Annotated in this window: 58 protein-coding genes and 1 pseudogene (1 of these 59 running past the window's edge); 29 read left to right on the top strand and 30 right to left on the bottom strand. The window is 70.0% G+C overall.

The genetic code is table 11. From position 1 onward, the window contains the following. The 6 genes in view from VEA98_RS02685 to VEA98_RS02660 are tightly spaced (each overlapping or abutting the next) and all read right to left on the bottom strand, a layout consistent with a single transcriptional unit that may run on beyond the window. On the bottom strand, nucleotides 1-1,623 hold the 5' portion of the coding sequence (locus VEA98_RS02685) for a bifunctional glycosyltransferase/UDP-glucuronate decarboxylase (RefSeq protein ID WP_324810914.1). The gene continues 489 nt to the left of window position 1, outside the view; 1,623 of the gene's 2,112 nt are visible here — the first part of the coding sequence; it begins with the start codon at nucleotides 1,621-1,623; its stop codon lies beyond the left edge, outside the window. After that, the gene (locus VEA98_RS02680; RefSeq protein WP_324810912.1) at nucleotides 1,620-2,711 is read right to left on the bottom strand and encodes a CgeB family protein; all 1,092 of its coding nucleotides are present in this window, start codon (nucleotides 2,709-2,711) and stop codon (nucleotides 1,620-1,622) included. The genes VEA98_RS02685 and VEA98_RS02680 overlap by 4 nt, the downstream gene beginning before the upstream one ends. Then, nucleotides 2,711-3,826, bottom strand: a complete 1,116-nt coding sequence (locus tag VEA98_RS02675; RefSeq protein WP_324810911.1) for a CgeB family protein — start codon at nucleotides 3,824-3,826, stop codon at nucleotides 2,711-2,713. The genes VEA98_RS02680 and VEA98_RS02675 overlap by 1 nt, the downstream gene beginning before the upstream one ends. Further along, nucleotides 3,823-4,938, bottom strand: coding sequence for a glycosyltransferase family 4 protein (locus VEA98_RS02670; RefSeq protein WP_324810910.1), 1,116 nt, complete (start codon nucleotides 4,936-4,938; stop codon nucleotides 3,823-3,825). The genes VEA98_RS02675 and VEA98_RS02670 overlap by 4 nt, the downstream gene beginning before the upstream one ends. Further along, entirely contained in the window at nucleotides 4,935-5,978 is a 1,044-nt protein-coding gene (locus tag VEA98_RS02665; protein WP_324810908.1) for an SDR family NAD(P)-dependent oxidoreductase, read from the bottom strand. Before VEA98_RS02665 ends, VEA98_RS02670 begins: the two co-directional genes overlap by 4 nt. Then, a complete protein-coding gene (locus VEA98_RS02660; protein WP_324810906.1) occupies nucleotides 5,975-7,087 on the bottom strand; it encodes an NAD-dependent epimerase/dehydratase family protein in 1,113 nt (370 codons plus the stop codon). Before VEA98_RS02660 ends, VEA98_RS02665 begins: the two co-directional genes overlap by 4 nt. 305 nt (nucleotides 7,088-7,392) lie before the next feature. Here VEA98_RS02660 and VEA98_RS02655 point away from each other — a divergent pair, with 305 nt between their 5' ends. Genes VEA98_RS02655 through VEA98_RS02635 form a run of 5 tightly spaced genes read left to right on the top strand, consistent with a single transcriptional unit; the run spans nucleotide 7,393 to nucleotide 12,163 of the window. Beyond that, complete coding sequence (locus VEA98_RS02655) at nucleotides 7,393-8,496, top strand: inositol-3-phosphate synthase (RefSeq protein WP_324810904.1); 1,104 nt, start codon at nucleotides 7,393-7,395, stop codon at nucleotides 8,494-8,496. Beyond that, complete coding sequence (locus VEA98_RS02650) at nucleotides 8,493-9,089, top strand: histidine phosphatase family protein (protein ID WP_324810902.1); 597 nt, start codon at nucleotides 8,493-8,495, stop codon at nucleotides 9,087-9,089. Before VEA98_RS02655 ends, VEA98_RS02650 begins: the two co-directional genes overlap by 4 nt. After that, complete coding sequence (locus VEA98_RS02645; protein WP_324810901.1) at nucleotides 9,082-9,867, top strand: TIGR04290 family methyltransferase; 786 nt, start codon at nucleotides 9,082-9,084, stop codon at nucleotides 9,865-9,867. Before VEA98_RS02650 ends, VEA98_RS02645 begins: the two co-directional genes overlap by 8 nt. Beyond that, nucleotides 9,864-10,799 carry a beta-xylosidase gene (locus VEA98_RS02640; RefSeq protein ID WP_324810900.1) on the top strand — a complete coding sequence of 312 codons (936 nt, stop codon included), beginning with the start codon at nucleotides 9,864-9,866 and terminating at the stop codon, nucleotides 10,797-10,799. The genes VEA98_RS02645 and VEA98_RS02640 overlap by 4 nt, the downstream gene beginning before the upstream one ends. After that, nucleotides 10,796-12,163: a UDP-glucose/GDP-mannose dehydrogenase family protein gene (locus VEA98_RS02635; RefSeq protein ID WP_324810898.1), complete on the top strand. Its 1,368-nt coding sequence runs from the start codon at nucleotides 10,796-10,798 to the stop codon at nucleotides 12,161-12,163. Before VEA98_RS02640 ends, VEA98_RS02635 begins: the two co-directional genes overlap by 4 nt. Here VEA98_RS02635 and VEA98_RS02630 read toward each other — a convergent pair. The 5 genes from VEA98_RS02630 to VEA98_RS02610 form a co-directional block, all read right to left on the bottom strand. After that, nucleotides 12,128-13,447, bottom strand: coding sequence for a Coenzyme F420 hydrogenase/dehydrogenase, beta subunit C-terminal domain (locus VEA98_RS02630; protein WP_324810896.1), 1,320 nt, complete (start codon nucleotides 13,445-13,447; stop codon nucleotides 12,128-12,130). The genes VEA98_RS02635 and VEA98_RS02630 overlap by 36 nt on opposite strands. Before the next feature lie 109 nt (nucleotides 13,448-13,556). Next, the gene (locus VEA98_RS02625) at nucleotides 13,557-14,624 is read right to left on the bottom strand and encodes a polysaccharide pyruvyl transferase family protein (RefSeq protein WP_324810894.1); all 1,068 of its coding nucleotides are present in this window, start codon (nucleotides 14,622-14,624) and stop codon (nucleotides 13,557-13,559) included. 8 nt (nucleotides 14,625-14,632) lie between these two features. After that, nucleotides 14,633-14,968: a hypothetical protein gene (locus tag VEA98_RS02620; protein WP_324810892.1), complete on the bottom strand. Its 336-nt coding sequence runs from the start codon at nucleotides 14,966-14,968 to the stop codon at nucleotides 14,633-14,635. A gap of 3 nt (nucleotides 14,969-14,971) precedes the next feature. After that, the gene (locus VEA98_RS02615) at nucleotides 14,972-15,247 is read right to left on the bottom strand and encodes an SWIB/MDM2 domain-containing protein (RefSeq protein ID WP_324810890.1); all 276 of its coding nucleotides are present in this window, start codon (nucleotides 15,245-15,247) and stop codon (nucleotides 14,972-14,974) included. Nucleotides 15,248-15,336: 89 nt separating this feature from the next. After that, nucleotides 15,337-15,537, bottom strand: a complete 201-nt coding sequence (locus VEA98_RS02610; protein WP_324810888.1) for a hypothetical protein — start codon at nucleotides 15,535-15,537, stop codon at nucleotides 15,337-15,339. A 114-nt stretch (nucleotides 15,538-15,651) separates the two neighbouring features. On the opposite strand from VEA98_RS02610, the gene VEA98_RS02605 reads away from it, so the two are divergent. Next, the gene (locus VEA98_RS02605; protein WP_324810886.1) at nucleotides 15,652-15,861 is read left to right on the top strand and encodes a DUF3606 domain-containing protein; all 210 of its coding nucleotides are present in this window, start codon (nucleotides 15,652-15,654) and stop codon (nucleotides 15,859-15,861) included. Beyond that, nucleotides 15,861-16,043, top strand: a complete 183-nt coding sequence (locus VEA98_RS02600) for a hypothetical protein (RefSeq protein ID WP_324810884.1) — start codon at nucleotides 15,861-15,863, stop codon at nucleotides 16,041-16,043. The genes VEA98_RS02605 and VEA98_RS02600 overlap by 1 nt, the downstream gene beginning before the upstream one ends. A 2-nt stretch (nucleotides 16,044-16,045) precedes the next feature. Here the strand turns inward: VEA98_RS02600 and VEA98_RS02595 are convergent, their stop codons facing one another. Further along, a complete protein-coding gene (locus tag VEA98_RS02595; RefSeq protein WP_324810882.1) occupies nucleotides 16,046-16,750 on the bottom strand; it encodes a glutathione S-transferase N-terminal domain-containing protein in 705 nt (234 codons plus the stop codon). A gap of 264 nt (nucleotides 16,751-17,014) precedes the next feature. Between VEA98_RS02595 and VEA98_RS02590 the strand changes: the two genes are divergently transcribed. Both VEA98_RS02590 and scpA read left to right on the top strand, forming a co-directional pair. Beyond that, nucleotides 17,015-18,403: a methylmalonyl-CoA mutase family protein gene (locus VEA98_RS02590; protein ID WP_324810880.1), complete on the top strand. Its 1,389-nt coding sequence runs from the start codon at nucleotides 17,015-17,017 to the stop codon at nucleotides 18,401-18,403. Further along, nucleotides 18,400-20,541, top strand: coding sequence for a methylmalonyl-CoA mutase (gene scpA / locus VEA98_RS02585; protein WP_324810878.1), 2,142 nt, complete (start codon nucleotides 18,400-18,402; stop codon nucleotides 20,539-20,541). Before VEA98_RS02590 ends, scpA begins: the two co-directional genes overlap by 4 nt. Nucleotides 20,542-20,544: 3 nt before the next feature. On the opposite strand, the gene VEA98_RS02580 is transcribed toward scpA, so the two are convergent. From VEA98_RS02580 to VEA98_RS02550, 7 genes are all read right to left on the bottom strand, one after another. Beyond that, nucleotides 20,545-20,970 (bottom strand): DUF6491 family protein, encoded by a 426-nt coding sequence (locus VEA98_RS02580; protein WP_324810876.1) that lies wholly within the window; start codon nucleotides 20,968-20,970, stop codon nucleotides 20,545-20,547. 41 nt (nucleotides 20,971-21,011) lie between these two features. Continuing rightward, a complete protein-coding gene (mnmC, locus tag VEA98_RS02575; RefSeq protein WP_324810875.1) occupies nucleotides 21,012-22,823 on the bottom strand; it encodes an FAD-dependent 5-carboxymethylaminomethyl-2-thiouridine(34) oxidoreductase MnmC in 1,812 nt (603 codons plus the stop codon). A gap of 84 nt (nucleotides 22,824-22,907) precedes the next feature. Beyond that, nucleotides 22,908-23,162: a hypothetical protein gene (locus VEA98_RS02570; RefSeq protein ID WP_324810873.1), complete on the bottom strand. Its 255-nt coding sequence runs from the start codon at nucleotides 23,160-23,162 to the stop codon at nucleotides 22,908-22,910. Between the two features lie 181 nt (nucleotides 23,163-23,343). Further along, nucleotides 23,344-23,571: a hypothetical protein gene (locus tag VEA98_RS02565; RefSeq protein WP_324810871.1), complete on the bottom strand. Its 228-nt coding sequence runs from the start codon at nucleotides 23,569-23,571 to the stop codon at nucleotides 23,344-23,346. Nucleotides 23,572-23,746: 175 nt separating this feature from the next. Then, the gene (locus tag VEA98_RS02560; protein WP_324810869.1) at nucleotides 23,747-24,043 is read right to left on the bottom strand and encodes a hypothetical protein; all 297 of its coding nucleotides are present in this window, start codon (nucleotides 24,041-24,043) and stop codon (nucleotides 23,747-23,749) included. 142 nt (nucleotides 24,044-24,185) lie between these two features. Next, on the bottom strand, nucleotides 24,186-25,055 hold the full coding sequence (gene motA / locus VEA98_RS02555) for a flagellar motor stator protein MotA (protein ID WP_324810867.1): 870 nt from the start codon (nucleotides 25,053-25,055) through the stop codon (nucleotides 24,186-24,188). 76 nt (nucleotides 25,056-25,131) lie between these two features. Further along, a complete protein-coding gene (locus tag VEA98_RS02550; RefSeq protein ID WP_324810865.1) occupies nucleotides 25,132-26,931 on the bottom strand; it encodes a long-chain-acyl-CoA synthetase in 1,800 nt (599 codons plus the stop codon). Nucleotides 26,932-27,286: 355 nt separating this feature from the next. Here VEA98_RS02550 and VEA98_RS02545 point away from each other — a divergent pair, with 355 nt between their 5' ends. Then, nucleotides 27,287-27,835, top strand: a complete 549-nt coding sequence (locus tag VEA98_RS02545; protein ID WP_324810864.1) for a hypothetical protein — start codon at nucleotides 27,287-27,289, stop codon at nucleotides 27,833-27,835. A gap of 55 nt (nucleotides 27,836-27,890) precedes the next feature. Here VEA98_RS02545 and VEA98_RS02540 read toward each other — a convergent pair whose 3' ends face one another. Together VEA98_RS02540 and VEA98_RS02535 are read right to left on the bottom strand one after the other, a co-directional pair. Beyond that, complete coding sequence (locus VEA98_RS02540; RefSeq protein ID WP_324810863.1) at nucleotides 27,891-29,216, bottom strand: sorbosone dehydrogenase family protein; 1,326 nt, start codon at nucleotides 29,214-29,216, stop codon at nucleotides 27,891-27,893. A 90-nt stretch (nucleotides 29,217-29,306) separates the two neighbouring features. Continuing rightward, nucleotides 29,307-30,212 (bottom strand): DUF1206 domain-containing protein, encoded by a 906-nt coding sequence (locus VEA98_RS02535; RefSeq protein ID WP_324810861.1) that lies wholly within the window; start codon nucleotides 30,210-30,212, stop codon nucleotides 29,307-29,309. Nucleotides 30,213-30,316: 104 nt separating this feature from the next. Here VEA98_RS02535 and VEA98_RS02530 point away from each other — a divergent pair, with 104 nt between their 5' ends. The 3 genes from VEA98_RS02530 to VEA98_RS02520 all read left to right on the top strand — a co-directional run bounded on the left by VEA98_RS02530 (nucleotide 30,317) and on the right by VEA98_RS02520 (nucleotide 33,050). Beyond that, nucleotides 30,317-31,255: an ABC transporter ATP-binding protein gene (locus tag VEA98_RS02530; RefSeq protein ID WP_324810859.1), complete on the top strand. Its 939-nt coding sequence runs from the start codon at nucleotides 30,317-30,319 to the stop codon at nucleotides 31,253-31,255. Next, on the top strand, nucleotides 31,252-32,028 hold the full coding sequence (locus tag VEA98_RS02525) for an ABC transporter permease (RefSeq protein ID WP_324810857.1): 777 nt from the start codon (nucleotides 31,252-31,254) through the stop codon (nucleotides 32,026-32,028). The genes VEA98_RS02530 and VEA98_RS02525 overlap by 4 nt, the downstream gene beginning before the upstream one ends. 95 nt (nucleotides 32,029-32,123) lie before the next feature. After that, on the top strand, nucleotides 32,124-33,050 hold the full coding sequence (locus VEA98_RS02520; protein ID WP_324810854.1) for a hypothetical protein: 927 nt from the start codon (nucleotides 32,124-32,126) through the stop codon (nucleotides 33,048-33,050). 1 nt (nucleotide 33,051) lies between these two features. Here VEA98_RS02520 and VEA98_RS02515 read toward each other — a convergent pair whose 3' ends face one another. Next, entirely contained in the window at nucleotides 33,052-33,435 is a 384-nt protein-coding gene (locus VEA98_RS02515) for a hypothetical protein (protein ID WP_324810852.1), read from the bottom strand. A 129-nt stretch (nucleotides 33,436-33,564) separates the two neighbouring features. Between VEA98_RS02515 and VEA98_RS02510 the strand changes: the two genes are divergently transcribed. Next, the gene (locus tag VEA98_RS02510; RefSeq protein WP_324810850.1) at nucleotides 33,565-34,230 is read left to right on the top strand and encodes a dihydrofolate reductase family protein; all 666 of its coding nucleotides are present in this window, start codon (nucleotides 33,565-33,567) and stop codon (nucleotides 34,228-34,230) included. A 2-nt stretch (nucleotides 34,231-34,232) separates the two neighbouring features. Continuing rightward, on the top strand, nucleotides 34,233-34,886 hold the full coding sequence (locus tag VEA98_RS02505; RefSeq protein ID WP_324810848.1) for a glutathione S-transferase family protein: 654 nt from the start codon (nucleotides 34,233-34,235) through the stop codon (nucleotides 34,884-34,886). A gap of 12 nt (nucleotides 34,887-34,898) precedes the next feature. Here VEA98_RS02505 and VEA98_RS02500 read toward each other — a convergent pair whose 3' ends face one another. Both VEA98_RS02500 and VEA98_RS02495 read right to left on the bottom strand, forming a co-directional pair. Beyond that, nucleotides 34,899-35,447 (bottom strand): FKBP-type peptidyl-prolyl cis-trans isomerase, encoded by a 549-nt coding sequence (locus VEA98_RS02500; protein WP_324810846.1) that lies wholly within the window; start codon nucleotides 35,445-35,447, stop codon nucleotides 34,899-34,901. Continuing rightward, nucleotides 35,428-36,630: a threonine ammonia-lyase gene (locus tag VEA98_RS02495; RefSeq protein WP_324810844.1), complete on the bottom strand. Its 1,203-nt coding sequence runs from the start codon at nucleotides 36,628-36,630 to the stop codon at nucleotides 35,428-35,430. The genes VEA98_RS02500 and VEA98_RS02495 overlap by 20 nt, the downstream gene beginning before the upstream one ends. A 137-nt stretch (nucleotides 36,631-36,767) precedes the next feature. On the opposite strand from VEA98_RS02495, the gene VEA98_RS02490 reads away from it, so the two are divergent. The 3 genes from VEA98_RS02490 (at nucleotide 36,768) to VEA98_RS02480 (ending at nucleotide 38,291) form a co-directional block, all read left to right on the top strand. Then, entirely contained in the window at nucleotides 36,768-37,307 is a 540-nt protein-coding gene (locus VEA98_RS02490; RefSeq protein ID WP_324810842.1) for a hypothetical protein, read from the top strand. 55 nt (nucleotides 37,308-37,362) lie between these two features. After that, nucleotides 37,363-37,971 carry a BA14K family protein gene (locus VEA98_RS02485; protein ID WP_324810840.1) on the top strand — a complete coding sequence of 203 codons (609 nt, stop codon included), beginning with the start codon at nucleotides 37,363-37,365 and terminating at the stop codon, nucleotides 37,969-37,971. A gap of 122 nt (nucleotides 37,972-38,093) precedes the next feature. Continuing rightward, complete coding sequence (locus VEA98_RS02480) at nucleotides 38,094-38,291, top strand: hypothetical protein (RefSeq protein WP_324810837.1); 198 nt, start codon at nucleotides 38,094-38,096, stop codon at nucleotides 38,289-38,291. Between the two features lie 51 nt (nucleotides 38,292-38,342). Here the strand turns inward: VEA98_RS02480 and VEA98_RS02475 are convergent, their stop codons facing one another. From VEA98_RS02475 to rplU, 3 genes are all read right to left on the bottom strand, one after another. Then, nucleotides 38,343-38,876, bottom strand: a complete 534-nt coding sequence (locus tag VEA98_RS02475; protein WP_324811006.1) for a GNAT family N-acetyltransferase — start codon at nucleotides 38,874-38,876, stop codon at nucleotides 38,343-38,345. A gap of 164 nt (nucleotides 38,877-39,040) precedes the next feature. Next, nucleotides 39,041-39,325, bottom strand: coding sequence for a 50S ribosomal protein L27 (rpmA, locus tag VEA98_RS02470; RefSeq protein WP_324810835.1), 285 nt, complete (start codon nucleotides 39,323-39,325; stop codon nucleotides 39,041-39,043). 28 nt (nucleotides 39,326-39,353) lie between these two features. After that, on the bottom strand, nucleotides 39,354-39,917 hold the full coding sequence (gene rplU, locus VEA98_RS02465; protein ID WP_324810833.1) for a 50S ribosomal protein L21: 564 nt from the start codon (nucleotides 39,915-39,917) through the stop codon (nucleotides 39,354-39,356). 285 nt (nucleotides 39,918-40,202) lie between these two features. Between rplU and VEA98_RS02460 the strand changes: the two genes are divergently transcribed. The 9 genes from VEA98_RS02460 (at nucleotide 40,203) to VEA98_RS02420 (ending at nucleotide 49,598) form a co-directional block, all read left to right on the top strand. Then, on the top strand, nucleotides 40,203-40,823 hold the full coding sequence (locus VEA98_RS02460) for a hypothetical protein (protein ID WP_324810831.1): 621 nt from the start codon (nucleotides 40,203-40,205) through the stop codon (nucleotides 40,821-40,823). A gap of 64 nt (nucleotides 40,824-40,887) precedes the next feature. After that, a complete protein-coding gene (locus VEA98_RS02455; RefSeq protein WP_324810829.1) occupies nucleotides 40,888-41,547 on the top strand; it encodes a hypothetical protein in 660 nt (219 codons plus the stop codon). Between the two features lie 10 nt (nucleotides 41,548-41,557). Further along, the gene (locus VEA98_RS02450) at nucleotides 41,558-42,508 is read left to right on the top strand and encodes a cation diffusion facilitator family transporter (protein ID WP_324810827.1); all 951 of its coding nucleotides are present in this window, start codon (nucleotides 41,558-41,560) and stop codon (nucleotides 42,506-42,508) included. 38 nt (nucleotides 42,509-42,546) lie between these two features. Then, complete coding sequence (locus tag VEA98_RS02445) at nucleotides 42,547-43,620, top strand: GTP-binding protein (RefSeq protein ID WP_324810825.1); 1,074 nt, start codon at nucleotides 42,547-42,549, stop codon at nucleotides 43,618-43,620. Then, entirely contained in the window at nucleotides 43,617-43,844 is a 228-nt protein-coding gene (locus VEA98_RS02440) for a DUF2093 domain-containing protein (protein WP_324810823.1), read from the top strand. The genes VEA98_RS02445 and VEA98_RS02440 overlap by 4 nt, the downstream gene beginning before the upstream one ends. A gap of 47 nt (nucleotides 43,845-43,891) precedes the next feature. Then, a complete protein-coding gene (locus tag VEA98_RS02435) occupies nucleotides 43,892-44,857 on the top strand; it encodes a WD40 repeat domain-containing protein (RefSeq protein WP_324810821.1) in 966 nt (321 codons plus the stop codon). A gap of 45 nt (nucleotides 44,858-44,902) precedes the next feature. Continuing rightward, a complete protein-coding gene (mtgA, locus tag VEA98_RS02430) occupies nucleotides 44,903-45,616 on the top strand; it encodes a monofunctional biosynthetic peptidoglycan transglycosylase (protein ID WP_324810819.1) in 714 nt (237 codons plus the stop codon). Nucleotides 45,617-45,703: 87 nt separating this feature from the next. Continuing rightward, entirely contained in the window at nucleotides 45,704-47,575 is a 1,872-nt protein-coding gene (locus VEA98_RS02425) for a M2 family metallopeptidase (RefSeq protein ID WP_324810817.1), read from the top strand. A 145-nt stretch (nucleotides 47,576-47,720) separates the two neighbouring features. Beyond that, nucleotides 47,721-49,598, top strand: coding sequence for a ubiquitin-activating E1 FCCH domain-containing protein (locus tag VEA98_RS02420; protein ID WP_324810815.1), 1,878 nt, complete (start codon nucleotides 47,721-47,723; stop codon nucleotides 49,596-49,598). A 15-nt stretch (nucleotides 49,599-49,613) separates the two neighbouring features. On the opposite strand, the gene VEA98_RS02415 is transcribed toward VEA98_RS02420, so the two are convergent. Continuing rightward, entirely contained in the window at nucleotides 49,614-50,579 is a 966-nt protein-coding gene (locus VEA98_RS02415) for an isopenicillin N synthase family dioxygenase (protein WP_324810813.1), read from the bottom strand. Between the two features lie 189 nt (nucleotides 50,580-50,768). Between VEA98_RS02415 and VEA98_RS02410 the strand changes: the two genes are divergently transcribed. After that, nucleotides 50,769-51,437 (top strand): OmpA family protein, encoded by a 669-nt coding sequence (locus tag VEA98_RS02410; protein ID WP_324810811.1) that lies wholly within the window; start codon nucleotides 50,769-50,771, stop codon nucleotides 51,435-51,437. 168 nt (nucleotides 51,438-51,605) lie between these two features. Then, nucleotides 51,606-51,773 carry a hypothetical protein gene (locus VEA98_RS02405; RefSeq protein WP_324810810.1) on the top strand — a complete coding sequence of 56 codons (168 nt, stop codon included), beginning with the start codon at nucleotides 51,606-51,608 and terminating at the stop codon, nucleotides 51,771-51,773. Here VEA98_RS02405 and VEA98_RS02400 read toward each other — a convergent pair. Continuing rightward, complete coding sequence (locus VEA98_RS02400; protein ID WP_324810809.1) at nucleotides 51,770-53,074, bottom strand: UDP-glucose/GDP-mannose dehydrogenase family protein; 1,305 nt, start codon at nucleotides 53,072-53,074, stop codon at nucleotides 51,770-51,772. The two genes, VEA98_RS02405 and VEA98_RS02400, sit on opposite strands and share 4 nt — an antisense overlap. A 173-nt stretch (nucleotides 53,075-53,247) precedes the next feature. Then, nucleotides 53,248-53,387, bottom strand: a pseudogene (locus VEA98_RS02395) (cell envelope biogenesis protein OmpA); the annotation flags it as partial.

The following is a 53,387-nucleotide window of genomic DNA, read 5'->3' as shown; positions in this document are numbered from 1 at the left end:
CGAGCGGTCGTAGTCGAAGGTCAGCGTCTCGGCGGCGCGCTTGCCCTCGTCGTAGCAGGCGCGCGGCCCGATCGGATTGACGTTGCCGCGATAGGTCTCCGGCTGGGGGTGCACCTCGGGGTCGCCGTAGATCTCGCTGGTCGAGGTCAGCAGGAAGCGGGCGCCGCATTTCTGGGCCAGTTGCAGCAGGTGGGTGACGCCGACCACGCAGGTCAGCATCGTGTGCTCGGGATCGGCCTGGTACTGCGGCGGCGAGGCGGCGCAGGCGAGATCGTAGACGCGGTCGAAGCGGCGTTCGGTGAGCCGCGCCGGCAGGGGATCGACGACGTCGTGGCGGACGAACTCGAAATTCGGCTTCTTCATCGCCGCCTCGAGATTGGACAGGTCGCCGGTCTGCAGGTTGTCGAGGCAGACGACGTGATGGCCGTCGGCCAGCAGGCGGTCGCAGAGGTGGGATCCGAGGAAGCCGGCCCCGCCGGCGACGAGGACCGACTTGCGGTCCGGGGTGGTCTTCATGGAAGTCTCCGTTGAACGGGCGGGCAGGGCGTCGCCGCGGCGCGATCGCGCGGCGAGCAGTTCGCGCTCCACGGTTTCAGCGCGATGGGCGGGGGTGTGGGCGGCGAGGATGCGATCGCGAGCGGCCAGGCCCATGCGCCGGCCGTCGGCGGGCGGGGACTGCAGGGCGGCGACGACGTCTTCGCTGGTGCGCGCGAGGATGATCTCGTGGTCCGGGGTGAACAGCTTATCCAGCCCCGGCCACACGTCCGAGATCACCGGGGCGGCGCAGGCGGCGGCCTCGAACAGCCGGATCGAGGGGCTGTAGCCGGCCTCGACCATGTCGGCGCGGGTGGCGTTCAGGGTGAAGCGGCTGGCGGCGTAGAAGGCCGGATGGTCGGCCGGCGGCACATGGTCGATGCGCTGGACATTGGCGGGCCAGTCGATGTCGTCGGGATACTGCGGCCCGGCGACGACGAAGCTCATCTGCGGCAGGCGCCGGGCCGGTTCGATCAGCAGCCGGTCGAGCACCGGCTGCCGATCCGCGCTCCAGGTGCCGAGGTAGGACAGGTCCCAGCGGCGCGGGGCGTCGACCGGCCGGTACGTCTCCGGATCGGCCGAACAGTAGAGGGCGCGGGCGGCGGGCGAGCCGTAGTCCCGCTCGATCCGCTCCAGGGTCGGGCCGCCGGTGAAGGAGAAGTAGACGTCGTAGCCGGCGATCTGCCGGGGCGCGAGATAGTCGCAGTCGTCGCGCTCCAGCCGACCGAGAGTGACCGGGGTGTCGATGTCGTAGAAGGCGACGACGCCCCTGGCGCTGCGCTTGACCCAGTCGCCGACCGCGATCCCGTCCGGAACATAGGAGCCGACGATCACGGCGTCGGCGGTCGCCACCTCGCCGGCGAAGGCTTCGAGCCCTTCGAGACCGTCGTAGAATTTCAGGGCGCAGTAGTCCGGGGTCTCGAGGTCGCGGTGGGCCGAATACCAGGGCGTCTCGCGCTCGAGGAACAGGATGCGGTGGCCGCGCCCCGCCAGCGCCTTCAGCAGGGCGCGGAAGGTGACCGCGTGGCCATTGCCCCACGACGACGACAGGCTGAGTCCGAGGACGACGATGTTCATCGGCCGGCTCATGCGGCGGTCCTTTCGCGGCGGGCGGCGAGGGACTGGCGGAACAGGGCGTCGGCTTCGTCGGCCCGGCGGGCGTAGGTGTGTTCGGCCAGCACCCGGCGCCGCGCGGCCTCGCCCACGGCGCGGGCCCGTCCGGGCGTCAGGGCGGCGAGATGGTCCGCCACCTCCTGCCCGTCACGGGCGACCAGCACCTCCTCGTCCGGCTTGAGAAAGCGGTCGATTCCTTCCCAGTGGTCGGTGATCAGGCAGGCCCCGGCCCCCGCGGCCTCGAACACCCGGGTGGCGGGCGAGAAGCCGTTCTCGGCCATGCTGTCGCGCGACACGTTGAGCACCGCCAGCGACGAGCAGTTGAAGGCGTTGTGGTCCGCCGTGCCGACGTGGCCGAGAGCGCGGACGTTCGCCGGCAGCGGCTTGTCATGCCAGCCGTTGCCGCCGAGCAGGAATCTCCGGTCCGGCAGGCTGGCGGCGGGTTCGATGAAGAACCGCTCGATGCGCGCCTCGCGGTCCGGCAGGCGGTTGGCGAGCAGCGACAGGTCCGCCGCGAACCGCGCCTGCGGCTCGACCGGGTGGTGGGTGGTCGGATCCAGCGCATTGTAGATCGGCCGGCACAGCCGCGCGCCCAGCGCCTCGAAGGCCGACATCACCGGCGGGCCGCCGCCGTAGGTCAGCACCATGTCGATCTCGGGCAAGGCGCGGCGCAGGGGATGCTCCGGCTGATCCCGGATTTCCGCCAGGGTCGCGGGAGCGTCGACGTCCCAGTAGGCGGTCAGGGCGTCGGACCGCGCATGATCGAACACGGCCAGCAGCGCGTCGTCGAACACGCCGACGCCCGAGGCCTTGACCACCACATCGGCCTCGGCGGCGCGGGCGATCACCGCGCGGCAGGCGTCGGCGGTGTTGTCCCAGACCACCACCTCGGCCCAATCCGGCGGATCGATGTCACGGTGCGACTGGCGGTCGAAGGCGTCCGGTTCGTAGAAGGTCACCTCCCAGCCGCGCGCCGCCAGCTCACGCAGCATGCCGCGGTAGTAGGTCGCCGCGCCGTTCCAGTAGGCCGACAGCAGGCTGGACCCATAGAAGGCGATCTTCATCAGGCGGTCTCCAGATCGGGGGCGACAGGCGCGGCCTTCAGGCGCGCGACGATGGCCAGCAGCTCGTCGACCCGGTGGCTGCAGGTGTGGCGGGCGCGGATCGTGGCCAGCCCACGGGCGGCGAGGGTCGAGCGCAGCGCGGGCTCGGCCTTCAGCGCGCGCAGGGCGCGGGTCATCCCGGGGCCGGAGCGGACCATCAGGAAGTCCTCGCCCACCGTGAACAGGTCCTCGCTGTCGTCCCACGGGGCGCTGACCAGGGGGATGCCGCAGGCCAGGGCCTCGAACACCCGGATGGTCGGGATGCCGGGCAGCTGGCGCACGTAGAACCGGCGCGGCACGTGAACGGTGGCCATGTGGCGGGCGAAGGCGGCGGGCGCCGCGGCGTTGGCCAGCCAGCCGTGGTAGCGGGCGCCGTAGCGCTTCAGCGTCTTCAGCGCCTCGGGGGGATAGCGGACGCCATGGATGTCGAGGCTCAGCCCGGCGTCGCGGGCGGGGGCGAACAGGAAGCTCTCCAGCTCCTTCGTCCGCTCGCCATCGCCCCAGTTGCCGATCCAGATCAGCCCCTCGCGCGGCGCCTCCTCTGTCGGCGGATGGAACAGGCGAATATCGGCGGCCTCATGCCAGACGAAGACGCGGTCGCCCCAGCCCCAGCGGCGATAGACCTCCGCCAGCGTCTCGCCGAAGGCCAGCACGCCGTCGTAGCCGGACAGGTCGAAGGTCTTGATCCCGCCCGGTTCGCTGACCGCCCGGTGGTGGGTGTCGTGGAACAGCAGGGTGAACCGGCCGCCGCGCTTGCGGGCCCGTCCCACGGCGGCGACCAGTGCGGGCTGGTTCCATTCGTGGACGATGACCAGATCCGCCCCGTCCAGGGCCTGCTCCAGCCGGGGCTCGTCGAAGCGGCGGCTGGCCAGTTCCGGGTAGGCGCGGCGCCAGGGTTCGAGCCCCGCCTCGCCGTGATCCGCCACCAGATTGGCCCGGCTCCAGGCGTCGCGCGGCTCGTGCACCGCCACCTCGTGCCCGCGCGCGACCAGTTCGCGCAGCACGCCGCGGAGGAAGTGGGCGTTGCCGTGGTTCCAGCACGACTCCAGCGAATGGGTGAAATAGACCACCTTCACGCCGCCACCTCCGGGAAGGGCGCGCGGGCGGCGAGGGTCTCGCCATAGACCGCCAGCGTGCCCTCGACCATGGCCTCGACCGTGAAGCGGGCGCTGCGCTCGGCCGCGCATCGTCCGAGGTCGGCGGCCTGCGCCGGGTCGTCCAGAAGGGCGTCGAGCGCCTCGGCGACGGCGGCGTCGTCATCGGCCGGCACGAACACCGCCGCGCCCTGCCACAACTCCCGGAAGGTCGGGATGTCGGACAGGACGAGGGCGCAGCCGGCCTGCGCCGCCTCCAGCACGCCGAGGCCGAACGGCTCGTAGAGCGACAGCGACGCGAACACCGCCGAGCGTTCCAGATGCTGCGCCAGCACCGGCGCGTCGAGCTGGTTCAGGCACAGGATGTTGTCAAAGGCCGCGGCCTGTCCGTCCGGACCCCTGAGCGGGCCGGCGGCATGAACCTGGCCGCGCATGCGGCCGGCCGCGCGATCGAGCGTCCGGACGTTCTTGGCCTCGTCCCAGAGGCGGCCGGAGGTCATGACCACGGGATTGCGCTGCGTGGGGCCCGGGCCCGTCGGCGGCGTCCGCCCGTTGCGCACCGCCTGGGGCAGCAGGCCGTAGAGGGCCGCGGTCTCCTGCATGAAGGCGTAGCTCGGGGCGATCAGCCGGTCGCAGGCGGCGTAGCCCCGCGTCAGCAGCTCGGTGCGCCAGCGGAAGGGTTCGGGCATGGGCTCCTCGCCCTTCACCGTGCTCCACCAGCTGGCGAGGCAGGAGTGGCAGGCCCCGACCACCGGCATCGCGAACCGGCCCTCGGCGGCGAGGGCGGGGGTGTTCAGGTGCACCAGGTCCGCGCCGTGGGCGGCCGCCAGCCGGGCGACGCCGTGCGCGGCCTCGGAGACGTCTGCGGCGTTCGCCGCCGTCCAGTCGAGGGGAAGGCCAGTCTCGACGACCGTCAAATCCTCGATCCGCCCGGCGGCCCGGCGTTGGCCCGGCTGCGGCGAGGGGCCGAGGACGGCGAGCGTCACCTCGACGCCGCGCGCGATCAGGCCGGCGGACAGGTCCAGCGCGTAGGTCCACACGCCGCCGACGGCGTCCGTGGTCATCAGCACGCGACGCGGCTGCAGCGACGTCATGCCGCGACCGTCTGCGGCGCGGTGACCAGACCGCCTTCGGCCTGCAGCCAGCGGGCGAGGTCGGCGACGCCGTCCCGCCATCCCGTCGGCGCCGCCAGCCCCAGGGTGGTGCAGGCGGCCGAGGCGTCGGCGACGAAGTAGCGCTGATCGCCCGCCCGCCAGTCCTCGAACCGCACGTCGGCGCGGTGGCCGATCAGGCCTTCCATGTGGGCGATCAGCTGGCGCAGGCTGACGGCGTTGGCCGGCCCGCCGCCGAGGTTGAAGGCGCGGCCCCGGACCTGGTCGATCCGCTCCAGCGCGGCGACATAGGCGTCGACCGCGTTGCTCACGTGAAGGATGTCGCGGACCTGCCGGCCGTCGCCGAACAGGGTGATCGGGTCGTCGTTGAGGGCCCGGATCAGGAAATGGGCGACCCAGCCCTGGTCCTCCGTGCCCATCTGGCGCGGACCATAGATGCAGCTCATGCGCAGGACGCAGGCGGGCACGTCGAAGCTGCGGGCGTAGTCGAGGACGTACTGGTCCGCCGCCCCCTTGGAGCAGCCGTAGGGGGTGTGGAAGTCGAGCGGCCGCCGCTCGTCCACGCCCGCCGCCCGCAAGGTCCGATCGGTCGGGGTCCAGGCGTCGTCGACCAGTTCCAGACCGACGTCGGCGAGGTCGCCATAGACCTTGTTGGTGCTGGCGAAGATGACCGGCGTACGCCGCTTCCGCGCGGCCTCGAGGACGTTGATCGTGCCGCCGAGATTGATGTCGAAATCCTCGCGCGGGTCGTCGAGGCTGGTGGTCACCGCCACCTGGGCGGCCAGGTGGAAGACGGCGTCGACGTCGGCGACCGCGGCCGCGACCGCCGCCGTGTCGCGCACGTCCGTCTGCAGGTTGCGGATGCGCGAGCGGTGGCGCAGCAGCAGCCACTTCAGGTTCCGCTCGACGCCCGGCCGAGCCAGGGTGTCCATCAGCACGACCTCGTGGCCGGCGCCCGCCAGCCGGTCGGCCAGGTTGCTGCCGATGAAGCCGGCCCCGCCGGTGATCAGGACCCGGCTCATGCGACCAGACCCCGCATCTCCAGTTCGCGCCGCGCTTCGACGACCCGGTCCTCGGCCTCCTGCCTCGCGACCCATTCGGCCAATTCCTCGAGGCCTTCGGAGAAATCCGCCCGCGCCTCATAGCCGAGCACCTCGCGCGCCCGGGTCAGATCGGGAATGTTGTGGCGGATGTCTCCGGCGCGGGCCTGCTGGGTGATCTGGGGTTCAAGGTCGGGGCGGCCCATCGAGGCGGCCTGCAGCCGCGCCACTTCCTCGACCGTACGGTCCTCGCCGGAGCCGATGTTGAAGACCTGCCCGTCGGCCTCCGGCTTCTCCAGCGCCAGCAGGAAGGCGCGGGCGACGTCGGAGACGTGCACGAAGTCGCGCCGCTGCTGACCGTCCTCGAACACCATCGGCGCCTGGCCGTTGGCGATCCGCGAGGCGAAGATGGCCAGCACGCCGGTGTAGGGATTCGAGAGCGCCTGGCCGGGTCCGTAGATGTTCCACAGCCGCAGGGCGCAGCTCTCCATGCCGTACTGAGCCGTCAGGGTCAGGGTCAGCCGCTCCTGGACATATTTGTTGATGGCGTAGACGCTCTTCAGCGCCGGCTGTTTGGTCTCGGGGGTCGGGACCGGGATCAGCGGCCGGCCGTGCGCGTCGAGCGGGTCCCACCCGCCGTCCGCATGGCGCGGGCCGCGCACGACCTCCTGCATCAGCGCGCCGTCGGCGGTGCGGTACAGCCCCTCGCCATAGATGCTCATCGACGAGGCGACGACGACGCGCTGGACCGGCTGATCGATCAACTGCTGGAACAGCACGGCCGTGCCGTAGTCGTTGACCGAGGTGTAGCGGTCGATGGCGTACATGCTCTGGCCGACCCCGACCTCGGCGGCCAGGTGGATGACCTTGTCGACGCCGGACAGGGCGGCCAGCACCGCTGCCTCGTCGCGGATGTCGCCGACCATCAACTCGACGTCGGAATCCAGTTCGTGTGGTCGGGTCCGGGTCGGGTGGACCTGCTCGATGAGGCTGTCCAGCGCCCGCACCCGATGCCCCTGTTCCAGCAGGGCCCGGGCAAGGTGACGGCCCACGAAACCGGCCCCGCCGGTGATCAGGATGGTGTCGCCCATCAGCCTCGCTCCCGAAGCCGGAAGGTGTCGCAACGGGCAGGGCGAAGGGTCGTGGGCACTGCGGCTCTCCAGTCCAGGTTCGAGCCAGCAACATCTTCTTCTACTGGTTAGTTCCCCTGCCGCCTATGTCGGATACACGACATTAGAACAGAGATGCTTATTTCGCCGAGGTAATTTCAATGCCCGGAACAGCGTAGCAATATTCGGATGCCAGCGTTGCTGTTGATCAGGCGGAACCATAAGCTTTGTAGATGCTTCTCCAATCGTCCGGCTTGCATGGGGCGGCCGGACCCCGGGAGATGCCCATGGGTCGGAAAAAGGTGCGCATCGGCGTCGTCGGCGTCGGCAACTGCGCCTCCTCGTTCGTGCAGGGTCTCAGCCACTATGCCGAGGCGGTCGGCAACGAGCCGCCGCCCGGGCTGATGAACGTCGAGCTGGGCGGCTACCACGTCGGCGACATGGAGATCGCATCCGCCTTCGACGTCCATGCCGGCAAGGTCGGGCGCGACGTCGCCCAGGCCATCTTCAGCGACCCGAACAACACCATCCGCTTCGCGGCGCCTGATCCCACCGGCGTGCAGGTCATGCGCGGACCGACCCTGGACGGCATCGGCCAGTATATGGCGGGCGACATCGAGGAGGCGGCCGAGGACCCGGTCGACGTCGCCCGGGTCCTGCGCGACAGCGGCACGGACGTGCTGGTGTCCTATCTGCCGGTCGGGTCGCAGCGCGCCACCGAGTACTACGCCGAGGCGGCGCTGAAGGCCGGCTGCGCCTTCGTCAACTGCATTCCGGTGTTCATCGCCTCAGACCCGGCCTGGGCGGCGCGCTTCCGCCAGCGGGGGCTGCCGATCGTCGGCGACGACATCAAGAGCCAGGTCGGCGCCACCATCGTCCACCGCGTGCTGGCCAATCTGATGCGCGAACGCGGCGTCCGCATCGACCGGATGTACCAGCTCAATTTCGGCGGCAACTCCGACTTCAAGAACATGCTGGAGCGCGAGCGGCTGACCTCGAAGAAGATCTCGAAGACCCAGGCGGTGACCAGCCAGCTGGACGTGCCGCTGCCGGCTGACGACGTCCACGTCGGACCGAGCGACTTCGTGCCCTGGCTGACCGACCGGAAATGGGCGCACATCCGACTGGAGGGCACCACCTTCGGCGACGTGCCGCTGAACATCGAGCTGAAGCTGGAGGTCTGGGACAGCCCCAACAGCGCCGGGGTCGTCATCGACGCCGTGCGCTGCGCCAAGGTCGCCATGGACCGCGGGGTCTCCGGTCCCCTGATCGGACCCTCGAGCTGGTTCATGAAGTCGCCGCCGGAACAGTTCACCGACGAGGAGGCCCGGCTGCGCACGCTGGACTTCATCGAGGGCCTGGACCAGTCCGCGCCTCGCCTCGCCTCGTGACGACGGTCGTCTTCCTGGTGCGGCACGGCGTCCACGATCAACTGCAGGGGCGGCTGTGCGGCCGGGCGGCCGGCGTCCGCCTCGGCGAGGCTGGACTGGCGCAGGCGGACGCGGCGGGGCGGCGTCTCGCGGGCGAAGGCGTCGAGGTGGTCCACACCAGTCCGCTGGAACGGACGCGGCAGACGGCGGAACGGATCGCCGGGGCGTGCGGCGTCGCGCTGCAGAACGAGGAGGCCCTGATGGAGATCGATTTCGGGGAGTGGAACGGGCGGACTTTCGAGAGCCTGGAACCGGAGCCGTCGTGGCGGGTCTGGAACAGCGCCCGCGACCTGGCGCGTCCGCCGTCGGGCGAGACCATGCTGGAGGTGCAGGCCCGGCTCGCCGGCTGGCTGGAACGAACCGTCCGCTCCGGCGCCCGCGTCGTGGCGGCGGTCAGCCACGCCGACGTCATCAAGGCCGCGGTCGGCCTGGCGACCGGCCTGTCCATGCGCTGCCACGACCGGTTCGAGATCAGCCCCGGATCGATCACCACCCTGGTCGCCGCCGACGGGCTTCTGAAACTTCACGCGCTGAACGAGGTCCCCCATGGCTGACCTGAATCCGGAGCAGATCCGCGCCCGCGTCGCCGAGCTCGGCGACTGGTTCCACAACATGGACCTGAAGGGGGTGCGCACCGCGCCCGATCATTTCCTGTACGACTACCCGGCCAACAAATTCGCCGGATTCGCGCATGCCATCCCCGCCGACCTGACCGGCAAGAGCGTTCTGGATATCGGCTGCAACGCCGGCTTCTACTCGATCGAGATGAAGCGGCGCGGGGCCGACCGGGTGCTCGGCATCGACTTCGACGACCGCTACCTGGCCCAGGCCCGCTTCGCCGCCGAGGTGGAGGAGGCGGACATCGAGTTCCGCAAGCTGTCCGTCTACGACCTGGCGGCGCTGAAGGAGCGGTTCGACCTCGTGATCTTCATGGGGGTGCTCTACCACCTGCGCCATCCGCTTCTGGCGCTGGACCTGATCCACGAGCACGTCGCCGACGACCTGCTGCTGTTCCAGTCGATGCAGCGGGGCTCGCCCGAGGTCTTCCCCGTCGCGCCCGACTACGACTTCAACGACCAGGCCCATTTCGACGCGCCGGGCTATCCGAAGCTGCACTTCATCGAGCACCGCTACGCCCACGACCCGACCAACTGGTGGGCTCCCAACGCCGCCTGCAGCGCGGCAATGCTGCGCAGCGCCGGCTTCGAGATCCTCGAACATCCGGAAGAGGAGGTGTTCCTGTGCCGCCGCGGGCCGCCGCCGAGACTGGGCGCGGCCTATCCCGCGCGCCCCTCGACCAACGGCCATGACAGGAGCGGAGACAAGGCGTGATCGAAGCGGTCAAGATCTGGAACGAACCCAACAACAAGTCGCACTGGGACCCGCTGCTGGACCCCGAATGGGACCTCTTCGCGCAGATGACGCGGCTGGCCGGCCAGGCCATCCGGGCCGAGAACCCGGACCTCACTCGCGTGCTCGGCGGCATGTCGCCGATCGATCCCTTCTTCCTGCAGCGGCTGGAAGGCAAGGGCGTACTGGACCACGTCGACGTGGTCGCGGTGCACGGCTTTCCTCTGGACTGGAACCTGTGGCCGATCGACGCCTGGCCGGAGAAGGTGGCCGAGATCCGCGCCGTCACCGACAAGCCCGTCTGGGTCACCGAGGTCGGCGTCTCCTCCTTCGGTTCCGAGGAGGTGCAGGCCTGGGGGGTGAAGAAGACCGCCGACCTGCTGATCGGCCAGGCCCCGCGCATCCACTGGTACAGCCTCTACGACCTGCCCCGCACCTGGGAGGCGACGACCCGGCACAAGGAGGCGGAGGGCTCGTCCTACTACCGGCATTTCCACATGGGGCTGCTGCGCGAGGACGGCTCGCCCAAGCCGGCGGTCGGCGCCTATGCGCCCTACGCGGCCCGGATGGGTCTGTGCCAGTGGTTCCACTTCCACGACCACCGGCTGGACGACGCGGCGGCCTGGTTCCGGCGACTGGGCGTGCGCCATGTGCGGACCGGCCTGTCCTGGGCCGACCGGTACCGCGAGGGCGCGCTGGACTGGTTCGACCGGCAGATGGAGGCGCTGGCGGAGTTCGAAACCACCGTCACCTTCTGCTTCACGCCCGAACACCGGGGCATCGAGCCGCACCACACCAGTCCGCCGCAAGTCGCGGAGGAGTTCGCGGAGTTCTGCGCCGAGATGGTCGCCCGCTATGCCCCGCGCCGGGCCGCGCCCGTTCAGGATCACATCGTTTCAAGGGAGCTGGCATGAAGATCGGCGTCATCGGCACGGGCTATGTCGGCCTGGTCACCGGAACCTGTCTGGCGGAACTCGGCCACGAGGTGGTCTGCGTCGACGCCCTGCCGCAGAAGATCGAGCTGCTGAACAACGGCGGCTGCCCGATCTACGAGCCGGGCCTGATCGAGCTGATCCGGACCCAGCGGCAGGCGGGGCGGCTGACCTTCTCCACCGATGTCGCAGCCATGGCGCCGGATCGCGATGCGATCTTCATCGCCGTCGGCACGCCGCCCGGGCCGGACGGCGAAGCCGACCTCGGCTTCCTGCGCGCGGCGATCGCCGATCTGGCGCCGCACCTCGCCGGCTTCACGGCCGTGGTCACCAAGTCGACGGTGCCGGTCGGGACCGGCGACCGGATCGAGGCGCAGCTGGCCGAGCTGCGGCCGGACGCCGACGTGGCCGTGGTCTCCAATCCGGAGTTCCTGCGCGAAGGCTCGGCCATCGGCGACTTCCTGAAGCCGGACCGCATCGTGGTCGGGACCGACGACGGGCGCGCCCGCCAGGTGATGCAACAGGTGTATGCGCCCCTGACCGACGCCGGCGCGCCGCTGCTGATGACCGACCGCCGCACCTCCGAGCTGATCAAATACGCGGCCAACGCCTTCCTGGCGGTCAAGATCAGCTACATCAACGAGATCGCCGACCTGTGCGAGGAGTTGGGCGCCGACGCCGCGCGGGTGGCGGAGGGCATGGGCCTGGATGCGCGGATCGGGGCGCGGTTCCTCGAGCCGGGCCCGGGCTTCGGCGGGTCCTGCTTCCCCAAGGACACGGACGCCCTGCTCGGCACGGGCCGCGCCGCCGCCGTGCCGCTGCGGGTCGTGACCGCCGCGGCGGAAGCGAACCGGGAGCGGAAGCGCCTGCTCGCCGCCCGCGTCGCGGCGGTTGCGGGCGATCTCAAGGGCCAGACCGTCGCCGTCCTGGGGCTGACCTTCAAGGCCGGCACCGACGACATGCGCGAGGCGGCCTCGCTGGAGCTGATTCCGGACCTGCAGCGGCGCGGGGCGACGGTGAGGGCCTTCGATCCGAAGGGGATGGAGGCGGCGCGCGACCTGCTGCCGGGCGTGGTTTTCTGCCGCGACGCCGTCGAGGCCGCCAGGGGGGCGTCGGCGGTGGTGGTGCTCACCGAATGGCCAGTCTTCCGGACGCTCGACCTGTCCCGCTTGGCGAGCGTGGTCGAGACGCCGCGGCTGATCGACATGCGCAACCTGTTCGATCCGGACGACGCCACCCGGGCGGGCTTCGACTACGTCTCGATCGGCCGGCCCGCCGCCGCTGCGAGGGAGCCCGCCCGGACCAACCCCCTACGCGCCACGCGGTCGGCCGGAGCCGCCGCCTGACATCGCCTCGAGCCGGTCCAGGGCGGCCCCGAGCCGCCCGCGCGACCAGGCCAGCGCCTGGTAGAGGGCGAGCATGGCGGCGGCCCAGCGCAGATAGAGGCCGGGCCGGCCGGTGCGCCGCGCCAGCTGGAACATCGGACGGCTCCAGCGGCTGATCAGAAAGCGCATGGCGTAGACGGCCCGGCGGCGCAGCGGCAGGCCTCTCCGCCCTGGAGCGATCCGCTTGCGCGGCCGCACCCTGCCGGGGCGGGGCCAGCTCAACCGCCAGGCCAGCCCTTCGCGCCGGTGCCGGAACCCGGCCGCCTGCGTGCGGTGGATGAAGTCGGCGTCGACCGGCTCGAGCTGCAGCCGGCCCTCGCCGACCGCTTCGCGCACCATCCGGTCGAGCTCCGGCGCGCGCACCACCACCACATTGGTCCCACGCCCATCGGACGAGTACGGCTCCACCCAGGCGTCGCCGAACGAGATGTCCGCCGTTTCGGCCACGACGTCGTCGCACCAGTCGCAGGCCGGGTTCTGGAAGAAGCCCGCCCCCCAGTCGCCGTCGGCGAAATTCCACCAGTCGCGGCGCCGCTCTCCTCCGTCTTTCAACTCGAACGAGGCGGTGTAGACATTGGCCGGCCGGTCAGGGTCCTTGAGGCGGTAGTCCATCCGGGCGACGTCCTCCATGCGGACGCCGGTCTGCCGGGCGAAGCTCTCGGCCATGCGCAGGCTTTTCATGTGGCCGCAGAACAGGCCGAGGGTGAAGACGATCCGTTCGCGCAGCACCGGGTCGCCCGCCCGCAGCAGATGCACCGCCTTGATGAAGCAGGGCACGCCGAGCACGGCGTAGCGTCCCGGCGTCTCGCGGATGGTCTGGATCACGCCGGACAGTTCGACCGGGTGGTAGCGCGACTTGGCGGCGGCGCTCAGCTCCTCCAGCGTGCGGGACAGGCGGTAGCCGAACAGCGGGTCGTCGGCGGCGTCGCGCGGCAGGCCGCCGACATGGGCGACGGCGTCGACCCGGCCGGTGCGCAGCAGCTCCGCCGCCGTCCAGTTGGCCATGCCGCCCGAACTGCCGCTGGTGCGGAACTCGCCCTCCGCGACATGGCCCACCCACGCCGAGACGAAGCGGCCTATGCGAGCATCGTCCAGCGGCGCATCCGGGTAGCGGCCGATCGCGATGTCATCCTCGTCGGCCGCGGCCGGGGAAAAGGGGCAGAGGGCCGAGAACCCGGACGAGCGGGTCCGTCGCCAGCCGGCCGGCCCGGTCGGCTTCAGATGCCCGTGAGGGTCCATGGCCATGGCCGAGCGGCCGCTCCGGTCCGCCCCGACGCAGGCGCCGCAGCCGATGCATAGCCCTGACCGGACGATGTCGTCGGGGCTGTAAGGTCCGGTAGGCCGGGCCGGGGCGTCAGGCGAGCGCAAGGTCAAGGTAGGCCTCCGAGCGCCGCCGCAGTTGGTCCAGCCGGTCCTCGACGCGCGGTCCAAGGGGTTCGTCCAGCGCCGCCGCCACGGCCCATTGCGGTGTTTCCGCGCCCACGAGCCGGCGCTCCGCCCCCACTCTCGCCGTCAGGTCGCGGACCTTGTTGACGCGGTAGTCGGCCAGGGCGCTGACGAACGGCCGCGCATTGACCAGGGCGAAGACGCAGCCGTGGAAGAAGTTGGTGATCACCGCCCTGGCCGAGGCCATGGCCCGGGCGAACTCCTCCGGGCCGGCCGCGATCCACTGCTCGTCGGCCCAGTCGTTGCGGTAGCCGAGACTGACCAGCCGCACGCCGCGCGCGTCGGCCCAGCGGCGCACGGCGGCCTTGAACCAGCCGGCGAACGAGTGGCCGTAGACGATCGCCCGGTCCGGCCACGGCTCCCCCGGCCGGCGCGACAGTGCGTCGAACTGCAGGCAGGGATCGAGCACGATCTCCGGGTCCCGGCCCAGCCCCGTCTCGATCAGCCGGCGCGAATTGTCGTCGCGCACCGCGATGGCCGAAAAGCCCTTCAGCCGTGCGGCCCAGAACGGATCCACCCCGTCGCCGGCGTCGTGATTGCCGAAGCTGGCGGCGTAGGCGACCAGCCGGTCCGTCTCGATGCCCTCGCCGAAAAACAGCGGCCGGCCGGCGTACCAGGGGTGGCGGAAATTCCACACCTCGTCGCTGCCGACCACGACGGCGTCGAAACCGTCCGGCGCCCGCCCCGCCTCCAGATCGAAGGGCCCCGTCATCGGCAGGTCTTCGAACGCCTCGAAGAATTTCCGGGTCTTGGCGGCATAGAGCGGCAGGTCCTCCGGCGGCGTCGGCGTGGGCAGCGTCGGCTGCAGGGCGCAGCGCCACTCCGCCCGGTCGACCTGCGCCGACCGGTGATCCAGCAGCACCGACTCATGGCCGCGGCGGCGCAGGCCTTCGGCCAGGCAACGCGCCTGCCAGTAGGAGCCGTAATTGATGCAGCGGTGGAACGTCAGGACGCCGATGCGGCGGGGCTTCGCCACCGCCGCCGTCAGTGCCGGCTGCTGGTCGCGTCGCGGCCGGCGCCCTGGCGCAGCATCGCCTCCGCGTTGACGTCCGGATTGGAAGTCTTGTCTCCGCCCGGCGCGAAGCTCGAGGTCTCCGGATCGTGCGTGGCCGGCTGGGCCACGGCGCCGCGCATAGACGGATCGGTGCGACCGGAGAGATCGGTCGGCGGCGGCGCGTCGGGGTCGAAGTCGTCGGTCACGCCCTCGCCGCCCGCGCTCGTCGTCTCCGCGCCGGAGGCGTTGACCGCGCCCTCGCTCTCGACCTTGTTGCGCTCGTGGTGTCCGGCCTTGCCGGTGTCGTTGAAGCCTGTCTGGGCCATGGCTCAGCGCGCCTCGCGCAGGTGATCGGAGAGGATCTCGTTCATCTCGAACATCGACACGCGATCCTTGTGGAAGACGGCCTTCAGCTTGTCGTCGGCCTTGATCTCCTGCCCGTCCTGCAGGTCGTGCTGCTTGATGTAGTCCCACAAGCCGCTGACCACGTCGGCGCGGCCCATCGGCCCGTCGCCGACCACGTCGGACAATTCCTCGGACAGGGTGAGCGGGCGGTGCAGGCCGTCGTTCTCCTCGCCGGCGCCGGGTCCTTCCTTCTGTGCCATGTCGTGTCTCCAGTCGTTGCCGGGGACCAACCGGCGCGGGACGTGGAAGTTCGAAGCGGAGCCGCAAAATTTCCTCGGCTCCGCCCGCCTCAGGCGTCGCCCTCGGGGCCGCCGGACGCCTCGCCGGTTCCGCCCGCCTCGCTGTGATGCTCGATGGCGCCGCTCTCGACCTCGGTCCGCGAGAAGACTTCTTCCTGCCCGGACTCGAGCAGTTCGTCCTCGGGTCCGCCGAGCCCGCCGACGACGAGGCCGGAGGTGTTCGCGGGCGCTGGCTTGCCGGTCTTGTCCATGCCGAGCCAACGGTGCGGCCGGGGGGAGGGTTCCCTCGCTCCAAGGTCGGGTGGCCGACACAGGAGCCATCTGCGGGTGACCGGCGTTTCAGGAGGAACACGGTGGAGGATCAGATGGGCGCGACGTTCGAAACACAGGCTCCGCAGGACATGGACTGGTCGCCGGCGCTCGGGTCGACTCCCGACGCCGTCGCCATGAGAGAGAGCGACATCCAGCAGCTGGCGCAGACCTTCGCCGTGACGCCGGAGGCGGTCCGCCTGGCGGTGGCGCGGGTCGGGCCCGGCTTCCGCGAGGTCCAGCGCGAACTGGGGGGCCGTCGCTGATGGGGACCCGCAACACCACGGACAAGGGCCGCACGGTCCACCAGAACCAGGGTCTGGGACAGCAGAGAGTCGGCGAGGCCGGGGCCGGGCCGGACCAGAAGGATGCGCGGCCGCCCTCCGCCGGCGGGCGCGGCTCCGGCTCGGGCGACGACGCCCGGACCAATGCGGAGAGCGAACGCTAGCCTCAGGGCCGCTTCGGAATCTCCAGCCCGCGCTTGACCGCGGGACGGGCTAGGCCGCGCTCCAGCCAGGCCGGGACGTTCCTGAGCTCGTCGAACCCGACCAGGTCGCGCGCCTCGTAGAAGCCGATCAGGTTTCGCACCCAGCCGAGCATGGCGATGTCGGCGATGGTGTACTGGTCGCCCATGATCCAGTCGCGGCCCTCCAGCCGCCGGTCGATCACGCCGAGCACCCGCTTCGACTCCGCGACGTAGCGCTCCAGCGGCCGCTTGTCCTCGATGGCCTTGCCGGCGAATTTGTTGAAATAGCCGACCTGTCCGAAGATCGGGCCCATGCCGCCCATCTGGAACATGACCCACTGCAGGGTCTCGTAGCGGCCGGCGGCGTCCGCCGGGATCAGTCGCCCGGTCTTCTCGGCCAGATAGACGAGGATGGCGCCGGACTCGAACAGCGCCAGCGGCTTCGCGCCGGGTCCGTCTGGATCGATGATGGCCGGGATCTTGCCGTTGGGATTCAGCGACAGGAACTCCGGGGTCCAGCTTTCATCCTTCGTGATGTCGACCAGGTGCGGCTCGTACGGCAGGCCGGTCTCCTCCAGCATGATCGACACCTTCACCCCGTTGGGCGTGTTCAGCGAATACAGCTGCAGCCGGTCGGGATGCTGCGCGGGCCAGCGTTGGGTGATGGGAAAGACGGAGAGGTCGGCCATGATGATGCTCCAGCGGTCGTCCCGACGGATGTAGGTCGGCGAAGCTGAACCGCAACTGTCATGGTAGCGTTTCGCTACGACCGCTTCTGGCGTAGCCGGCTGCTAGTCTGCGGGACGTGGAGCGGAGAGAGGGCGCTATGCACTCTACGGACGCTACGCACTCTACGGACGCTATGCACTCTACGGACGCTACGGACTGTAATTTCCGGCCCCGGGGCCGCCGGCGGTCTGGACCCCGGGCAGGCGGAGGGGCAATGGAGGCGCATGACTTTTCCGACCCCGTCCCCCGCTGACTGGAAGGCGCTCGCCGAGAAGGCGCTGAAGGACCGACCGCTCGAAAGCCTGATCCATCTCGACGCCGATCAGCTGGCCGTGCGGCCGCTCTACGGTGCGGCGACCGGGGTCGAGCCCCTGTTCGCGCCGCGCCCGTCGGACGCGGAGGGCCGGGCCTGGGACCTGCGCACCCTGGTCGAGGGCGACGACCCGGCGGCGGTCAATGCCGCGGTGCTGGCGGACCTGGAGGGCGGGGCCGCGTCGGTGGTGCTGAAGGGCGCCGTGCTGGCCGACTCCGCGCCCCTGACCGCGGCTCTGGAGGGGGTGGCGCTGGAGCTGGCCCCGGTCGGGCTGGATGCCGGGCTGGCTGGCCCCGAGGCGGCCAACGCCCTGGCCGTCGCGGCCAAGGGCTCGCCCCGCGCCAGGCTGATGTTCCACATGGACCCGGTCTCCGCCTTCGCTGAAACCGGCGAGGCGCCGCGCTCGCTGGAGGAGCACCTGACCCTGGCCGCGAACACCGCGGCCCGGCACGCGACCGCCTATCCGCAGGCGAGCTTCTTCATGGCCGGCGGCCGCGTCGTCCACGAGGCCGGCGGCTCGCTTGCGCAGGAGCTGGCCTTCGCGGCGGCCAATGCCGCGGCCCTGGTGCGGGCCGGCATCGAAGCCGGTCTGAGCGCCGGACAGGCCCTGAACGGGACGGTGCTCGGCGTGGCTGTGGACCAGGAATATTTCGACAGCCTCGCCAAGGTCCGCGCCCTGCGCCTGATCTGGCGCTCGCTGAGCCGGGCCTTCGGGGCCGAGACGCCGGCCGTCATCGAGGCGCGGTCGTCGCGGCGGATGCTGTCGGCGCGCGACCCGTGGCCGAACCTGCTGCGGCTGACGGCGGCGGGCTTCGCCGGCGCGGTCGGCGGGGCCGACGCGGTGGTGCTGGACGGTTTCTCCCGCGCGAGCGGCCGTCCCGACGCCTTCGCCCGGCGTCAGGCGCGCAACACCCAGCTGGTCCTGATGGAAGAGGCCCATGTCGGGCGCGTCGACGATCCGGCGGCGGGCTCGTGGTTCCTCGACCAGCGCACCCGCGAACTGGCCGAGGCCGGCTGGGCCGAGTTCCAGAGGATCGAAGCCGAGGGCGGCGTCGTCGAGGCCCTGCGCGGCCATGTCATCCAGCCGCGCGTGGCGCGGGCGCGACAGACCTTCGAGGCGGCGCTGGCGAGCGGCGGGGCCCAGATGGTCGGCGTGACGAAATTCGTGGACGCCGAGCCGCGCCCGGCCCCGGTCGAAGCCGAGCCTCCTGTGGCGCCCGAGGGCGGCGGCGACGCCTGCGTGCCCCTGACCCCGATCCGCCTCGCCGCACCCTTCGAAGCGAAGGAGGCCGGCCGATGAGCGCCCCCGACTTCTCGAACATCGCCCTGGACCTGTCGCCCACCGGCTCCGGTCCCGCGCGCGATCCGTGGAAGACGCCCGAGGGCCTGACCGTAGCCTCAGCCTACGACGCGGCCGCTCTCGACGGGCTCGACTTCATCCATGGCCTGCCGGGGATCGCGCCCTACCATCGCGGCCCCTATCCGACGATGTACGCGTCCAACCCGTGGACCATCCGCCAGTACGCCGGCTTCTCGACCGCCGAGGCGTCGAACGCCTTCTACCGCCGCAACCTCGAGGCCGGGCAGAAAGGGCTGTCGATCGCCTTCGACCTGGCCACCCACCGCGGCTACGACAGCGACCATCCGCGGGTCCGGGGCGACGTCGGCATGGCCGGCGTGGCCATCGACTCCATCTACGACATGCGCACCCTGTTCGACGGCATCCCGCTCGACAAAATGAGCGTGTCGATGACCATGAACGGTGCCGTCCTGCCGGTTCTGGCGCTCTACATCGTGGCGGCGGAGGAGCAGGGCGTCGCCCACAGCGCCCTGACCGGGACCATCCAGAACGACATCCTCAAGGAGTTCATGGTCCGCAACACCTACATCTACCCGCCCGCGCCGAGCATGCGGATCATCTCGGACATCTTCGCCTGGACCGCCGAGCACGCGCCGAAGTTCAACTCCATCTCGATCAGCGGCTACCACATGCAGGAGGCCGGGGCCTCCGCCGACCTGGAGCTGGCCTACACCCTCGCGGACGGCGTCGAGTACATGAAGGCCGGCGTCGAGGCGGGCATGCCGATCGACCGCTTCGCGCCGCGGCTGAGCTTCTTCTGGGCCATCGGCATGAATTATTTCATGGAAGTGGCCAAGCTGCGCGCCGGTCGTCTGCTGTGGGCCGAGGCGGTGTCGAAATTCGGCGCGAAGGATCCCCGCTCCCTGTCGCTGCGGGCCCACTGCCAGACCTCCGGCTGGTCGCTGGCGGCGCAGGACGTGTTCAACAATGTCAGCCGCACCATGGTCGAGGCCATGGCCGCGGCCGGCGGCCAGACCCAGTCGCTGCACACCAACAGCCTTGACGAGGCGCTGGCCCTGCCGACCGACTTCTCGGCCCGCATCGCCCGCAACACCCAGCTGCTGCTGCAGATGGAGACCGGCCTGACCCGGGTCATCGACCCGTGGGGCGGCAGCTACTACGTCGAACGCCTGACCCACGAACTGGCCGAAAAGGCCCGCGCCCACATGGCCGAGGTCGAGGCCCTTGGCGGCATGGCCAAGGCCATCGAGGCCGGGGTGCCCAAGCTGCGCATCGAGGAATCGGCGGCGAAGACCCAGGCCCGGATCGACACCGGCCAGCAGACGGTGGTCGGGGTGAACCGCTACCTGGCCGACCACGTCGACGACATTCCGGTGCTCAAGGTCGACAACGCCGCCGTGCTCGCCTCCCAGCTCGAAAAGCTGAGGCGCCTCCGCGCCGAACGCGACGAGGCGAAGACCCAGGCGGCGCTGGACGCCCTGACCCATGGCGCGCGCGGGAACGCCAACCTTCTGCAGCTGGCGGTCGAGGCCGCCCGCGCCTACGCCACCGTCGGCGAGATCTCGGACGCGTTGGAAGCCGCCTTCGGCCGCCACGTCGCCACCGTGAAGACCGTATCCGGCGTCTATGCGAAGGAGGCCGGCGACGATCCGAAGATCGCGCGCGCCCGCGGCATGGTCGCCGCCTTCGTCGAGAACGACGGCGGCCCGCCACGCATCCTGATCGCCAAGCTCGGCCAGGATGGCCACGACCGCGGCCAGAAGGTCATCGCCACCGCCTACGGCGACCTCGGCTTCGAGGCCACGGCGGGTTCGCTGTTCCAGACCCCCGCCGAGGCGGCGAAAGAGGCGGTTGAGCGCGGCGTCCACGCCGTCGGCGCCTCATCGCTGGCGGCCGGCCACCTGACCCTCGTGCCCGAGCTGAAGGCCGAGCTGGAGAAGCTGGGCCGCCCGGACATCATGATCGTGGTCGGCGGGGTGATCCCGCCGTCGGACGTCCAGACCTTGGTCGACATGGGCGCGGCGGCGGTCTACCCGCCCGGCTCGGTCATCGCCGACACGGCCATCGACCTGATCGAGAAGCTCAACCAGCGCCTCGGCTACGCCCAGAAGGCCTGAGCCTCAGGGGCGGTGAGCGCTCGGCAGGGCGGCGACTTCCTCGTCCGTCAGCACGCGATCGATCCGCGCGCGGCAGGTGCTGGCCGCCGATGTCGAGCCCGGCAGGGTGATCCGCGCCCAGTCGCCGGTGCAGACGCGGCCGCCCGCCAGTCCGACGCCGTCGGCCGTGATCGCCAGCCTCTGCGCGAAATCGAGATCGGTGCAGCCGCCGGCCGTGTTCAGCTCGAAGACGGCGTTGCTGTTGGAGCGGACGTAGAGCTTGCCGGGACCGCCCTGGCGGAAGTTTCGCACGTGCTGGGGGGTGAAGCACTGACGCTCCGGGCTGGCGCCGGCGCTGTCGTCCGGCCCGCCCATGCCGTCGACGGGAGCGCAAGAGGCTGAAAGGGCGGCCAGGGCCGCGACGGCGGCGGATGAAATCAGACGGGTCATGATCGATCTCCGGCCCGGCGGTTGCAGACGCCGGCTCAGCGTCAACCGTCTATCTCCGGTGAAGGTTGCGCAAGGGGGGCGGGGGTGACGAACCGGGACGGATCGACCCGCGCGGCCAGGGCCACGGGGAGGGGCGACGGGACTCCGAGCGCCAGAGCGGCGACATGCTCGGCCAGCAGCGGCGCGACGCAGAAGCCGCGCGAGCCCAGGCCCGTGAGGACGAACAGGCCCGGCGCGAGTTCCCCCGCCAGCGGCAGGCGGTCCGGCGTGGTGGCGCGGATGGCGGCGCGGCCCTGCAGGCGCCCACCCTCCGCGACCCGAGCCGCCAGCGCCGGCAGTCGCGTGCCCAGGGTCTGGAGGTTGCGCGCTGTCGAAGCCGGGTCGGTTTCGGTCGCCGTCTCGCCGCGGTCGTGGGTGGCCCCGAACAGCATGCCGCTCCGGGTCGGCGTCGCATAACCGCCCCAGGCCGCCGGAGGCGCGGCGACGCCTTCCACCCAGTCGGCCTGGCCGCGAACCGGCGCCAACGGCAGATGCCGAGCGAGAGACGCCGCGCCCCAGCCCGCCGCGATTACGACGATGTCGGCTTCCAGGATCGCCTCGCCGGCCGGATCGAACAGCCGCCATCCCGCCTGCGACGGCTCGATGCGCGCCACCGTCGCGACCACCTGGCCGCCTCCCGGCAGCCATGCCTTGAGCACCGGGCGCGGATCAAGGGCGAGCGCGTCGCGCATGAACAGGCCGCCGGTCTCGACCGGCTCGCCCAGCCGTTCGGAGCAGGCCGACGCGGTCACGGGAGCCATGCCGCCTTCGGGCCAGACGTCCTGCGCGGCCACCTTGGCGAACCGCCCGCCGTCCCGAGCCGTCTGTTCCAGCTGCAGCACGCCCTCGGCGAGGATCGCCTCGGGAACCGCGGCGTAAAGTGCTCTTGCGCGGGACAGGGCCTGGCCGTGGAGCGCTGCGATGGCGGCGTCGCCGGCATCCAGGCGGGGCGTGACCAGAGCCGAGGGAAAGCCGGAGGCTCCGGCGGCCCCGGCCGCCGCCTGTTCGACCACCGTGCAGCGCGCGCCCTGGACGGCGAAGGCGCGGGCGAGGGCGGCGCCGGCGACGCCCGCTCCGACCACCGCGACGGAGGGCCGGGTCTCGACCCCGATCCCGCCCGGCCGGCGCGCCTCCAGCCGTTCGCGCTTGCGGCCGTGACCGGGCCGCTTCTCGACGGCGAAACCGCGCTCCGCCAGACCCCGCCGGACCACGCCCGCGACCGTGAACGTTCCGATCCTCGCGCCGGGCGCGGAGCGGGCCGCGACCCCGTCCAGGACGGCTTCAGACCACATGCCGGGGTTGGTCGAGGGGGCGAAGCCGTCGAGGAACCAGGCGTCGGCGCGCCCCGACCACTGCGACAGGGCCCAGGCGGCGTCGCCGACGGCGAGGTCGAGCGTGGCGTTGAACCCGGGCAGGTCCATGCGGTGGAAGCCGGGCGTGGGAGACGGCCAGGCGTCGAGCAGGGCCCGGGCGGCGCCGGCGAGCTCCGGCCAGCCTTCCAGCGCCCGCGCCGCCTCCGCGCGACTGAGCGGGAAACCTTCGACAGAGAAGATCGACAGCCGCCCCTCCGGCGGCCCCTCGCGCCGCCACAGATCGAGCAGGGCGGCGATGTTCAGTCCGGTGCCGAAGCCGAGTTCGGCGACCGTAAACCGGGAGCGGCCGCGCCAGCCCTCCGGGAGGCCGCAGCCGGCCAGGAAGACGGCGCGACTCTCGGCCAGCCCGTCCTCGCGCGAGAAATAGACGTCATCGAACCGGCCGGAACGGGGCGCGCCATCCTCGGTCCAGACCAGTCGGGGCGAACGGTCGTTGGTCATGATCCAGCCAGTAGCGGCGGAAGGCGGGCAAGGAAAAGGGGCCGCCCGCGGACGGCCCCCGTTCCGGTCTGGTTTCGGGCTGGTCTAGTGGCCTTCGACCGGCGTGGCCGGTTCCGGCTCGGCCTGGGTCTGGGCGAGCTTGGAAACCTCGGCCGCGTCGGCGGCCGCCTTGGCGTCGGCGGCGGCCTGGTCCTGGGTGACCGTCACGGCGGCCTGGTCGGCGATGCCCGAGGCCTCGACGGCTTCGGTCGAGGCTTCCGGGGCCTTTTCTTCAGCCTTGTTGCAGGCGGCCAGCGACAGGGCGGCGGCCGAGGCGGCGATCAGGGCGACGATGCGCATGGGGAGATCCTTCGTTCGAGCGGACGACAGTGTCCCGAACCCCGAGATACCGACGCCGCCACCCGCGCCGCAAGTGAATTTGGCGCAAGCTCGGCCGCGCCACCTTTGGCGCAACGAAAAAGGGCCGCCCGTGAGGACGACCCTTTCCGAACGAACCCGAAGGTCCGCTGCGTCTCAGATATTACTGAGCCGGGGCAGCCGGGGTTTCGGCGGCCGGAGCGTCGGCGGCCGGAGCGGCGGCGTCGGCGGCCGGAGCCGTGGCGTCGGCGGCCGGGGCCATCGCGGCGTCAGCAGCCGGAGCTTCGACGGTGGCTTCGGCGGCCGGAGCTTCTTCGGTCTTCTCGGCGGGCTGGCAGGCGGCCAGGGCCAGAGCGGCGGCCGAAGCGGCGATCAGAGCGGTGATGCGCATGGTTTTCTTCCTTCAGAAGGGTCAACGAGGTCATGAATCCTCGCAGGTCCGAGATAACGGGTTCGTGAGCGGATACGCAAGCGAAATTCTCACGCATTCGTGAACTGCTGTCATCCGACAGCAAAAAGGGGACCGCGAACGGTCCCCTTTCCCGATCGCCGAAGGCGGGATCAGCCTACTGCGGCGGCGGCGACGAGGTGGCCGGCGAGGTCGTGCCGTTGGGCTCGGGCGGCAGCGTCGGAGGCGTCTGGCCGGGAGGGGTGGTCGTGCCGTCCGGATTGGTGGTTCCGGTCGTGCCCGTGGTTCCCATGCTTCCGTCGGCCGGGGCCATGGTTCCGTCCGTCGCCGGGGCGGTGGCCGAGGCGTCGGCTCCGGTCGCCGCGGCGTCCTCGGCGGTCTTGTCCTCCGCGGGCGTGCAGGCGGCCAGCGCCAGGGCCCCCAGGGCGGCGGCGGTGATGATCATCAGCTTCATGCGTGTTCCTCCGAACGATCGCCCGGGCGAAACACCCGCCCGCTCCCACGATCGGTCGTGCGGGTAACCGGCCACGCCGGTCCCTGTTCCCGAGCGCGTGATCGTCGGTGAGGGGCCGTGATGACGCCGTGATTCGGCGCGGTCAGGCTTCGACCGGCGCGCCCTGAAGCGACTCTTCCATTTCGAGGAAGGAGGGCTGGGCCGAGGAGGGGATGTCGCCGCGCCCGATCTCGACGGAGATCTGCGCCGCATTGCCGTGCAGGTGGGCGACCAGCACCGACTGGATGATCTTGTAGAAGGCCGACTCCTCGTCGACGATCGCCTTCAGCCGCGACGCGATCGGACCGACCAGGCCATAGGCGAGAAAGACGCCGAGGAAGGTGCCGACCAGGGCGCCGCCGATCATGCCGCCGAGGATTTCGGGCGGCTCGGTGATCGAGCCCATGGTCTTGATGACCCCAAGCACGGCAGCGACGATGCCGAGCGCGGGCAGGGCGTCGGCGAGGTTCTGCAGCGCGTGCGGGGCGCCCAGGGCCTCGTGGTGGTGCTTCTCCAGCTGCTTCTCCATGGCGTCCTCGATCTGGTGCGGATCCTCGAGGTTCATGGTCATCATGCGCAGGGTGTCGCAGATGAAGTCGGTGGCGAAGTGGTCCTTCAGCACCTTGGGGTATTTCTGGAAAATGGCGCTCTCGGCCGGCTTCTCGATGTGGCTTTCGAGGGCGATGACGCCCTTGGACTTCATCGTCTTGGTCAGCTGGAACAGCAGCGACAGCAGGTCCTTGTAGTCCTGGCGCTTCCATTTCGGCCCGGCGAAGGACTTGCCCAGCCCGCCCAGCGTCGACTTGATCACAGTCACGCTGTTGGAGATCAGGAAGGCCGCAATGCCCGCGCCGCCGATGGCCATCATCTCGTGGGGCAGGGCGTGGAGGATCACCTCGAACTTGCCGCCGGAGATGATGTAGCTGCCGAAGACGAGGCCGAACAGCAGCACGATGCCGATAATCTGGAACATGGAGAGACGGTCGGTCCTGCGCGCGAGAGAGGCCGACCATCGCCGTTAATCATTAAGGGGCGGTTGCGACCTGCGACTACAGCCGCGTCTCGCCGTCGAGGATCGCCTGCAGGGCGACGTCGCTCAGTTTGGTGTAGCCGCTCTTGCCGCCGCGGACGTAGACCGGCCCCTCGACCTTCTCCGGATCGAAGCCGTCGGCGACCAGGTCCATCTTGCGGTATTTGAAGGTGCCGGTCGTGTCCGCCGCCTTGATGATGCGCACGAAGGCCGGGCGGGCATAGACCGGCAGCTCCTGGTCGACCCAGTCGGCGAAGGCCCGCGCGCCGAACTTGCCGTCGATGACCAGGGCGACCATGCCGGCCTTGCCGTCATGCCCTGGCACGGCAACGCCGTAGGCGATGACTTCCTTGACGCCCGGCCCGTCAGCCAGACGCTGCTCGACCTCGGCGGTGGAGACGTTCTCGCCCTTCCAGCGGAAGGTGTCGCCGATCCGGTCAATGAAGTAGACGTAGCCTTCGGAGTCCTGCTTCATGAGGTCGCCGGTCCGGAACCAGCGGTCGCCGCGGACGAAGACGTCGCGCAGGATCTTCTTCTCGGAAGCGGCCTTGTCGGCATAGCCGGAGAAGGCGTGGCGGGTGTCGTCGCCGATCCGGCCGATGGCCTCGCCGACCTCGCCCGCCCTGGCGAGCTGACACAGGCCATCGGGCCCCCGCACCGGTTCCTCGGTATCGATGTCGAAGCGCACCAGCCGGAAATTGATCTGCTTCTTCAGAAAACCGGGTGCGCGGCCGATGGCGCCCGGCTTGCCGTCGAAATTGAACAGCGAGACGTTGCCCTCGGTCGAGCCGTAAAATTCGAGAATGTCGGGGACGGCGAACCGCTTCTGGAAATCGTTCCAGACATCGGGACGCAGGCCGTTGCCGAAGGCGAGCCTCAGCTTGTGGGCGCGTTCCTCGGGATTCTCCGGGCAGTTGACCAGATAGCGGCACAGTTCGCCGATGTAGACGAACAGGGTCGCCCCGCTGGCCTTGACGTCGGGCCAGAAGTTGGAGGCGGAGAAGCGCTTGCGCAGCATCAGCTTGCCGCCGTTCAGCAGGGCCGGACCGATGCCGACGAGGCCGCCGGTCGAGTGGTAGAGCGGCAGGACGTTGAAGGTGATGTCCTTGTCGGTCGCCGCTGTCGCCCCGGCGAAGGCGCGCATGTAGGTGCGGGCGCGGGCGTGGGTGACCTTGGCCGCCTTTGGCATGCCGGTCGTGCCCGAGGTGTAGATGTACAGGGCCGTGTCGCGGTTGGTCAGGCCCGACCGCACGGACCGGGCCGGACGCACCGAGGAGCCGCCGCGCACCGGCTTGTCGAGGCCGCGGCGTTCGTCCGCCTCGTCGGTGTCGGCGAGGCCGAGGACCCAGAGCATCAGGTTGCGACCCGCCAACGGACGAGCCTCCTCGACCTTGCGCCAGGAGTCGGCGTCGGTGACCACCTGCGAGGCGTTGGAGATCGACAGACAGTGGGCGAGGGCGTGGCCGGTCAGGTTGGTGTTGATCAGGGCCGTGGCCACGCCGACCTTGGAGAAGCCCATCCAGGCGGCGATGTATTCGGCCCGGTTCAGCATCACCAGGGCGATGGTGTCGCCGCGCTTCAGCCGGCGGCTCTGGGCCCAGTGGCCGAACCGGTTGGCCATGGCGTCCAGCTCGCGATAGCTCAGCGTCACCCGGTCGTCCTGGATGGCGACGTGGTCCGGGAATTTGTCGACGGCCTCTTCCCAGTCGTCACAGACCAGATCGGGGCTGTCGAGGTCGATCGGCTTGATGCGCTTGAGCAGACGGCGCAGCCCCTTCGCGAACCGCATATCGCGCCGGATGTTCGCCACCAACCCCATCGTCCGATCCACTCCGTCTCAAGGCGCCGCTCCTGACGGTGATGGACAAGGCGCGGGGTCCGGTCAACCGGCGGGGGAATCCTTCGGGGGTTTGGGCGGCCCGGAACGCCGGTTTGCGCCAGGGCGTGGCGCCGATGCGGCGGTTCCGCAACGTCAAGATCAGGAAAGAGACCGAAAACGACCCGAACGCGAGCCTGAGCAATGTCTGGCGCGAACATTAGTAAAGAAGCGCCACAAAACTGGACCGGACCGGGCGGAACTGTGTCCGCAACAGTGTTTCTTCAAGGCGTGGCCGTTTCCGCGGAACCGTGGTCTCGCGCGATGGTTCCGTCATCACAAATTTGGAGGAACACCGATGTCCGTAACCTATCCGCACGACCGACCGCAGCCGCAGGGCGACTATCTTGAAAGCCCCCGCGAGGAACCCTTCGTCCCCGTCTACGCCCGCACGCGGCGCAACACGCGGAGCCGCAAGAGCGGGGTCAAGACGTGGATGATCCTGGCGCCGATCGGCGTCCTGGTGCTGGGCGCGGGCGCGGCGGCGATGTTGATGGGCGGCGGCGATGAGGTCGCCCCGGCTCCGCTGGCCGAACCGGCCGCCACCGCGCCGGTCGTGCCGGCCCAGCCGCTGCTGACCGAAGCCGAGCCGGCGGCGACGGCCGCGGCGCCCGTGGTGGACGCCACGCCCGCGCCGGCTCCGGCGGTTCGCCGGACCGCTCCGGCCCCGACCCGCCGCGCGGCCGCGACTTCGCGCGCCCCGGCGGCCGCGCCGGCGCCCGCGCCGCGCGTCGTGGTTCCGGTCCAGCCGACCGCGCCGCAGCCCTATACGGCGACGCTGAACACGGCGCCGACTACGCCCGCCCCGGCCCAGCCGCCGGTGATCGTGATCCAGCCCGCCGACTGATAGCGGCGTGCGACAAGACGGCCCTGGCGGAGCGATCCGCCGGGGTCTTTGTTCGTCAGACGGACGGCGAGACCCGCCAGATGGCGTCGCCCACGTCGTCGGCGACCAGCAGGGCCCCACGTGCGTCGAACTGCACCCCGACCGGGCGTCCCATGGCCTGGTCGTTCTCGTTGATGAAGCCGGTCAGGATGTCCTCCGGCGGACCCGCGGGCGCCCCGTTCACGAACGGCACGAAGATGACGCGGTAGCCGTTGCGCGGCTTGCGGTTCCACGAGCCATGCTGGCCGACGAAGGCGCCGCCGCGATAGCGGACCGGGAACAGGCCGCCCTCTCCGAAAGTCAGCCCCAGCGACGCCGTATGGGCGCCCAGCGCATAGTCCGGCTTCAGCGCCCGGGCCACCATGCCCGGGTTGGCCGGCTCCACCCGCGCATCGACGATCGGGCCGTAGTAGCTCCACGGCCAACCGTAGAAGCCGCCGGGCGTCACCGCGGTCATGTAGTCCGGCGCCAGATCGTTGCCGAGCTCGTCCCGCTCATTGACCGAGACCCACAGACGGCCGCTGTCCGGCTGCCAGGCGAGGCCGACGGGATTGCGCAGTCCCGAGGCGAAGACGCGCCGGGCGCCGGTCGCCGGATCGATCTCGAGGATTGCGGCGCGGTCGACCTCCTCGACCAGCCCGTTCTCGCCGATGTTGGAGTTGGACCCGACGCCGACGTACAGGCGAGAGCCGTCCGGGCTGGCGACCAGGCTCTTGGTCCAGTGATGGTTGCGACCGGCGGGCAGGTCGGCGACCTTGCGCCCCGCCGCGGTGATCTGCGTCTGCCCGGTCTGATAGGGGAAGGCCATCACGGCGTCGGCATTGGCGACGTAGAGGGTGTCGCCGACCAGGGCCATGCCGAAGGGCGACATCAGATTCCGGAGGAAGACGGTCCGTGTTTCGGCCACGCCGTCGCCGTCGCTATCGCGCAGAAGGGTGATGCGGTCGGGGCTGGGAACCCGGGCCCCGGCCTTCTTCATGAACAGGGTCTGGAACCAGCCGCGCAGACCGCCTTCGGCCTTGGATTCGAGGCCCTCCGGCTTGGGCGGGGCGTTGGTCTCGGCGACGAGGATGTCGCCGTTGGGCAGGCGGCACAGCCAGCGGGGGTGATCGAGCCCGGACGCAAAGGCCTGCACCCGGAAGCCGGCCGCCGGCGTCGGCGTGCGGCCCTCGGGCCAGCCCACCGCCTCGGCCACGTTGACGACGGGGATCAATGCCCGCTGCGGCGCGGGCAGCACGGGATCGGGTCCGAAGCCGGCCATGGGGTCGAGCGCCGGACCGCCGCCGCATCCCGCGAGGGCGAGACCGAAACCAAGGGCGATGAGCGGAGTCGAACGGGGCATGTCGGCCTCCTGGCTATGGCGAGCGGAACGCGCGAAACGCCGTAGGGCTCATCGTACGCCTTCGCTCCCGGCCCGCGAACGGCGGGGAATCTACAAAGGCGACTTGAGTTTGCGCGGCGGACGGATGCGCCGGAACCGCGCCTCGATGAAGGAGAAGGCTCCGAAGGCGACGAAACCAAGGGCCGCGACCGCCAGAACCCAGGGGCCGGCGGGCTGGCGCTCCACAGCGTCCAGCGCGGCGCCAAAGCTGGTCACGTCCGCCGCCTCGGCGTGCAGGCCCGCCAGAACCACCAGCGCCGCCAGCGGCAGATAGGCCAGCCCCCGCGCCACGTGTCCGATCCTGGCCAGCGGCCCGACGCGGCGGCACAGGCGGTCCGAACAGGCCAGGTATTCGGTGAAGTCCTCCCGCACCGCCTTGACGATATTGCTGACCCCGATGCTGAAGATCGCCAGCCCGCCGGCGACCAGCAGCCATTTGCCGAAGGGCAGGGCGAGCACGGTCGAGGCGTAGGTCTGGCTCTGCGCCACACCCTCCGCCGCCGGATCGTCAGGCGTGTCCATCAGCAGGCTGAAGGCGGCGACCGCCAGGGCGGCGTAGCTGAAGGCGCTGAACAGCTGGCTCATGCGCGTGCCAAGGCCGTTCCATGAGGTCCCCTCATGATCGGCGTCGAACACCGACTGCAGCACCCGCCACATCACGAAGGCGGCGAGGCCGAGGCCGATCAGCAGGGCCCACAGCCGCCCGAGCGGCTGCGTCGCCAGCCAGGCGAGGGCGCCCTTTGTTCCGACGGAGTCGCCGATCAGGTCCATGGCCGCCAGCAGCACCAGCACCCCGACCGACAGATAGACGAAGCCCCGTGCCCCGTAGCCGACCCGGGCGGCCCATTCGACCAGCACGGAAAGCCGCGGAACACGGCGCAGGATGGGCGAGCGCCGTCGTCCGAAATCTCCGAGGCGGGCGAGGCGGGCGCGGACGGAGATCAGGGGGTTCGGCACGGCGAGCGTAATGCCCGGCGCCGAATATGGCTCCGCTATCGGCCTCGCGGCCTTGAGGTGCGGCGGACGGACGCATATCTGCTGCGCGCTCAGGGAGGGCGCGAATGCAGCCTGTGATTTCCATCGAGGGTCTGACCAAGACCTACAAGTCCGGGCTTCAGGCCCTCAAGCCCATCGACCTGACCATCCGCAAGGGCGAGATCTTCGCCCTGCTGGGTCCCAATGGCGCGGGCAAGACGACGCTGATCTCGGTGGTCTGCGGCATCGTCACCCCAACGACGGGCAAGATCGTCGCCGACGGCCACGACATCCAGACCGAATACCGTCAGGCGCGCAGCAAGATCGGCCTCGTGCCGCAGGAACTGACCACAGACGCCTTCGAGACCGTGCTGGCGACGGTCAGCTTCAGCCGCGGCCTGTTCGGCAAGGCTCCCAATCCGGCCCATATCGAGCGGGTGCTGCGCGAGCTGTCGCTGTGGGACAAGCGAAACTCGAAGATCATGACCCTGTCCGGCGGCATGAAGCGCCGGGTGATGATCGCCAAGGCGCTGAGCCACGAGCCCGACATCCTGTTCCTCGACGAACCGACGGCCGGCGTCGACGTCGAGCTGCGCCGCGATATGTGGAACCTCGTGCGCCGCCTGCGCGAGAGCGGCGTGACCATCATCCTGACCACCCACTACATCGAGGAGGCCGAGGAGATGGCCGACCGGGTCGGGGTGATCCTCAAGGGCGAACTGATCCTGGTCGAGGAGAAGACCGCCCTGATGAAGAAGCTGGGCAAGAAGACCCTGACCCTCAATCTGCAGGACCCCATCGAAGCCCTGCCGCCGGAACTGGCGGAATGGAACGTCACCCTCAGGAACGAGGGGCACGAACTGGAGTACGTCTTCGACTCCAACCTGGAGAAGACCGGCGTCCCGTCCCTGCTGCGCAAGCTCAGCGACCTCGGCGTCGCCTTCAAGGACCTGAACACCAGCCAGAGCAGCCTCGAAGACATCTTCGTCAGCCTCGTCCACCGCGACACCGGAGCGGCCGCATGAACAGCCTGACCTTCAACGGCTACGGCGTCTGGGCCATCTACCGCTTCGAGATGGCGCGCGCCCTGCGCACCATCTGGCAGAGCGTGGTCACGCCGGTGATCACCACGGCCCTCTATTTCGTCGTCTTCGGCTCCGCCATCGGCAGCCGCATGACCGAGATCGACGGCGTGCCCTACGGGGCCTTCATCGTTCCGGGCCTGATCATGCTCAGCCTGTTCACCCAGTCGATCTTCAACGCCAGCTTCGGCATCTACTTCCCGAAATTCACCGGCACCATCTACGAGCTCCTCTCCGCGCCGGTGTCGCCGCTCGAGATCGTTATCGCCTATGTCGGGGCGGCGGCGACCAAGTCGGCGGTGCTGGGGCTGATCATCCTCGCTACGGCGGCCCTGTTCGTTCCGCTGCAGATCCTCCACCCGGTCGAGATGCTGGCCTTCCTGATCCTGATCTCGACGACCTTCAGCCTGTTCGGCTTCATCATCGGCATCTGGGCCAACGGCTTCGAGCAGCTGCAGATGATCCCCATGCTGGTGGTCACGCCGCTGACCTTCCTGGGCGGGTCCTTCTATTCGATCGACATGCTGCCGCCGGCCTGGCGCACGGTCACCCTGTTCAACCCGGTGGTCTATCTGATCTCCGGCTTCCGCTGGACCTTCTACGGCAGCGGCGACGTCGGCATCGGGGTCAGCCTGGCGGCCACCCTCGGCTTCATGCTGATCTGCCTCGTCGTCGTTGGATGGATGTTCCGGACCGGCTACCGGCTGAAGAACTAGCAAGCCGGCGGCGTCACGAAACGGGCCAGATCGATGCGCACCTTTGTCCCGTCTTCGCGTTTCTGAAGCGCGCCCTGTCCGGCGCGGGAGTTTCCATGTCCACCGATGACCACCAGCCCCTGAACGGTTCACCCGCCCCCTTCCGACGCCCGATCGTCTGGGGCCGTCCGCCCGCGACGGTGTTCAGGGCCGGTCCTCTGCCGAGGGGCGAACGCCTTCCGCCGCTCCCGGAGCCGCCGAAGCCGCAGCCGGCGCGGCCGGCCCGCTCGTCTTCGGGCATTCTCGGCGGCTCGCTGATTCCCCAGACCCGGCCCGCGCCCGACCCGGAAAGCCCGTCGCGACCCGCGGCCCCGGCGAACGCCCAGGCCCCGGCGCCCGAGCCTGACCTGACCGTCCGCCCGCTGCCGGCGCCGGAGCCCGTCGCCGAGCCGGCGCCCGAGGTTGCGCCGAGGCCGCGGCCGGCCGTCGTCGGCTCCGAAGCGGGCCCCACGGTCAGTCCGGTGCTCGCTGCGGCCTCGACCCGCCGCGGAGGGAGCCGCATGCCGCTCTACGCCGGAGCCGCCATGGCCGCGATCGCCGTAGCGGCCGTCGGGGTCTGGATGCTGACCCGGTCTCCGGCGCCCACGCCCACGGTCGCCGCTTCGCCGCCGCCGGCCGCAGCCCAGCCTGCTGCTCCGAGCCTGTCTCCGGTTCCTGTGGATGCCGAACCCGTCGCTCCGGCGGAGACCGTGGCCGCGTCCGCCCCCGCGGCCACGCCCACGCCCGTGACGGCCCCGTCGCCCCGCCCAGTGGCGACGTCGGCCGCTGAAACTGCGGCAGAGAGGCCGGCGCCTGGCCCGGTGACGGCTCCGCCCGCCGAGGCGCCGGCGGCCACGACCGCCGCGCCGCCGCCGCTGATTGAAATCGTACCGGCCCAGCCTGCCGGGCCGCCGCCGACCACGGCCGAGCGCCCGCCGTCCGATCCGGATGCGCCGATCGCCACCCGGCCCCAGCCGCTCGATAGCTCCGCAGACGAGGGCTGACCTAGGCGGTCCGGATGCTCAGATAGCCGCGCTCGACCATCCGGCGCAGGCCTTCATAGGCTTCGGCCAGTTCCTCATAGGCCGTGCGGGCCGAGGTCAGGCGGGCGATCTGGTCGGGGGTGGAGGGCGCGCCCGACTCGCTCTGGCGCAGGGCCTCGCCGACCCATTTGGCGCGGGCCGTCGCCGTCTGCACCGCCAGGCGCTGGAACACCGCCGCGTCGAGGCCGGGCAGGGAGCCGGCGATCACCTCGCGGTTGGCCACAAAGGCCGAATAGTCGATCTGCTCGAGCAGGCCGCGCAGCCGCCGCTGCTCCTGCGGGTCGGCGTCCTGCGGCTCGAAATGGTCGCGCTGGCGACGATAGGTGGAGGTCTGGATGGTCGACATCGCGCCGCTCCGAATTGGGCTTCGGAGAGGAGGGTGCGCTGCGTCCCTTAATGGGGGGTTGCGTCCCCGCCCGGGGAGTGGAGACTTGTGCACGGTCAGCGCCTCGGCGGGCCCCGGGGAGACAGTGTCATGACCGGCAGGGTTCGCGTTTCGTCCTATGCCGTTTCGGTCGACGGCTACGGCGCCGGTCCCGACCAGAGCCTGCAGAACCCCTTGGGCGTCGGCGGCGAGGCTCTGCACGGATGGTTCTTCCCGACCGGGACCTTTCAGAAGATGTACAGCAAGGGCCACGGCGAGACCGGCGTGGACGAGGGTTTCGCCAGACGGGGCATGGACGGGATCGGGGCCTGGATCCTGGGCCGCAACATGTTCGCCCACTCGCGCGGGCCCTGGCCCGACGACGGATGGAAGGGCTGGTGGGGCGAGGAGCCGCCGTACCGCTGCCCGGTCTTCGTCCTGAGCCATCATCCGCGCGAGCCGCTGGAGATGAGGGGCGGCACCGTGTTTCACTTCGTCACTGAAGGCGCCGAGGCGGCGCTGGAGCGGGCCCGCGCCGCGGCCGGAGACCGCGATGTCCGCATCGGCGGCGGCGCGGAGACGATCCGCCAGTACCTGCAGGCCGGGCACATCGACGAGATGCACGTCGCCGTCTCGCCCGTTCTGCTGGGCCGGGGCGAACCGTTCTGGGAAGGTCTCGATCTGCCCGCGCTCGGCTACGAATTGCTCGAGAGCACGGCCGGCGAGCGCGCCACGCACCTTCGTATCCGCCGCCGGGCCGGCTCGGCGAGAGTCTGACCATGTCGCTGATCCTGTGGTCCCACCCCTACGCCGCCTATGGCCAGAAGGCCTCCGTCGCCCTGTATGAGCTCGGCCTGCCGTTCGAGCTGAAACTGGTCGATGCAGGCGACGCGGCCGGCATGGCCGCGTTCCGAGCCGTCTCGCCCTTCGGCAAGATGCCGGTCCTCATCGACGGCGACCGTACGATCGTGGAGTCCAGCATCGTCGTTGAGCATCTGGACCGGCTCGCGGGCCGCGGTCGGCTGATCCCCCACGATCCCGATGCGGCGCTGGAGGCGCGGTTGATCGACCGCATCGTGGACACCTACGCCGGCGGTCCGATGAACCGCATCATCCCGCGGAAATTCCGCCCCGCCGGGAACGAGGATCCCTACGGCGACGCCCAGGACGCGAACATTCTGGCGGTGGCCTGGGATTGGCTGGAAGACAGGCTCGGCGACGGCCGGACGTGGGGCGCGGGCGAAACCTTCACCCTGGCCGACTGCTGCGCCGCCCCGATCCTGACCTACGCCCGCCGGCTGATCCCGTTCGGCGACCGGCCGCGGCTGAAGGCGTGGCACGGGCGGCTGATGGCGCGGCCGTCGTTCCGCCGCGCGCTGGAGGACGCCGCCCCGTTCGGCGACCTGATGCCGGCCCCGCCGCCCGTCGACTAGGCCGTAGAGGGCCTAGCCGTTGGCGGTCGCGATCGCGGTCGTGCCGCCCGGCGCATGGGCCACGTCCAGCAGCTTGAGGCGGAAGATCAGCACGCTGTTGGGCGGGATTTCGCCCGCGGAATCCTCGCCATAGCCAAGGTGCGGCGGGATGTAGACCAGCCACTCGTCGCCGACCGTCATGTGCTGCAGGGCTTCGCGCATGCCCGGAATCACCGAGCCGGCAATGCCCTCCTCGACGGTGAAGACGGCGGGCTGGCCGCGCTCGAACGAGCTGTCGAACACCGTGCCGTCCGTCAGCGAGCCTTCGTAGTCGACGCGGACCAGATCATTGCCGTCCGGCCGCTCGCCACCGGGCGGACCGGCTTGCCGGACCTTGTACTGAACCCCGGACGGGAGGGATTGCACGCCGTCGGCCTTCGCATTCGAGGTCATGAAGAACTCGGCCGCGCGCAGGTTCTGCGCGGCGTCCTGGCCGACGTCCGGGGCCGCGTCTCGGCCGCACGCCGCCAGCGCCGCCGCCATGGCCAGCACGGCCGCCGTTCTAGCCCATCCGTAGCGCATAGCCTGCCTCTTCCAGTCCCTGTCGGATCTCGTCCGCGTGAGTCTCGCCGCGTGTCTCGACCATGATGTCGAACTCCGCCCCCTTGGCCGGAACGTCCAGCGCCAGGCGGTTGTGCACCACGTCGATGATGTTGCCGCCGAGGCCGCCGATGACGGCGCTCATCTTCGACAGCATGCCCGGGCGGTCGTCGCCGAGGATGCGGTAGACCACCAGCCGCTTCTCGCGCACCAGCTCGCGGTTCAGAACCACGGCCAGCATCCGGGAATCGATGTTGCCGCCGGTCAGCTCGATGCCGACCTTCAGCCCGCGGAACTTGTCGGGGAAGGCCAGCAGCGCCGCTAGACCGCCCGCGCCGGCGCCCTCGGCGACCGTCTTCTCCAGCGTGGCGAGGAAGGCGACGCCCTTCTCGAAATCCGCTTCCTCGACGACCAGCACCTCCTCCAGCAACGGGTCGGCGAGAGCGAAGGGGATGTCGCCCACCGCCTTGATGGCGATGCCCTCGGCGATGGTCTGGCCGCCGCATTTCGGGGTTTCGCCCCGGCGTTTGGCCGAGAACGACGGGTACATCGCGGCCTCGACCCCGAAGATGCGAATCGAGGGCTTCAGTCCCTTGGCGGCGATGGCCGTCCCGGCGATCAGACCGCCGCCGCCGACGGGCACGATCAGCACGTCGAGGTCGGGCGCGTCCTCCAGGAATTCCAGGCCGCAGACTCCCTGGCCGGCGACGATCCCCGCGTCGTCGAAGGCCGAGATGAAGACCATGCCTTCCTCGTCGCGGAACCGGTGCGCCTCCTCGGTCGAGCCCGAGAAGTCCGCGCCCTTGATCACCACGGTCGCGCCGTGGGCCCGGGTGCCGTCGGCCTTCACGAAGGGCGTGCCCTCCGGCATGACGATGGTCACCGGCACGCCGAGCCGGGCGCCGTGATAGGCCAGCGCCTGGGCGTGGTTGCCTGCCGATGCGGCCACGACGCCCCGTTTGCGCTCGTCGGGCGACAGCTGCAGCAGCCGGTTCAGCGCGCCGCGCTCCTTGAAGCTGCCGGTGAAATGCAGGTTGTCGTATTTGATCCAGACCTCGGCCCCGGTCAGCTGCGACAGCTTGCGGGAATAGCGCACGGGGGTGCGGTCGACCTGGCCGGCGATGCGGTCCCGCGCCGCCAGAATGTCGTCAAACGTGACTGTCATGGGGTTTCCCTATACCCGGTCTGCGCCGGGTTGCCCGAGCTTTTGGACCAGCGTCCCGGGGCTCGCAACCTTGACCTTGCCGCGGCGTTCAGCGTCTCATCCGGATGTTCGACCCGCACCCGTGACGGAGAGAGCCCATGGCCGCCCAGATGACCCCCCGCAAACCCGTTCTTCCGCTGGTCGCGGCCCTGGCGCTCGGCGGTCTGCTGGCGGCGTGCGAGACCGTTCCGATGGATGGCGGGTTCGGTCCGGGCCCCCGGTCGGCCCCCGGCGTGTTCCGGGCTGATGACTTCGCCTGGTCCACCCGGTCCGGCAGCGCCTCGATCGACGGGCGGATCGACTATCGCCGGGGCGGCCAGGCGTTCAGCTGCACCGGCTCGGTCGGCCTGACCCCGGACACGCCCTACACCCGCGCGCGCTTCCGCACCCTCTACGGCTCCACGGACCGGGCCGCCGTGCCGGAAGCCATCGTCCGGGCCCGGACCGTGGCCGATCCGAACGCCGACTACCGTTCCTACGTCCGTTCGACGACCTGCCAGAATGGCCGGTTCAGCTTTTCCGGCCTGCCTGACGGCGGCTGGTTCATCATCGCGCCGGTCAGCGCCGGCGGGGATGACCGCGTCGTCCTGATGCGCCACGTCGACACCCGCAGCGGGCGCATCTCCGTCACCCTGTAAGCGTTCACCGTCAGTCTTTTCAGGCCGCGTACCGGGCCGCTCTGGAGGATTAACCATGCGCCGCCCCTTCCTGACTGCCCTGATCCTCGCCGCCGGTTGCGCCCTGGTCGTGGCCGGCCCGGCGGCGGCCCAGTCCTGGGGACACAACAGCGGCTATGGACATCACCGCGGCGGATCGAACTGGGCTCCGTCGGCCTTCGACTGGCGCAGCCAGCTGGACCGGCCGGGGGACTACCGCTGCGACGCCTTCTGGGACGCCAACCGCACCGACTGCGGGGCCCGCTGGCGCGATCAGCGCCGCCGCGTCAGCCCGCAGGCGCGGCGCGACTATCGGGCCCTCGCCGGCTACAGCGGCAACTACGGCTACGGTCACAGCTACGGCCATGGATACCGCTACGGTTACGACGGCCGCTATTCGACCCGCCGCCGCGGCTACGGCCAGGGCTATGGCTACGGCCACGAGCCGACCGGAACGGCCTACTACGGGGCCTATGGGCGGCCCGACCTCGTCTATCCGGACGGCCGGGGCGGCTATGATCGCCGCGGCTACAGCGGCGGCCGGGATCCGGGACGCATCGACTGGTGCCGCGCCACCTACCGCTCCTACGATCCGGGCAGCGGCTATTACCGGGCGTACAGCGGCCGTCTGATCTTCTGCGGCTGACTCGGAACGCGGTTCATCCGATCACGGAACAGTGGGTGAGCGGCGTTCGCCATTGTTTCGCCTTGTCCGCACCGCTTCGCTCCTCCTGACCCGCAAGGGGCGGTGGATCAGGGAGCGCGTTCATGTCCCAGCACAATATTTCAGGCTCGGAAGTCTTCGGGCCCAAGCCCGGCGTCATGCTGCGGTCGGTCAAGACCAGCGGCCTTCGCCGCCAGCGCGCCGCGCGCACCTGGATGGCCTTCATCGCCGGCGCGGTCGTGGCCGTGGCCGGCGGCGCTGTCGCCCTGGCGGCCGTGTTCGGGTCGACGCTGTTCGGTTAGACCGCGCTCAAGCAGCGAGCCGCCGCGCGGCGAGCGTAGCGCGCCTTACCGTCAGGCCAGCCAGACCATCCGCCGCGTCCGGGCGTCGGCGCCACGCGCCTTGCTGAACCCCTTGCGGACCTCGCCCGTGTAGAGGAAGCCGGCCTTCTCCAGCACGCGGCCCGAGGCGGGGTTGTCGGTGAAGTGGCCGGCCACCAGCGCCCGCCGCCGCCAGCGCTTCGCCGCCCAGGCCAGCGCGCCCTGCAGGGCCTCCGTCGCATAGCCGCGGCCCCAGAAGGGGCGACCGATCCAGTAGCCCACCTCGGGCGCCGGATCGCTGTCCTCGAACAGACCGATGACGCCGACCGGCCCATGGTCCTCATGCTCGATCAGGAAGGTCGCGGCCCGCGCCGGGTCCTGTCCCGCGACGGCCAGGACGAAGGCCTCGGCGTCGTCCACCGAATAGGGATGGGGCATGCGCAGGGTCATCCGCGCGATGTCCGGATCGTTGGCGAGCGCGGCCAGCCGGCTGGCGTCCTGCGGCCCCGGCGCACGCAGCGCCAGCCGCCGCGTCTCGATGACGGGAGAGGGTTCGATCACGCACATGCTGAGCCTCATCCAGTACGCCGCCTCCTTGGAGGGCTCGGACGGCTTCGAGGCGGGGAACGAAAACGGGGAGCCTGGTGATCCAGACTCCCCGCGGAAATGATTCCCTTGGTCCGGATCGCGGCTCTTGAGCCTTGCGCGATCCGGGTGGTGTTCCGTTCGCGCTATTCGGCGGCCATGGCCGGCATGGCGTCGTTGGCCGGAAGAATCGACACGTAGCATCGGCCGCCACGCTTGGTGGTGAATTTGACCGAGCCGGTGGCGGTGGCGAACAGGGTGTGGTCGCGGCCGAGGCCGACGTTCTCACCCGGGTGGAAGGTGGTGCCGCGCTGACGCACGAGGATGTTGCCGGCCAGCACGCGCTCGCCGCCGAACTTCTTCACGCCGAGGCGCTTCGACTCGGAGTCGCGACCGTTGCGCGACGAACCACCGGATTTCTTGTGAGCCATAGGTCTGCTCCCTTGTCTCTAACTGTTCTTACGCTTCGTCGGTGGAAGCGGGCTTGGCCTTGGGCGCGGCCTTCTTGGCCGGAGCCTTCTTGGCGGCGGGCTTTTCAGCGGCGGCTTCGGTCGCCGGAGCGACCTCGGCCTTGGCGGCCTTCGGAGCCGCGGCCTTCTTCGCCGGCTTGGCTTCGGTCTCTTCGACGCGCGGGGCCAGGCCGCGGGCGCGGGCGTTCATTTCGGCCTTGGTCATCAGCGAGGTCTCGCCGTCCCACTTGGCCTTCTCGCCGGCGCCTTCGATGCCGGTGATGCGCAGGACCGACTCCATCTGGCGATGGCCGTTGGTCCGGCGATAGCCCTGACGACGGATCTTCTTGAAGATCTTGATCTTCTCGCCCTTGCGGGTTTCGACCAGCGTCGCCGCGACCGTCGCGCCGGCGATCGTCGGGGCGCCCAGGGTGATGCCCTTGTCGCCGCCCAGCATCAGCACGTCGCCGAACGACACGTTGGAGCCGGCCTCGCCGTCGAGCTTCTCGACCACGATGACGTCGCCCGGTTGAACCCGGTACTGCTTGCCGCCGGTCTTGATCACCGCGTACATGTTGAAGCCTCAGCGAAACGCAAAAAGAATAAGCCCGACGGGGGTCCCCCTCGGGCGAAGAGCGGCGACATATACGGAAGGGGGTCGCCGAGTCAACGCGAAACCCGGCCTTTCGGGGCATTTCGGAGGGTCCGGCGCTCACCCGCGACGGGGTGAGGCGACAGTGGGGCCGCGCCGCCCGCAGCATGATTGCGCCTCGGGCCGTGCAGCGGTAATGATAGATAACGACGTTTGTCATCTCGGCCGCACCGGCCGTCCTTGGCGCTCGGGTCGTGGGGGACGCTCATGAGCATCCGCAAGACATTTCGGACAGGGGACCAGAGCCTCCTGTTCGTCCCGGCGGCGGGGGACGGCGATGACGCCCTGCAGGACCGCAGCGGCGCCGTCAGGGCGCTGGACGACGCGAACCTTCTGGACCGGATCGTGGGCCCGCGCATGAGCGGCGCTGGAGACGCGGCCGGCGGGCTGGACGGCGACGGCGATGTGGCGAGCGTCACCTTGCGAACCCCTGCAAAGCTGACCAGCGACGGTGACGGCTGGGCCTGGGACGCATTCATTCCCCTCGGGAACGCATCCGGGACCGTCTTCGATCAGACCCCGGCGACCGCGCACGCGGAGCCCGTGAGCAGCGTCGTCGTGGCGCCGCCGGTCCTTTCCGGTCCCGACTGGGTCGAGATTCTGCCGCGCTTGGCCGACGACGACTTCATCCTGTCGAAGGATGCGGATCTGCCCCTGGTCCTGCCGGGAACGGGGACCGATCCGGACGCCGACGCCTTCATGGTGATGCGCGACAGCCTCGGTCGGGAGGCCGGCCTGTCCGGCCATATGCTGACCCTCGATCCGGATGGCGCCCTGACCGTCGACACGGGCTTCTTCGGCCACGTCCACGACGACTGGCTGTTCTGATCGGGTCCGGCCAAATCGGGCCGCGCTCTCGACTGTTATAAAGTAACACGCTACAGGGCCGGGGATGACGCCGCCCGACCTCGACCAGACCATCCTGCTGTCCCTGCTGGGCGGCGGTTTCGCCACGGCCTTCCTGCATGCGGCCCTGCCGACGCACTGGTTGCCGTTCGTTCTGGTCGGACGCGCGCAGCGCTGGCGGCTCGACCGCATCATGGCCGCCGTGGTGGCCGCGGGTCTGGCCCACGTAGCCTCGACGGCTCTGGTGGGCGGACTGATCGTGGTGGCCGGACTGGCGCTGGACCAGTGGGTCTCCGGCCTGCTGCCGTATCTGTCGGCGATCCTGCTGTTCGTGTTCGGCGGCTTCTATCTGGTCCGCGCCGTGATCCGGCGGCCCCAGCTCGCCGGCGGCCCGGCGCTGGAGACGGCCGGCCCCGCCGTCTCCGACGCCGCGGCCTTCGGCGCCCTGGTGGCGACGATGGCGATTTCCCCTGGCGAGGTGCTTCTGCCCTTCTACCTGAACCAGGCCCAGGGCGGCGTCGCCGTGCTGGCGGCCCTGACGGTGGTGTTCGCGGCCGGGACGGTGCTGGGCATGGCCCTGTTCACCCTTCTGGCCCGGGCGGGATGGTCGGTGTTGCGGCTCGAGCGCTGGGCGCAATACGAGGGCGCGGTGCTCGGCCTGGCGCTGATCGCGATCGGACTTCTCGTCGTCCTGTATCGGCCCTAAAGCACTACGGATGGCGCACGCCCAAGGCCCTTCTCCCGACCACGCCGGCCATGACCACGCCGCTCACGATCATGGCCACGCGCACGGTCATCACCACGGACCCGTCGACACAGGGGACTGGCGCTACGCCGTCGGCCTGATCGTCAATCTCGCCTTCGTCGCCTGCGAGGTCGGGGCCGGGCTGTGGAGCGGATCGACGGCCCTGCTGGCCGACGCCGGGCACAATCTGTCGGACGTGCTGGGGTTGGCCATGGCCGGCGGCGCGGCCTGGCTGGCGCGGCGGGCCGGCGGGCCCCAGAAGACCTACGGCTACGGCAAGGCGACGGTGCTGGCGGCGCTGGCCAACGCCCTGCTGCTGATCTTCGCCTGCGGAGCCATCGCGCTGGAGGCGGTCCAGCGGCTGGACGCGGGCGCCGAGGTCCAGTCCCGGATCGTCATGATGGTGGCGGGCGTCGGCATCCTCATCAATCTCGGCACGGCCCTGCTGTTCATGCGCGACCAGCACTCGGACCTGAACGCGCGCGGGGCCTACCTCCACATGCTCGCCGACGCCGCGGTGTCGATCGGCGTCGTCATCGCCGGCGCTGCGATCCTGTTCACCGGCTGGTCGATCATCGACCCGCTGGTCAGCCTGGCCATCGTCGCCGTGATCCTGTTCGGCACCTGGGGCCTGCTCAAGGACTCGGTCAACCTGGCCCTCGACGCGGCCCCGCGCGGGGTCGACGTCGAGGCGGTCCGCGCCGCCTTCCTGTCCATCCCAGGGGTCAGCGCCGTGCACGACCTGCACGTCTGGGGCCTGTCGACGACCGACACCGCCCTGACGGCCCACCTCGTCCATGACCGGTCCGATCCGGAGGCCCTGCTGGCCGAGGCGCACCGGATGGCGCGCGCCCGCTTCTCCATCCACCACACCACCCTGCAGCTCGAAGCCGGCCCGCTGCCGGATTGTCCGGACTGCTGACCTTCACAAGCGGCCCCGCAGCCGCCATCTAGCGGCCCATGTCAGACAAGATCCCCGTCACCGTCCTCACCGGCTACCTCGGCGCCGGCAAGACCACCCTGCTCAACCGCATCCTCACCGAGGATCACGGCAAGCGCTACGCCGTCATCGTCAACGAGTTCGGCGAGATCGGCATCGACAACGACCTGGTGGTCGGCGCCGACGAGGACGTGTTCGAGATGAATAACGGCTGCGTCTGCTGCACCGTGCGTGGCGACCTGATCCGCGTCGTCGCCGGCCTGATGAAGCGCCAGCGCCCGGGCAAGCCGGCCTTCGACGCCATCATCGTCGAGACCACGGGCCTCGCCGATCCCGGCCCCGTGGCCCAGACCTTCTTCGTCGACGAGGACGTCAAGGCCAAGACCCAGCTCGACAGCGTCACCGCCCTCGTCGACGCCAAGCACGTCATGGCCCGGCTGGATGACAGCAAGGAAGCCCGCGAACAGGTCGCCTTCGCCGACCGCATCATCCTCAACAAGGTCGACCTCGCCTCGGAGGGCGAACTGGCCGAAGTCGAACGCCGGCTGCGCAAGCTCAACCCGCTGGCGCCCATCACTCGCGCCGAGCGCGCCAATGTGCCGCTCGACCAGGTGCTGGGGCTCGGGGCTTTCGATCTGGAGCGCATCCTCGACATCAATCCCGAGTTCGCCAACCCCGCCCACGGCGAGGCGGGCCACGTCCACGACGAACACTGCGGCCACGACCACCACGGCCACGACCACGCGCACGAGCACGAGCACGAGCACGCCCACGGCGCGCGCGGCCATGCCCACGAGGACGACATCAAGGGCATCTCCCTGTCGCTCGACCGGCCGATGGACGGGACCAAATTCACCGCCTGGCTCGACCGCCTGCTGGGCGAGCAGGGCCAGAACATCCTGCGCGCCAAGGGCATCATCGACGTCGCCGGCGAGGACAAACGCCTCGTCTTCCAGGCCGTGCACATGATCCTCGAGGGCGAGCTGCAGAAGCCGTGGGGCGCGCTCGAACGCCGCTGGTCGCGCGCCGTCTTCATCGGCCGCGATCTCGACGAAGCCGAACTGCGCCAGGGCTTCGAGGCCTGCGCCGCATGAACCCGCCGCCCAAGCCGCTGTCGATGGAGACCCGCCAGGCGACCCTGCGCTACGGCACGCCCGACTTCGACGTGCTGAAGCCCGGCGACTATGTGGTCTGCGCGGTCTCGGGCAAACCGATCCCGCTGGACCGCCTGAACTACTGGAGCGTCGAGTTGCAGGAGGCCTACGCCAGCGCGACGCTGATGAACCAGCGCTGGCTGGAAACGCACGGCCGCGGCTGACACGCAGCGCGCGTTGACGTCCGTCGCGCGCCGTCTAAACGGACCCCATGAAGACCCACACCTACGACGCCCAGGTCACCGCCGCCCTGTTCGACCGGTCCGGCGCCGTCTTCGCCCTCGGCGACGGCTCCGTGCGCTTCGAGGACGGCGCGTTCAGCGCCGCCCATGACGGCGCCATCCTGTGCGCCGCTGGCCATCCGTCCGGCGACGGCGTCGTCACCGGCGGCGACGACGGCCGGGTGATCTGGCACCGGCGTGAAGAGGCCGGCGTGCTGGCCACATCGAAGGGCCAATGGATCGACGCCATCGACGCCTCGGCCGAGAGTGGCCTGGTGGCTTTCTCGGCCGGCAAGACCCTGTCGGTCATCGATGCGAAGGACGCCGGCTTCCGCCGCGATTTCGTCCACGAACGCACCGTCTCGGGCGTCGCCTTTGAGCCGAAGGGCCGGCGTCTCGCGACCTCCACCTACGGCGGCGCGGCCCTGTGGTTCGCCCGCATCGCCGACCAGAAGCCGACCTTCCTCAAATGGGCCGGATCGCACACCGCCGTGGCCTGGTCGCCGGACGGCGCCTTCGTGATCACCGCCATGCAGGACAACCAGCTGCACGGCTGGCGCATCAAGGACCAGAAGAACCTGCGCATGGGCGGTTATCCGTCCAAGGTCCGGGCGATGAGCTTCCTGTCCAACGGCTCGCTGCTCGCGACATCCGGGGCCCAGGGCGCGGTGCTGTGGCCGTTCGTCGGCTCCAACGGGCCCATGGGCCGCGAGGCCACCGAGATCGGCTTCAACGAGGGCAGTCTGGTCGCCGTCGTGGCCTCGCAACCGCGGCATGGCGTCCTCGCCGCCGGTCTTGACGACGGCCGGGTCTGGCTGGCCGATCCGGCGGGACGGGGCCTGAACTTCCTCAAGGCGGAGAAGGGGGCGCCGATCACCGCCCTGGCCATGAGCGGCGACGCCTCCCGCGTCGCCTGGGCGGACGAGGACGGTCAGGCCTGCGTCGCCGACGTCTGACCTGCGCCCTTGCGCCCGGCCGCCCTCCCGCGTCACCATCGCCGGATGTCGGGGCTGACCGGGACCGTGAAGAAAAAGGGGCGGCCGGTCCTGACCGTCGTCCTGGCGCTTGTCGTTCTGTTGCTGGTCAGCGTCGGGATCCATCGCTTCGTCGCTCCGCCCACGACCTTCCTGATGGTCAGCCGGGTGATCGAAGGGGAGGGGCTGTCCTATCGCTGGCGCTCGCTCGACGACATCTCGCCGCGGCTGGTCGAGGCCGTGATCGCTTCGGAGGACTCGGCCTTTTGCGCCCACCGCGGCTTCGACATCAGGGCCATCGAGAAGGCCCTTAAAGCAAACGCCCGGGCCGAGAAGCGCGGCGGCAAGCGCATCCGCGGCGGCTCCACCATCAGCCAGCAGACCGCCAAGAATGTCTTCCTCTGGCCGGGCCGGGACTGGATCCGCAAGGGACTGGAGGCCGGCTACACCGTCCTGATCGAGACCCTCTGGGGCAAGCGCCGGGTCATGGAGGTCTATCTCAACGTGGCCGAGTGGGCCCCGGGCGTCTACGGCGCCGAGGCCGCGGCACGGCACTGGTTCGGCAAGTCCGCCGCCGATCTCAGCGCGCGCGAGGCGGCCCGGCTGGCGGCCATCCTGCCGTCGCCCCGGCGATACAACGCTGGCTCGCCCGGCCCCTATGTGCGCCGGCGGGCATCGCGTGTGCAGGCGGCGATGGGCACGGTGCGCAATGACGGCCTCGCCGCCTGCGTGCTGGGTTAACCGTTACGCTTGACGGCACGGCTCCGCTCGCCTCACCTGCGCGCCGAAAAGGCGGAGCAACCGCCTGAACGCCCCGGGAGGATCTCCATGAAACGCACCCTGATGACGGCCGCCGCCGCCTGCGCCCTCATGACCACGGCCGGCTGCGCCGCCTTCGGCGCACAGGCGCCCGGGGCTGTCAACGACGCCGCTGCGACCTCTGCGGACGCCGCCGCCGCTCCCGCCGCGACCGCCGAAGCCGCCGCGGAGTTCGTGGCCCAGGCCGAGCAGCGCCTCGCCGCCCTCAGCGAGGAGGCCGCGCGCATCCAGTGGACCCGGGCCACCAACATCACCCACGACACGATGTGGCTGGAGAGCCGGATCAACGCCGAATACACCGAGCTGCAGGTCGAACTGGCCAACGGCGCGGCCCGCTTCAACGATGTTCAGGTCCCCGAGGATGTGCGCCGCAAGCTGAACCTGCTGCGCCTCGGCATCGTGCTGCCCGCCCCGAACCGGCCCGGCGCGGCGGCCGAGCTGGCCCAGATCACCACCCGCCTCGATTCGACCTACGCCACGGGCAAATTCGAGTTCAAGGGTCGGCAGATCACCCTCGACGAAGCCAGCATCCTGATGGCCGAGAGCCGCGACCCGGCCGAGCTGAAGGCCCTCTACGAGGGCTGGCGCACCGTCTCGCCGGTGATGGCTGACGACTACGCCCGCATGGTCGAGATCGCCAACGAGGGTTCGCGCGAGCTCGGCTTCGCCGACACCGGGGCCATGTGGCGGGCCGGCTACGACATGGAGCCCGACGCCTTCGCGGCCGAGACGGATCGCCTGTGGGAGCAGGTCAAGCCGTTCTACGAAAACCTGCACTGCTATGTGCGGGACCGGCTGAACGCCCGCTACGGCGACGCCGTCCAGCCCGAGACCGGACCGATCCGCGCCGATCTGCTCGGCAATATGTGGTCGCAGCAGTGGGGCAATATCTATGACGTGGTGGCTCCGTCCTCGGGCGGTGAGTCCAGCTATGACCTGACCGAATTGCTCGAGGCCGCGGACTACGACGCCGCGAAAATGGTCAAGACGGGCGAGAATTTCTACGTCTCGATGGGCCTCGACCCGCTGCCCCAAACCTTCTGGGAGCGATCGATGATCACCCGCCCGGAGGGCCGCGAAGTGGTCTGCCACGCCTCGGCCTGGGACCTCGACAACCTCGAGGACATCCGCATCAAGATGTGCACCCAGGTGAACGGCGACGACTTCTACACCGTCCACCACGAGCTCGGGCACAACTACTACCAGCGCGCCTACAAGGATCAGCCGTTCCTGTTCAAGAACGGGGCGAACGACGGCTTCCACGAGGCGATCGGCGACTTCGTCGGCCTGTCAGCCCTGACCCCGACCTATCTGAACCAGATCGGCCTGCTCGACACGGTCCCGGGTGAGGAGGAGGACATTCCCTTCCTGCTCAAGATGGCGCTCGACAAGATCGCCTTCCTGCCGTTCGGCCTGATGGTCGACCGCTGGCGCTGGGGCGTCTTCAACGGCGAGACCACGCCGGAGGAATACAACGACGCCTGGACCGCCGACATGCTGCGCTACCAGGGTCTGACGCCGCCGGGACCGCGTCCGGAGAACGCCTTCGACCCAGGCGCGAAATACCACATTCCGGGCAACACGCCGTACACCCGCTACTTCCTGGCGCACATCTACCAGTTCCAGTTCCACAAGGCCGCCTGCGAGCAGGCGGGCTGGACCGGGCCGCTGCACCGCTGCTCGATCTACGGCAACAAGGAAGTCGGCGAGCGCTTCAACGCCATGATGGAGATGGGCCAGTCGCGCCCGTGGCCCGAGGCGATGCAGGCCTTCACCGGCCAGCGCGAGAACGACGCCTCGGCCATCGCGGACTATTTCGCCCCCCTGAACGTCTGGCTGACCGAGCAGAACCGCGGCAAGGACTGCGGCTGGAGCGCCTGACCGCCGCCAGGGACGCTGGCCAGGTTTCGCAGAACGCGGGTCATTAACTTTCGCTGTTGACGCTTCTCTTAACCGCCTTGCGCCAAACTCATGCTGAAGACCGTGGGCGGCGTGCGCCCCCGGCGGGACGACGGCTGGAACGGCGATGGGGCTGAAGACCTGGATTGACGGGGCATTGGGCGGTGCGGGGGGCCTCGCGCGCCGCCTGGCGGCGGACGTGCGCGGCAACGTCGCCATGCTGTTCGGCCTGAGCCTGCCCGTGCTGATCCTGATGACCTTCGGCGGCGTGGACATCCACCGGATGTCCACCGTCAAGGTCAACCTGCAGGACGCGCTCGACGCCGCGGCCCTGGCCGCCGCCCGCTCTCCCTACACCGAGGACGCCGACCTGCAGCGCGTCGGCCTCGCCGCCCTGAGGGCCAATCTGCAGGCCTATCCGAATGTGACGCTCGAGGAGGATCAGACCCACTTCACCCTCGACGACGAGGATGTGGTCGTCGCCGACGCCCGGGTGCAGGTGAAGACCCTGGTCGCCAACATCTTCCTGCCGCCCTACGGCCAGCTGATGGACGACTATCTGCCGGTCGGCGGCCACTCCGAGGTCGACCGCTCGTCTCGCAATATCGAGGTCGCCCTGGTGCTCGACGTCACCGGCTCGATGGCCGGCGATCGCATCAGGGACCTGAAGGCCGCGGCCAAGGACCTCGTCGACATCATCGTCCAGCCCGTGCAGACGCCCTACTATTCCAAGCTGGCGCTGGTGCCCTATTCGATGGGCGTCAACGTCGGCTCCAGCGCCAACGCGGTGCGCGGCACGCCGCTGACCTCAACCAATATCACCGGCGCCGTGATCAACCTGACCGGCACGGAAAAGAGCATCACCTCCGCGACCAAGGACCGGCCGGTCGTCATCACCTCCGCCAGCCACGGTTTCAACAACGACGACATCATCTGGATCACCGGCGCTACCGGCATGACCCAGCTGAACAACAAGGCCTACCGGGTCCGCAACAAGACCACCAACACCTTCGAGCTGTATACGGTGGGCGGAAGCCGCGTCGACGGCCGGAATTACAACACCTACTCCGGCAACGCCAAGGTGCGGCGCTGCCAGAACAACGACTGTTCGGTGACCATCACCTCGAACAACCACGGCATGATCAACAACCAGTACGTTTACATCACGGGTGTAAACGGCATGACCCAGATCAACAACGGGACCTATCTCGTCGGCAACGTCACCACCAACACCTTCACCATCGATCCGGACCTGACGGCGCTGAGCCCCTACACCTCGGGCGGCAGGGCGTGGTGCGCCCAGCAGGGCTGCACCTATTTCGCCTTCGAGAACATGTACGGCGACCTGACGACCCACCAGATCAGCGCCTGCGTGACCGAGCGCACCGGTTCGGAGGCCTATACCGACGCCGCGCCGTCCAGCGCGCGGGTCGGACGCAACTATCCGGGCTCCTCCAACCCCTGCCTCGATGCGGTCATCCAGCCGTTGTCCAGCAACAGGAGCGCCCTGAAGAGCACCATCGACAGCTATAACGTCGAGGGCTCGACGGCCGGCCAGATCGGCATCGGCTGGGGCTGGTACATGGTGTCGCCGAACTTCAACTCGCTGTGGCCCTCGAACGGGGCCGCCGCCTACAACACGGCCGAAACGCTGAAGGCCGTGATCATCATGACCGACGGCGAGTTCAACACCCCCTACTGCTCGGGCGTGATTTCGCGCGACGCCGGCAGCGGCTCGGGCAGCAATTCCGAGAAGATCGATTGCGGGGCCGACAATGGCGACCCGTTCGACCAGGGCCGGGCGATGTGCACGGCGATGAAGGCCCGGGGCGTCCTCGTCTACACCGTCGGCTTCCAGATCACCGCCGGCGGCGACGCGGCCAACATGCTGCAGGCCTGCGCCTCAAGCCCGACGAATTTCTACCTCGCCGGCAGCGGCGGCGACCTGTCCGACGCCTTCGCCGCCATCGGCCGGGACATCACCCAGCTCCGCATCTCAAAATAGCCGGCGGGCGGCCCTCTAGATCAGCCGGATTTCCTTCAGCCGCTCGGTCAGGAAGTCCTCGGCCATGATCGCCTTGCCCTCGTAGCGGTCGGGGTTCTCGTCCGAGACCATGGTCGGCAGGGTCTCGATCACGAAGTCCGGGTTGAAGTGCAGGAAGAACGGCGTCGAATAGCGGGCGAAGCCGCGCCGCTCCGGGGCCGGATTGACCACCCGGTGCGTCGTCGACGGTAAGACGTGGTTGGTCAGCCGCTGCAGCATGTCGCCGATGTTGACCACCAGGGCGTTCGGCGGCGGCGCGATGTCGAGCCATTCGCCGTCGGCGTCCTTGAGTTGCAGCCCGGCCTCCTCGGCGCCGAGCAGCAGGGTGATGACGTTGATGTCCTCGTGCGCTCCGGCCCGCACGCCGGGCGCATCCGCCGGCACCGGCGGATAGTGCAGCATGCGCAGGATCGAATTGCCCAGTTCGACCTTGTCCTCGAAGAAGTCGTCGCCGAGTTCGAGGGAACGGGCGATGGCGCGCAGGATCTTGCGGCCGAGGTCGTCCATGGCCGTGAACATGCCGTACAGGTGCTCGCGGAAGCCTTCGATCTCGCTCGGCCAGACATTGTCCCGCATGTATTTGCGGTAGGGATGCCCCTCCGGCAGCTCGCGGCCGACGTGCCAGAATTCCTTCAGGTCGACGGTCGCCGCGCCCTTGGCCGCCTCTACCCCGAACGGAGTCAGCCCGCGGGCGCCGCCGGTCCCCGGCTGGTGGTATTTGCGCTTCACCTCTTCCGGGAGCGCGAAGAACGCCTTGGCGTCGTCCAGCGCGGCCTCGATCACCACCTCGTCCAGTCCGTGGTCGGCGATCACAGCAAAACCATAGCGCTTGAAGGAGGTCCCCAGCTTGTCGGCGAAGGCCTGGAAGTCGGTGTCGTACAGCGTCATCGACACGGGCTCGATCGAGCGGCGGGCGGCGGTGGAGCTCAGGCTGTCAGCCATTGCGGGACCTCAAAACTACATTCGGGCGTTTCCATACGCCCTGCGAGCCGATCTTGGCAAAGCAAGGGCGCCGGGCGCGGACGGCGGAGAAATCCGCCGCGTCGGCCGTTCATCGGCGGTACAGACCGGAACCTTGACCGTAAGGCCGCGTTCCGCCGTCAACCAGAACGCTGGAAGGACCACCCCACCATGCACGCCAAACTGATCGTTACCGGAATCAGCATCGCCGCCTTGCTCGGCGCCTGCACGACGACCGACCCCTACAGCTCGACTCCGCGCCGCAACAACACCGGCACGGGGGCCATCGCCGGCGCGCTCGGAGGCGCCCTGCTGGGCTATCTCACCAACACCTCCAACTCCGAGGAAGGCCGCAAGAACGCCCTGATCGGGGCCGGCATCGGGGCCCTCGGCGGCGCCGCCGTCGGCGCCTATATGGACCGTCAGCAGCGCGACCTCGAGGCCGAACTGTCCGGATCCGGCGTCGGCGTGGCGCGGCAGGGCGACAACCTGGTCCTGCGCATGCCGTCGGACGTGACCTTCGCCTCCAACCAGTCGTCGATCAATCCGGGCTTCTACGCCACCCTGGACGACGTCTCCGCCGTGCTGAACCGCTACGACCAGTCGGTCGTCGACATCATCGGCCATGCCGACTCAGACGGAGCCGACGACTACAATCTGAACCTGTCGCGCCAGCGCGCCTCGTCGGTGGCCCAGTATCTGGTCAGCCGCAACGTCCTGCCCGACCGCCTCTACGTCGACGGTCGCGGCGAGAGCCAGCCGGTGGCCACCAACGCCACCGCCGAGGGCAAGGCGCAGAACCGGCGCGTCGAGATCCTGATCCGCCCGTTCCGCGGCTAGGCTGCATTCGCGCCCAGGCGGCCAGCCGCCGCGCGGCGAGCGTCAGACGCCGGCAAGACAAGGCGGAGCTCCGGCTCCGCCTTTTTTGTGGCCGGACACTGTTCCGTGACTTGCCGAGCGGCGACGCAGGTGCTGGATAACCCACAGAGTTCGACTCGGGGGAAGCGCGTGCGTCCGGACCACGAAATCACCGACGGCATCAGGCTGGGCGCCATCGCCATCGTGTCGGCGGCGGTGACGGCCATGCTGGTCATCGGCGTCGGGCGCACCCTGCTTCCGCAGGCGGACGTACAGGCCGCCGAACAGCCCTCGCTGATCCGCGCGTCCCTGCCCTAGCTCCGCCCGATGGAGGCGTAGCGGAAGCCGCGCGCCCGCATGTCCTCGGGCCGGTAGACGTTCCTCAGATCGACCATCACCGGTTGGCGCAGCAGCCGCTTGACCCGGTTCAGGTCCAGCGCCCGGAACTGGTCCCATTCGGTCAGGATGACCACCACGTCGGCGCCCTCCACGGCGTCATAGGGGCCGTCCTTGAACACGACGCCGGGCAGCAGGTGCGCGGCCTCGGCCATGCCCTCTGGATCGAAGGCCTGGACCGTCGCGCCCATGGCGATCAGGGCCGGGGCGACGTCCAGGGAGGGCGCATCGCGCATGTCGTCGGTATTGGGCTTGAAGGTCAGGCCGAGCAGGGCCACCGTCTTGCCGGTCAGGTCGCCCTCCATGGCGGCCGCCACCTTGCCGGCCATGGCCTTCTTGCGCGCGTCGTTGACCTCGACCGTCGTCTCGATCAGCCGCACCGGCGAGCCTGCATCGGCGGCGGTGCGCACCAGGGCGAGGGTGTCCTTGGGGAAGCAGGAGCCGCCGTAGCCCGGCCCGGCGTGCAGGAATTTGCCGCCGATCCGGTTGTCGAGGCCGATGCCGCGCGCGACCTGCTGCACGTCGGCGCCGACCTTCTCGCACAGGTCGGCCATCTCGTTGATGAAGGTGATCTTCATCGCCAGGAAGGCGTTGGCGGCGTATTTGATCAGTTCCGAGGTGCGGCGGCCGGTGAACAGGATCGGCGTCTCGTTGAGGTTCAGCGGCCGGTACAGCTCGCGCATGACCGCCTGGGCGCGCGCGTCCTCGGCCCCCACCACGATGCGGTCGGGTCGCTTGAAGTCCTCGATGGCCGCGCCCTCGCGCAGGAACTCCGGATTGGAGACCACGGCGAAGTCGGCGTCTGGCCGGCGGGCGCGGATGATGGCCTCGATCTCGTCCCCGGTTCCCACGGGGACGGTCGACTTGGTGACGATGACGGTGAAGCCCTCGATCAGGCCGGCGATCTCCTCGGCGGCGGCATGGACGTAGGACAGGTCGGCATGGCCGTCGCCCCGGCGCGACGGCGTGCCGACGGCGATGAAGACCGCGTCCGCGGTGCGGATCGCCTCGGCGCCGTCCAGGGCGAAGGACAGCCGGCCGTCGCGGACGTTGGTGGCCACGAGGTCGTCCAGACCCGGCTCGAAGATCGGGATCTCGCCTCGCTCCAGCCGCTCGATCTTGGACGGATCCTTGTCGACGCAGGTCACCTCATGGCCGAAATCGGCGAAACAGGCCCCCGAGACCAGGCCCACATAGCCCGTTCCGATCATTGCGACGCGCATGCGAGTTCGCCCCTTTCAACTGTGGCCGGGAGATAGCGGTCGGGCCGGACTTTGACCACCCCGTCCCCCTTCGGTCCGTCAAGCAAAACCGCCGGCCCCGTGAGGGACCGGCGGCTCTGTCTTTTCGTGTCGTCCGCCTCCGACCGGGGTCGGAGGCGGGCTCGACCTCAACCCTAGAAGTTGATGCCGATGGTGGCGCGGCGGTTCAGAGGCTCGCGAACGCCGTCGGCGGTCGGGCGGGCCAGCTGGGTTTCGCCCTTGCCGTCCAGCGAGATCACGCCGCCGTTGACGCCCTGGGAGACCAGCGCGTCCG

This window comes from Brevundimonas sp. (genome assembly GCF_035627055.1).
Classification (GTDB): domain Bacteria; phylum Pseudomonadota; class Alphaproteobacteria; order Caulobacterales; family Caulobacteraceae; genus Brevundimonas.
The sequence above is the reverse complement of the archived record's forward strand: the minus strand, read 5'-3'. Positions and strand labels throughout refer to the sequence as shown.

What these genes read in the sequence shown, in the direction of transcription:
- VEA98_RS02680 (WP_324810912.1), bottom strand. Translation starts at nt 2,711, where the DNA reads ATGAAGATCGCCTTCTATGGGTCCAGCCTGCTGTCGGCCTACTGGAAC.
- VEA98_RS02670 (WP_324810910.1), bottom strand. Translation starts at nt 4,938, where the DNA reads ATGACGTCGCTGCAGCCGCGTCGCGTGCTGATGACCACGGACGCCGTC.
- VEA98_RS02665 (WP_324810908.1), bottom strand. Translation starts at nt 5,978, where the DNA reads ATGAGCCGGGTCCTGATCACCGGCGGGGCCGGCTTCATCGGCAGCAAC.
- VEA98_RS02660 (WP_324810906.1), bottom strand. Translation starts at nt 7,087, where the DNA reads ATGGGCGACACCATCCTGATCACCGGCGGGGCCGGTTTCGTGGGCCGT.
- VEA98_RS02655 (WP_324810904.1), top strand. Translation starts at nt 7,393, where the DNA reads ATGGGTCGGAAAAAGGTGCGCATCGGCGTCGTCGGCGTCGGCAACTGC.
- VEA98_RS02645 (WP_324810901.1), top strand. Translation starts at nt 9,082, where the DNA reads ATGGCTGACCTGAATCCGGAGCAGATCCGCGCCCGCGTCGCCGAGCTC.
- VEA98_RS02635 (WP_324810898.1), top strand. Translation starts at nt 10,796, where the DNA reads ATGAAGATCGGCGTCATCGGCACGGGCTATGTCGGCCTGGTCACCGGA.
- VEA98_RS02630 (WP_324810896.1), bottom strand. Translation starts at nt 13,447, where the DNA reads ATGGCCATGGACCCTCACGGGCATCTGAAGCCGACCGGGCCGGCCGGC.
- VEA98_RS02620 (WP_324810892.1), bottom strand. Translation starts at nt 14,968, where the DNA reads ATGGCCCAGACAGGCTTCAACGACACCGGCAAGGCCGGACACCACGAG.
- VEA98_RS02615 (WP_324810890.1), bottom strand. Translation starts at nt 15,247, where the DNA reads ATGGCACAGAAGGAAGGACCCGGCGCCGGCGAGGAGAACGACGGCCTG.
- VEA98_RS02610 (WP_324810888.1), bottom strand. Translation starts at nt 15,537, where the DNA reads ATGGACAAGACCGGCAAGCCAGCGCCCGCGAACACCTCCGGCCTCGTC.
- VEA98_RS02605 (WP_324810886.1), top strand. Translation starts at nt 15,652, where the DNA reads ATGGGCGCGACGTTCGAAACACAGGCTCCGCAGGACATGGACTGGTCG.
- VEA98_RS02600 (WP_324810884.1), top strand. Translation starts at nt 15,861, where the DNA reads ATGGGGACCCGCAACACCACGGACAAGGGCCGCACGGTCCACCAGAAC.
- VEA98_RS02595 (WP_324810882.1), bottom strand. Translation starts at nt 16,750, where the DNA reads ATGGCCGACCTCTCCGTCTTTCCCATCACCCAACGCTGGCCCGCGCAG.
- VEA98_RS02590 (WP_324810880.1), top strand. Translation starts at nt 17,015, where the DNA reads ATGACTTTTCCGACCCCGTCCCCCGCTGACTGGAAGGCGCTCGCCGAG.
- scpA (WP_324810878.1), top strand. Translation starts at nt 18,400, where the DNA reads ATGAGCGCCCCCGACTTCTCGAACATCGCCCTGGACCTGTCGCCCACC.
- VEA98_RS02580 (WP_324810876.1), bottom strand. Translation starts at nt 20,970, where the DNA reads ATGACCCGTCTGATTTCATCCGCCGCCGTCGCGGCCCTGGCCGCCCTT.
- mnmC (WP_324810875.1), bottom strand. Translation starts at nt 22,823, where the DNA reads ATGACCAACGACCGTTCGCCCCGACTGGTCTGGACCGAGGATGGCGCG.
- VEA98_RS02570 (WP_324810873.1), bottom strand. Translation starts at nt 23,162, where the DNA reads ATGCGCATCGTCGCCCTGATCGCCGCCTCGGCCGCCGCCCTGTCGCTG.
- VEA98_RS02565 (WP_324810871.1), bottom strand. Translation starts at nt 23,571, where the DNA reads ATGCGCATCACCGCTCTGATCGCCGCTTCGGCCGCCGCTCTGGCCCTG.
- VEA98_RS02560 (WP_324810869.1), bottom strand. Translation starts at nt 24,043, where the DNA reads ATGAAGCTGATGATCATCACCGCCGCCGCCCTGGGGGCCCTGGCGCTG.
- motA (WP_324810867.1), bottom strand. Translation starts at nt 25,055, where the DNA reads ATGTTCCAGATTATCGGCATCGTGCTGCTGTTCGGCCTCGTCTTCGGC.
- VEA98_RS02550 (WP_324810865.1), bottom strand. Translation starts at nt 26,931, where the DNA reads ATGGGGTTGGTGGCGAACATCCGGCGCGATATGCGGTTCGCGAAGGGG.
- VEA98_RS02545 (WP_324810864.1), top strand. Translation starts at nt 27,287, where the DNA reads ATGTCCGTAACCTATCCGCACGACCGACCGCAGCCGCAGGGCGACTAT.
- VEA98_RS02540 (WP_324810863.1), bottom strand. Translation starts at nt 29,216, where the DNA reads ATGCCCCGTTCGACTCCGCTCATCGCCCTTGGTTTCGGTCTCGCCCTC.
- VEA98_RS02530 (WP_324810859.1), top strand. Translation starts at nt 30,317, where the DNA reads ATGCAGCCTGTGATTTCCATCGAGGGTCTGACCAAGACCTACAAGTCC.
- VEA98_RS02525 (WP_324810857.1), top strand. Translation starts at nt 31,252, where the DNA reads ATGAACAGCCTGACCTTCAACGGCTACGGCGTCTGGGCCATCTACCGC.
- VEA98_RS02520 (WP_324810854.1), top strand. Translation starts at nt 32,124, where the DNA reads ATGTCCACCGATGACCACCAGCCCCTGAACGGTTCACCCGCCCCCTTC.
- VEA98_RS02515 (WP_324810852.1), bottom strand. Translation starts at nt 33,435, where the DNA reads ATGTCGACCATCCAGACCTCCACCTATCGTCGCCAGCGCGACCATTTC.
- VEA98_RS02510 (WP_324810850.1), top strand. Translation starts at nt 33,565, where the DNA reads ATGACCGGCAGGGTTCGCGTTTCGTCCTATGCCGTTTCGGTCGACGGC.
- VEA98_RS02505 (WP_324810848.1), top strand. Translation starts at nt 34,233, where the DNA reads ATGTCGCTGATCCTGTGGTCCCACCCCTACGCCGCCTATGGCCAGAAG.
- VEA98_RS02500 (WP_324810846.1), bottom strand. Translation starts at nt 35,447, where the DNA reads ATGCGCTACGGATGGGCTAGAACGGCGGCCGTGCTGGCCATGGCGGCG.
- VEA98_RS02495 (WP_324810844.1), bottom strand. Translation starts at nt 36,630, where the DNA reads ATGACAGTCACGTTTGACGACATTCTGGCGGCGCGGGACCGCATCGCC.
- VEA98_RS02490 (WP_324810842.1), top strand. Translation starts at nt 36,768, where the DNA reads ATGGCCGCCCAGATGACCCCCCGCAAACCCGTTCTTCCGCTGGTCGCG.
- VEA98_RS02485 (WP_324810840.1), top strand. Translation starts at nt 37,363, where the DNA reads ATGCGCCGCCCCTTCCTGACTGCCCTGATCCTCGCCGCCGGTTGCGCC.
- VEA98_RS02480 (WP_324810837.1), top strand. Translation starts at nt 38,094, where the DNA reads ATGTCCCAGCACAATATTTCAGGCTCGGAAGTCTTCGGGCCCAAGCCC.
- VEA98_RS02475 (WP_324811006.1), bottom strand. Translation starts at nt 38,876, where the DNA reads ATGTGCGTGATCGAACCCTCTCCCGTCATCGAGACGCGGCGGCTGGCG.
- rpmA (WP_324810835.1), bottom strand. Translation starts at nt 39,325, where the DNA reads ATGGCTCACAAGAAATCCGGTGGTTCGTCGCGCAACGGTCGCGACTCC.
- rplU (WP_324810833.1), bottom strand. Translation starts at nt 39,917, where the DNA reads ATGTACGCGGTGATCAAGACCGGCGGCAAGCAGTACCGGGTTCAACCG.
- VEA98_RS02460 (WP_324810831.1), top strand. Translation starts at nt 40,203, where the DNA reads ATGAGCATCCGCAAGACATTTCGGACAGGGGACCAGAGCCTCCTGTTC.
- VEA98_RS02455 (WP_324810829.1), top strand. Translation starts at nt 40,888, where the DNA reads ATGACGCCGCCCGACCTCGACCAGACCATCCTGCTGTCCCTGCTGGGC.
- VEA98_RS02450 (WP_324810827.1), top strand. Translation starts at nt 41,558, where the DNA reads ATGGCGCACGCCCAAGGCCCTTCTCCCGACCACGCCGGCCATGACCAC.
- VEA98_RS02445 (WP_324810825.1), top strand. Translation starts at nt 42,547, where the DNA reads ATGTCAGACAAGATCCCCGTCACCGTCCTCACCGGCTACCTCGGCGCC.
- VEA98_RS02440 (WP_324810823.1), top strand. Translation starts at nt 43,617, where the DNA reads ATGAACCCGCCGCCCAAGCCGCTGTCGATGGAGACCCGCCAGGCGACC.
- VEA98_RS02435 (WP_324810821.1), top strand. Translation starts at nt 43,892, where the DNA reads ATGAAGACCCACACCTACGACGCCCAGGTCACCGCCGCCCTGTTCGAC.
- mtgA (WP_324810819.1), top strand. Translation starts at nt 44,903, where the DNA reads ATGTCGGGGCTGACCGGGACCGTGAAGAAAAAGGGGCGGCCGGTCCTG.
- VEA98_RS02425 (WP_324810817.1), top strand. Translation starts at nt 45,704, where the DNA reads ATGAAACGCACCCTGATGACGGCCGCCGCCGCCTGCGCCCTCATGACC.
- VEA98_RS02420 (WP_324810815.1), top strand. Translation starts at nt 47,721, where the DNA reads ATGGGGCTGAAGACCTGGATTGACGGGGCATTGGGCGGTGCGGGGGGC.
- VEA98_RS02415 (WP_324810813.1), bottom strand. Translation starts at nt 50,579, where the DNA reads ATGGCTGACAGCCTGAGCTCCACCGCCGCCCGCCGCTCGATCGAGCCC.
- VEA98_RS02410 (WP_324810811.1), top strand. Translation starts at nt 50,769, where the DNA reads ATGCACGCCAAACTGATCGTTACCGGAATCAGCATCGCCGCCTTGCTC.
- VEA98_RS02400 (WP_324810809.1), bottom strand. Translation starts at nt 53,074, where the DNA reads ATGCGCGTCGCAATGATCGGAACGGGCTATGTGGGCCTGGTCTCGGGG.